Source organism: Flavihumibacter sp. ZG627 (genome assembly GCF_000814325.1).
Taxonomy (GTDB): Bacteria; Bacteroidota; Bacteroidia; order Chitinophagales; family Chitinophagaceae; genus Flavihumibacter.
Genome location: NZ_JPHF01000008.1, coordinates 1 through 57,671, shown reverse-complemented (window position 1 = coordinate 57,671; position 57,671 = coordinate 1). Strand labels below are relative to the sequence as shown.

At 43.9% G+C, this 57,671-nt stretch carries 47 protein-coding genes (1 of these 47 running past the window's edge); 20 read left to right on the top strand and 27 right to left on the bottom strand.

Annotated elements, in window-relative coordinates:
* The 5 genes in view from HY58_RS14655 to HY58_RS14635 are tightly spaced (at most 50 nt apart) and all read left to right on the top strand, a layout consistent with a single transcriptional unit that may run on beyond the window.
* Window positions 1-634: the 3' portion of an LUD domain-containing protein gene (locus HY58_RS14655; protein ID WP_039133550.1), read on the top strand. 5 nt of this gene lie to the left of the window's left edge; only the last 634 of its 639 coding nucleotides appear in the window; the start codon falls outside the window, past its left edge; its stop codon occupies window positions 632-634.
* A 32-nt stretch (window positions 635-666) separates the two neighbouring features.
* The gene (locus HY58_RS14650) at window positions 667-1,101 is read left to right on the top strand and encodes a gamma-glutamylcyclotransferase (RefSeq protein ID WP_039133548.1); all 435 of its coding nucleotides are present in this window, start codon (window positions 667-669) and stop codon (window positions 1,099-1,101) included.
* 50 nt (window positions 1,102-1,151) lie between these two features.
* Window positions 1,152-1,910, top strand: coding sequence for a UDP-2,3-diacylglucosamine diphosphatase (locus tag HY58_RS14645; protein ID WP_039133545.1), 759 nt, complete (start codon window positions 1,152-1,154; stop codon window positions 1,908-1,910).
* Window positions 1,907-2,740, top strand: coding sequence for a hypothetical protein (locus HY58_RS14640; RefSeq protein ID WP_039133542.1), 834 nt, complete (start codon window positions 1,907-1,909; stop codon window positions 2,738-2,740). The genes HY58_RS14645 and HY58_RS14640 overlap by 4 nt, the downstream gene beginning before the upstream one ends.
* 5 nt (window positions 2,741-2,745) lie before the next feature.
* The gene (locus HY58_RS14635; protein WP_052324167.1) at window positions 2,746-3,831 is read left to right on the top strand and encodes a mechanosensitive ion channel family protein; all 1,086 of its coding nucleotides are present in this window, start codon (window positions 2,746-2,748) and stop codon (window positions 3,829-3,831) included.
* Window positions 3,832-3,899: 68 nt separating this feature from the next.
* Here HY58_RS14635 and HY58_RS19345 read toward each other — a convergent pair whose 3' ends face one another.
* Together HY58_RS19345 and HY58_RS14625 are read right to left on the bottom strand one after the other, a co-directional pair.
* Window positions 3,900-4,517, bottom strand: coding sequence for a MerR family transcriptional regulator (locus tag HY58_RS19345; protein ID WP_253271582.1), 618 nt, complete (start codon window positions 4,515-4,517; stop codon window positions 3,900-3,902).
* A gap of 68 nt (window positions 4,518-4,585) precedes the next feature.
* On the bottom strand, window positions 4,586-5,557 hold the full coding sequence (locus HY58_RS14625) for a M23 family metallopeptidase (RefSeq protein WP_039133539.1): 972 nt from the start codon (window positions 5,555-5,557) through the stop codon (window positions 4,586-4,588).
* A 102-nt stretch (window positions 5,558-5,659) separates the two neighbouring features.
* On the opposite strand from HY58_RS14625, the gene alaS reads away from it, so the two are divergent.
* The 4 genes from alaS to HY58_RS19015 all read left to right on the top strand — a co-directional run bounded on the left by alaS (window position 5,660) and on the right by HY58_RS19015 (window position 12,373).
* Complete coding sequence (gene alaS, locus HY58_RS14620) at window positions 5,660-8,293, top strand: alanine--tRNA ligase (protein WP_082022184.1); 2,634 nt, start codon at window positions 5,660-5,662, stop codon at window positions 8,291-8,293.
* A gap of 76 nt (window positions 8,294-8,369) precedes the next feature.
* Entirely contained in the window at window positions 8,370-9,539 is a 1,170-nt protein-coding gene (locus HY58_RS19985; protein ID WP_039133537.1) for a PDZ domain-containing protein, read from the top strand.
* Window positions 9,540-9,678: 139 nt separating this feature from the next.
* On the top strand, window positions 9,679-11,145 hold the full coding sequence (gatB, locus tag HY58_RS14610; protein WP_039133733.1) for an Asp-tRNA(Asn)/Glu-tRNA(Gln) amidotransferase subunit GatB: 1,467 nt from the start codon (window positions 9,679-9,681) through the stop codon (window positions 11,143-11,145).
* A gap of 49 nt (window positions 11,146-11,194) precedes the next feature.
* Window positions 11,195-12,373 carry a TlpA disulfide reductase family protein gene (locus HY58_RS19015; RefSeq protein WP_052324166.1) on the top strand — a complete coding sequence of 393 codons (1,179 nt, stop codon included), beginning with the start codon at window positions 11,195-11,197 and terminating at the stop codon, window positions 12,371-12,373.
* A gap of 142 nt (window positions 12,374-12,515) precedes the next feature.
* Here HY58_RS19015 and HY58_RS14600 read toward each other — a convergent pair whose 3' ends face one another.
* The 3 genes from HY58_RS14600 to HY58_RS14590 form a co-directional block, all read right to left on the bottom strand.
* Window positions 12,516-13,904 carry a RagB/SusD family nutrient uptake outer membrane protein gene (locus HY58_RS14600; protein ID WP_172644665.1) on the bottom strand — a complete coding sequence of 463 codons (1,389 nt, stop codon included), beginning with the start codon at window positions 13,902-13,904 and terminating at the stop codon, window positions 12,516-12,518.
* A gap of 17 nt (window positions 13,905-13,921) precedes the next feature.
* Window positions 13,922-16,957, bottom strand: coding sequence for a TonB-dependent receptor (locus HY58_RS14595; protein ID WP_039133533.1), 3,036 nt, complete (start codon window positions 16,955-16,957; stop codon window positions 13,922-13,924).
* An 811-nt stretch (window positions 16,958-17,768) separates the two neighbouring features.
* Window positions 17,769-20,096, bottom strand: coding sequence for an RND family transporter (locus tag HY58_RS14590; RefSeq protein WP_039133532.1), 2,328 nt, complete (start codon window positions 20,094-20,096; stop codon window positions 17,769-17,771).
* 96 nt (window positions 20,097-20,192) lie between these two features.
* Between HY58_RS14590 and HY58_RS14585 the strand changes: the two genes are divergently transcribed.
* Window positions 20,193-22,433 (top strand): two-component regulator propeller domain-containing protein, encoded by a 2,241-nt coding sequence (locus tag HY58_RS14585; protein ID WP_039133529.1) that lies wholly within the window; start codon window positions 20,193-20,195, stop codon window positions 22,431-22,433.
* 2 nt (window positions 22,434-22,435) lie between these two features.
* On the top strand, window positions 22,436-23,176 hold the full coding sequence (recO, locus tag HY58_RS14580) for a DNA repair protein RecO (RefSeq protein WP_039133526.1): 741 nt from the start codon (window positions 22,436-22,438) through the stop codon (window positions 23,174-23,176).
* A gap of 17 nt (window positions 23,177-23,193) precedes the next feature.
* On the opposite strand, the gene HY58_RS14575 is transcribed toward recO, so the two are convergent.
* The gene (locus HY58_RS14575; protein ID WP_039133523.1) at window positions 23,194-24,339 is read right to left on the bottom strand and encodes an amidohydrolase family protein; all 1,146 of its coding nucleotides are present in this window, start codon (window positions 24,337-24,339) and stop codon (window positions 23,194-23,196) included.
* 59 nt (window positions 24,340-24,398) lie between these two features.
* Here HY58_RS14575 and prfA point away from each other — a divergent pair, with 59 nt between their 5' ends.
* Window positions 24,399-25,463 (top strand): peptide chain release factor 1, encoded by a 1,065-nt coding sequence (gene prfA / locus HY58_RS14570; RefSeq protein WP_039133520.1) that lies wholly within the window; start codon window positions 24,399-24,401, stop codon window positions 25,461-25,463.
* A 591-nt stretch (window positions 25,464-26,054) separates the two neighbouring features.
* On the opposite strand, the gene HY58_RS14565 is transcribed toward prfA, so the two are convergent.
* The 6 genes from HY58_RS14565 to HY58_RS14540 all read right to left on the bottom strand — a co-directional run bounded on the left by HY58_RS14565 (window position 26,055) and on the right by HY58_RS14540 (window position 29,347).
* Window positions 26,055-26,447 (bottom strand): VanZ family protein, encoded by a 393-nt coding sequence (locus HY58_RS14565; RefSeq protein ID WP_039133517.1) that lies wholly within the window; start codon window positions 26,445-26,447, stop codon window positions 26,055-26,057.
* A 9-nt stretch (window positions 26,448-26,456) separates the two neighbouring features.
* Window positions 26,457-27,281, bottom strand: coding sequence for an anti-sigma factor domain-containing protein (locus tag HY58_RS14560; RefSeq protein ID WP_156123708.1), 825 nt, complete (start codon window positions 27,279-27,281; stop codon window positions 26,457-26,459).
* Window positions 27,278-27,820, bottom strand: a complete 543-nt coding sequence (locus tag HY58_RS14555; RefSeq protein ID WP_039133511.1) for an RNA polymerase sigma factor — start codon at window positions 27,818-27,820, stop codon at window positions 27,278-27,280. Before HY58_RS14555 ends, HY58_RS14560 begins: the two co-directional genes overlap by 4 nt.
* 21 nt (window positions 27,821-27,841) lie before the next feature.
* Window positions 27,842-28,219 carry a glycine cleavage system protein GcvH gene (gene gcvH / locus HY58_RS14550; protein WP_039133508.1) on the bottom strand — a complete coding sequence of 126 codons (378 nt, stop codon included), beginning with the start codon at window positions 28,217-28,219 and terminating at the stop codon, window positions 27,842-27,844.
* A gap of 87 nt (window positions 28,220-28,306) precedes the next feature.
* Window positions 28,307-28,996 (bottom strand): peptidylprolyl isomerase, encoded by a 690-nt coding sequence (locus HY58_RS14545; RefSeq protein WP_039133505.1) that lies wholly within the window; start codon window positions 28,994-28,996, stop codon window positions 28,307-28,309.
* Between the two features lie 6 nt (window positions 28,997-29,002).
* Entirely contained in the window at window positions 29,003-29,347 is a 345-nt protein-coding gene (locus HY58_RS14540) for a hypothetical protein (RefSeq protein WP_039133502.1), read from the bottom strand.
* Between the two features lie 51 nt (window positions 29,348-29,398).
* On the opposite strand from HY58_RS14540, the gene serS reads away from it, so the two are divergent.
* Window positions 29,399-30,664 carry a serine--tRNA ligase gene (gene serS / locus HY58_RS14535; RefSeq protein WP_039133499.1) on the top strand — a complete coding sequence of 422 codons (1,266 nt, stop codon included), beginning with the start codon at window positions 29,399-29,401 and terminating at the stop codon, window positions 30,662-30,664.
* Between the two features lie 66 nt (window positions 30,665-30,730).
* Here serS and HY58_RS14530 read toward each other — a convergent pair whose 3' ends face one another.
* The 4 genes from HY58_RS14530 to gyrB form a co-directional block, all read right to left on the bottom strand.
* Window positions 30,731-31,468, bottom strand: coding sequence for a DUF1080 domain-containing protein (locus HY58_RS14530; RefSeq protein ID WP_039133494.1), 738 nt, complete (start codon window positions 31,466-31,468; stop codon window positions 30,731-30,733).
* Window positions 31,469-31,517: 49 nt separating this feature from the next.
* Window positions 31,518-33,455: a T9SS C-terminal target domain-containing protein gene (locus HY58_RS14525; protein ID WP_039133492.1), complete on the bottom strand. Its 1,938-nt coding sequence runs from the start codon at window positions 33,453-33,455 to the stop codon at window positions 31,518-31,520.
* Between the two features lie 88 nt (window positions 33,456-33,543).
* Window positions 33,544-33,747 (bottom strand): hypothetical protein, encoded by a 204-nt coding sequence (locus tag HY58_RS14520; RefSeq protein ID WP_039133489.1) that lies wholly within the window; start codon window positions 33,745-33,747, stop codon window positions 33,544-33,546.
* Between the two features lie 112 nt (window positions 33,748-33,859).
* On the bottom strand, window positions 33,860-35,848 hold the full coding sequence (gene gyrB / locus HY58_RS14515; protein ID WP_039133486.1) for a DNA topoisomerase (ATP-hydrolyzing) subunit B: 1,989 nt from the start codon (window positions 35,846-35,848) through the stop codon (window positions 33,860-33,862).
* 234 nt (window positions 35,849-36,082) lie between these two features.
* Here gyrB and HY58_RS14510 point away from each other — a divergent pair, with 234 nt between their 5' ends.
* Window positions 36,083-37,021, top strand: a complete 939-nt coding sequence (locus tag HY58_RS14510) for an AraC family transcriptional regulator (RefSeq protein WP_039133483.1) — start codon at window positions 36,083-36,085, stop codon at window positions 37,019-37,021.
* Window positions 37,022-37,037: 16 nt separating this feature from the next.
* Here the strand turns inward: HY58_RS14510 and HY58_RS14505 are convergent, their stop codons facing one another.
* Window positions 37,038-37,550, bottom strand: a complete 513-nt coding sequence (locus HY58_RS14505) for a ferritin (RefSeq protein ID WP_039133480.1) — start codon at window positions 37,548-37,550, stop codon at window positions 37,038-37,040.
* 181 nt (window positions 37,551-37,731) lie between these two features.
* Here HY58_RS14505 and HY58_RS14500 point away from each other — a divergent pair, with 181 nt between their 5' ends.
* Complete coding sequence (locus HY58_RS14500; protein ID WP_052324163.1) at window positions 37,732-38,871, top strand: PepSY domain-containing protein; 1,140 nt, start codon at window positions 37,732-37,734, stop codon at window positions 38,869-38,871.
* On the opposite strand, the gene hemL is transcribed toward HY58_RS14500, so the two are convergent.
* The 8 genes from hemL to hemA are packed head-to-tail and all read right to left on the bottom strand — an operon-like array spanning window position 38,872 to window position 46,349.
* Entirely contained in the window at window positions 38,872-40,170 is a 1,299-nt protein-coding gene (gene hemL, locus HY58_RS14495) for a glutamate-1-semialdehyde 2,1-aminomutase (RefSeq protein WP_039133477.1), read from the bottom strand. It abuts the gene before it with no gap.
* Between the two features lie 6 nt (window positions 40,171-40,176).
* Window positions 40,177-40,473 carry a YciI family protein gene (locus tag HY58_RS14490; RefSeq protein ID WP_039133473.1) on the bottom strand — a complete coding sequence of 99 codons (297 nt, stop codon included), beginning with the start codon at window positions 40,471-40,473 and terminating at the stop codon, window positions 40,177-40,179.
* A gap of 31 nt (window positions 40,474-40,504) precedes the next feature.
* The gene (gene hemB, locus HY58_RS14485; RefSeq protein ID WP_039133470.1) at window positions 40,505-41,479 is read right to left on the bottom strand and encodes a porphobilinogen synthase; all 975 of its coding nucleotides are present in this window, start codon (window positions 41,477-41,479) and stop codon (window positions 40,505-40,507) included.
* Window positions 41,480-41,510: 31 nt separating this feature from the next.
* Window positions 41,511-42,422: an oxygen-dependent coproporphyrinogen oxidase gene (gene hemF, locus HY58_RS14480; RefSeq protein WP_039133467.1), complete on the bottom strand. Its 912-nt coding sequence runs from the start codon at window positions 42,420-42,422 to the stop codon at window positions 41,511-41,513.
* 11 nt (window positions 42,423-42,433) lie between these two features.
* A complete protein-coding gene (gene hemE / locus HY58_RS14475) occupies window positions 42,434-43,459 on the bottom strand; it encodes a uroporphyrinogen decarboxylase (RefSeq protein ID WP_039133464.1) in 1,026 nt (341 codons plus the stop codon).
* A gap of 13 nt (window positions 43,460-43,472) precedes the next feature.
* Entirely contained in the window at window positions 43,473-44,177 is a 705-nt protein-coding gene (locus tag HY58_RS14470; RefSeq protein WP_039133461.1) for a uroporphyrinogen-III synthase, read from the bottom strand.
* On the bottom strand, window positions 44,177-45,106 hold the full coding sequence (gene hemC / locus HY58_RS14465; protein WP_039133457.1) for a hydroxymethylbilane synthase: 930 nt from the start codon (window positions 45,104-45,106) through the stop codon (window positions 44,177-44,179). Before hemC ends, HY58_RS14470 begins: the two co-directional genes overlap by 1 nt.
* Window position 45,107: 1 nt before the next feature.
* Window positions 45,108-46,349 (bottom strand): glutamyl-tRNA reductase, encoded by a 1,242-nt coding sequence (gene hemA, locus HY58_RS14460; protein WP_039133454.1) that lies wholly within the window; start codon window positions 46,347-46,349, stop codon window positions 45,108-45,110.
* A 282-nt stretch (window positions 46,350-46,631) separates the two neighbouring features.
* On the opposite strand from hemA, the gene hemH reads away from it, so the two are divergent.
* Together hemH and HY58_RS14450 are read left to right on the top strand one after the other, a co-directional pair.
* Window positions 46,632-47,666 (top strand): ferrochelatase, encoded by a 1,035-nt coding sequence (hemH, locus tag HY58_RS14455; RefSeq protein WP_039133451.1) that lies wholly within the window; start codon window positions 46,632-46,634, stop codon window positions 47,664-47,666.
* On the top strand, window positions 47,663-48,208 hold the full coding sequence (locus HY58_RS14450) for a CopD family protein (protein WP_253271581.1): 546 nt from the start codon (window positions 47,663-47,665) through the stop codon (window positions 48,206-48,208). Before hemH ends, HY58_RS14450 begins: the two co-directional genes overlap by 4 nt.
* Before the next feature lie 62 nt (window positions 48,209-48,270).
* Here HY58_RS14450 and hemN read toward each other — a convergent pair whose 3' ends face one another.
* Entirely contained in the window at window positions 48,271-49,656 is a 1,386-nt protein-coding gene (hemN, locus tag HY58_RS14445) for an oxygen-independent coproporphyrinogen III oxidase (protein WP_039133448.1), read from the bottom strand.
* A gap of 959 nt (window positions 49,657-50,615) precedes the next feature.
* On the opposite strand from hemN, the gene ileS reads away from it, so the two are divergent.
* A complete protein-coding gene (gene ileS, locus HY58_RS14440; protein ID WP_039133445.1) occupies window positions 50,616-54,026 on the top strand; it encodes an isoleucine--tRNA ligase in 3,411 nt (1,136 codons plus the stop codon).
* On the opposite strand, the gene HY58_RS20040 is transcribed toward ileS, so the two are convergent.
* A complete protein-coding gene (locus HY58_RS20040; RefSeq protein ID WP_371197917.1) occupies window positions 53,974-54,444 on the bottom strand; it encodes a pentapeptide repeat-containing protein in 471 nt (156 codons plus the stop codon). The genes ileS and HY58_RS20040 overlap by 53 nt on opposite strands.
* A gap of 256 nt (window positions 54,445-54,700) precedes the next feature.
* Here HY58_RS20040 and HY58_RS20035 point away from each other — a divergent pair, with 256 nt between their 5' ends.
* Window positions 54,701-55,165: a TraR/DksA family transcriptional regulator gene (locus tag HY58_RS20035; RefSeq protein ID WP_371197918.1), complete on the top strand. Its 465-nt coding sequence runs from the start codon at window positions 54,701-54,703 to the stop codon at window positions 55,163-55,165.
* Between the two features lie 481 nt (window positions 55,166-55,646).
* The coding region (locus HY58_RS14425) for a hypothetical protein (protein ID WP_216593811.1) at window positions 55,647-57,671 on the top strand (2,025 nt) is incomplete at its 3' end.

Below are 57,671 nucleotides of genomic sequence, written 5' to 3'. Positions count from 1 at the left end.
CATATCCGCTTCAAAAGAGAATATTTTAAAGAAGATAAGAAAGGCGTTGAGTGAATCAACGCCTCTTCCTTTTCCTTCAAGCGAAGGGAATACTTCTGTTTACCAGCCGCAGCGGGAAGAACTCGAGATGTTGTTTGCCGAAAACTTTACCAGGTTGCAGGGCAAATTCGTGTTCTGTATTGACCAGGGCGAACTTGTGTTCCAGTTAAAGTACCTGTTTGAACAGGCCAATCTCAAAAAGATCTACTGCCGGGAAACTGGTTTGCAAAAACTCTTTGCAGCGGAGAATAGTAATTTTTCCATTATTGATGATTTACCAGGGTGCGATGTAAGTATTACCGGTTGTGAATACCTGGTGGCGCGTACTGGTACTATAGTAATGAGTTCAGCACAGGAAAGCGGCAGAACAACCAGTGTGTATGCTCCTATCCATATTTGCATAGCTACTACCGATCAGCTTGTATATGATATCCGCGACGGCCTCAAAGGAATAAAGGAAAAGTATGGTCGCAATATCCCTTCGCTGATAACTTTTGCTTCTGGTCCAAGCCGCACCGCCGACATAGAAAAGACACTTGTTGTAGGTGTTCACGGTCCCAAAGAAGTTTACCTTTTTTTGGTCGATAAGTTATAGAACTGCTTCACAGCTTTGCCTATCTTTAGAACATGAACCTCCATCCATTATACCAGTTATTTGTGTATGGCTCCCTGCGCGAGGGATTCCGGCATCCGGCATATGAATATATCAAGCGTTATTTTGAGTTGGTTTCGCCAGCAACAGTGATGGGAATGCTTTATGATATGGGTGAATATCCTGCAGCCGTGGCCACGGATTCTGATGCGCGGATCGTGGGAGAGTTATACCGCATCCGCGAAGTTGATGAGTTTGAATGGGCGATGGCACAGCTTGATGATTATGAAGGTGTAGCTCCGGAAGATGGGGAACCTCAATTGTACCACCGCGAGAAAACTACTGTTATATTACCCAATGGAAGTACTACTGAAGCCTGGATTTACTGGTATTCTGGAGACGTGAGTGGCCGTCCGCGGGTAACTTCAGGCGATGTACTTGAATATCTTCGCGCCAAAGGAGGCCTCTGATATCTGTCTGACATGTGTCAGACAGCTTTCCCGCACGTATATTTGCACCCATGCAGTTAGCCGAGGGCAAAAAAATATATTTCCTTTCTGATTTCCATCTTGGGGCTCCTGACCATGCCAGCAGCCTGGTAAGGGAAAAAAAAATTGTTCGTTTCCTCGACAGTATTTCCCATGACGCGGCTATGATTCTGATAGTGGGTGATCTATTTGATTTCTGGTATGAATACAAATCAGTTGTGCCCAAAGGTTACGTTAGACTCCTGGGGAAACTGGCATGGCTAACTGATAATGGTATTCCTGTTCATTTTTTTGTAGGAAACCATGATATGTGGATGAACGGATACTTTGAAAAAGAACTGGGGATCCCGGTTTATTTTGAGGAGAAAGATTACGAAATAAATGGAAAAAAGTTTCTGGTAGGGCATGGCGATGGACTGGGCCCGGGTGACCGTGGGTACAAGTTCATCAAAAAGGTTTTTAGAAACCCGGTATGCCAGTGGTTTTTCGGGATCCTACATCCAACAATGGGAATCGGACTGGCAAATTTTTTAAGCAGACGCAGCAGGGCAGCAACGGGACAAACAGATGAAAAATTCCTTGGCGAAGACAATGAATGGCTGATCATTTACTGTAAGGAGATACTTCAGAAAAAAAACTATGATTATTTTGTTTTTGGACACAGGCATCTACCTCTTGATGTGAAGCTGGAGGGCGGCAGCAGGTATATAAACCTTGGCGATTGGTTACGTTACAATACCTATGCAATATTTGATGGCAATGAGCTTACGCTTAAAACCTATGAGCCATGAAATGTTTTTTCCTCTTTATAGCCGGCTTAATTTCAACAACGCTTTTTGCGCAGCAGGATACTGCAGGTAAAAGTCAGCAAAACGGACTTGTGCTGGTACGGACGATAGGAGAGAACCTGGCAGATTTTACGGTAGATAATCTTGGAAATTTTTATCTCCTGGATAAAAAAGGGCAGTTAAAGAAAAGGAGTGCTGATGGTGATTCCATTGCAGTGTACAATGATGTGCGACGTTATGGTAAAGTACATGCCATTGATGCTTCGAATCCGCTGAAGGTGCTTTTATATTTTCGTGATTTTGGAACAGTGGTTGTACTTGACAGATTTTTAAACAACAGGAATACCATTGATCTCAGAAAGCAGGATATATTCCAGGCAAGGGTTATTGGCCAGTCTTTCGATAATGGTCTTTGGGTTTATGATGAGTTGAATGGAAAATTGAAAAGGCTGGATGATAATGGAAATTTGGTAGCGGAAACAGTCGACTTCAGGGTGTTATCTGATGCACCACCCACGCCGTTATACATTGCTGATGCAAACCGGCTTGTATATCTTTATGATCCGGAGAAAGGGTTGATTATACTCGACTATTTTGGTACGGTCCGTAACCAGGTGGCATTGCTTGGGTGGACCGACTTCCAGGTAATTGGTGATGATGTGGTGGGTCGCAAAGGGACGATGCTTTTGCGATATACGCCAGGAACTCTGATGACTAAAGAACTGCTGCTTCCTGAACCTTTACATGGTGTTGATAAGATGCAGGTGGTGATGGATCATTTATATTGCCTGAAAGATGGCGTACTCTTTGTTTATTCCTTACAGAATCAGTAGCTGACATGAATGAAATTCTTGATTATGTGATCCTCGATAATACTGTAAGAGCCTATTTAATATGCTTTGGCACCATACTGTTTGTAATACTGCTAAAACGTTACCTGAGCAGGGTTTTATCGAAACTGCTGTTTAAGCTTATCAAGCAGCATTCCTGGAAAATTGACCAGAAAGCCTTCGTGGAACTTCTTTTGCAACCGATGCAGGTGTTCCTGGTGATTACCATAACCATGATAGCGCTGGATAAACTCAGGTATCCATCACAGTTAGAATTTGAGATCTATCATGTAAGCTTCCGTAAGATTGTTGATAGTGTTGCAAAAGGAATTTTTGTAGTGACGTTCATCTGGCTGATGCGACGGATCATTGATTTTATAGCGATGCTGATGGAACAGAGGGCAAACCTTACAGAAGATATGGCCGACAACCAGATGGTGGTCTTTTTTAAGGATTTCTTCAAAGCATTATTGATCATTCTCGGCATACTACTCGTTATCAAATTTTCTTTTGGGAAAGATATCACCACTTACCTGGCGGGACTTAGTATCGTAGCAGGTGCCCTAGCCCTTGCGGCCAGGGAGAGTCTGGAGAATCTTATCGCTTCCTTCATCATATTTTTTGATAAGCCCTTTCATGTGGGCGACCTGGTGAAGGTTCAGAACATTACAGGGACTGTTGAAAAGATCGGACTGCGAAGTACCAGGCTCAGAACTGATCAGAAGACTTTTGTAACTGTTCCGAATAAACAGATGGTGGACAGTATAATGGATAACCTGAGTCTTCGCACCCAAAGAAGGGCTGACCTGAATCTTGAATTGAGCCTCCAAACCAGCTCTCTGAAACTTGACCATGCCATTGCGGGCATCAAGCATATATTGACTCATCCCGCCATTGAATCATATACATGCTTTCTTAGCGATATCACTTCCAGTGCTTTCATCGTCCATATTGAATATTACGCCCCCATTATCCCGATCATGGAATTCAACCAGTTAAGGCAATTTATAAATCTTGAAGTATTAAGGCTTATGGAATCGCTGCAGGTTGATCTTGCGGGGGAGAATAAGGAAGTGTATCTTTCCAATAAGTGAGGCAAGTTCTTCAAACATCAATTGCGCGATGCAGCATAAAGCAGCTTGAAGTTTTATGGGTAATCTCTCTAGAGACTTGCTTTTAATTCAAGCAAAAAAGTCCGGAATTGCTGGAGAGATTGAATAACAGCGAACTGCTTTTCGGTCTTTTTCTTTTGTTGCTTCAGGTGGTCGCGGGCGCCCTCTAATGTGAATTTTCTAACCCTTATCAGGTGATAGATGAGATGTAGGGTCTTAACATCATCGGGACGAAAATACCTGTCGCCTTTCTTGTTCTTTTTGGGCTGCAGCATTCCATCAAACTCGTTGGTCCAGGTGCGTATAAGAGAAGGATTCATCCGGAACATATTGGCAACATCACCTATGCTATAGTATTGTTTGGAGAAAAGCTCTTCATCGGTTGGGATCTCAATCAGATCGGCTTCTGCGCTGATATCCTTCAGTGATTTACGCCCTCTTTTACCGGGAGTGGCAGATTTCCAGGCCTTTTCTTTTTCCTTTCGGCCGGGCTTTTTTCTGATAGTTAGAATAGTAGACTCATCTGTAACTGCAACCTTTGTCACAACTTTTTCAACATGCCGGCCATTTATGGGTTGATCCACCGACGGCGCTTTTGATTCGACCTTTTCCGATATCTCCGGCTCATCGAATCCAAAGTTCATGCTGATCTGTGGTTGTGGCTTCATGTATAGGTTAAAGATACGTGGAGTTCGTATCAATAATAGGGCCGGAAACAAAAAACAGGAAGGGAAAATTAGTCGAGGCTCTGGTTACTTGCCGCGGCCATTTTCAGCAGCCTGTCATACTGTTCGGGGGTGAGGTCATTATAGAAGAAATAAACAGGGTCGAGACGTTTACCGTTTTTATGCACTTCATAATGCAGGTGGGGACCTGTAGACTTACCTGTGCTGCCAACATAGCCTATGATCTCTCCCCGCTTGATACGCTGACCTGAGCGCCCTTTGATCTTATACATATGCCCATATAAGGATTCATAACCATAACCATGGTTGATGATCACATGGTTACCATATCCATTGCCTGTATTGCCGGCAAGTTTAACGGTTCCATTAGCAGTCGCATAAATAGGGGTGCCCTGAGGTGCGGCGAAATCGAGTCCCGCATGCATCTTCACCGTTTTGTAAACAGGATCGATACGGTATCCAAATCCTGATGCGATCCGGTTGAGATCTTTGTTACTAACAGGTTGGATGGCAGGGGTAGCGGCCAGCAGCACTTCTTTATTGCGGATAAAGCCCTGGATATCTTCATAAGAGCGGTTCTGGTAGGCGATGCGCTTGATAAGATTATTGATATTATCAACCACACCGGTATAGAGTGCATCGGCATCCATGGCCTGCACCATACGGATCTCCTTTGCCTTTTCCATTTCTTTTACGCGAGCAGAATCGGGTATAGGACTGGCTTCAAAAATTGAACGGTAAACCTCGTTGTCGCGCTTCTCCAGTTCGGCCATCTGTTGTTGCATCTTGTTGACCTCACGGTAAAGAAGATCATAATTCTCTCTCGATTTCTCATACTGCTGGCGAAGGATCTTTTCTTTAGGAGAATCGAGATACTGGAAGGCGATGGAAACAATGATCAGGGCTGTTACGAGAGAGGCGGCGATGAAACCCAATGCGCGCAGGAGTTTGACCCTGAGCGGGGTTTCCAGTTTTTCGTACCGGAGGGTATTGGGGTTGTAGTAATATTTGATCTTTTTCATATATGCCTGCAAAGCCCATTTCCTTAGCTTTGCACCACTTTACCGGCTATTTACAAATATAGCGGGCAGGGCACAATTTCACTCAAGAATCATTCCGAATTTATGCTGACAAGTGTTGAAATAAGAAAACAGTTTTTAGATTTTTTTGCCTCGAAGGGCCATACAATTGTACCATCTGCACCAATTGTAGTAAAGAACGATCCTACACTTTTGTTTACTAATGCGGGTATGAACCAGTTCAAGGATTATTTCCTGGGCGATAAGAAACCGCCCTACCTGCGTGCGGCTGATACACAAAAATGTCTTCGTGTAAGTGGTAAGCACAATGACCTGGAAGAAGTGGGTGTTGATACCTATCACCATACCATGTTTGAAATGCTGGGTAACTGGAGCTTCGGTGATTATTTTAAGAAAGAGGCGATCGCATGGAGTTGGGAATTGTTGACAGAAGTTTACAAGTTACCTAAAGATCGGTTATACGTCTCCGTTTTTGAGGGCGATCCAAAAGAGAATCTTCCGCCTTCTACTATCGCACTGGCCGAATGGAAAAAGCTTGTGGAAGACGACCATATCATATTTGGAAACAAGAAAGATAATTTCTGGGAAATGGGCGATACTGGCCCCTGTGGCCCATGTAGCGAGATCCATGTTGACTGCAGAAGCGATGAAGAACGTGCATCTATACCAGGCCGTGAACTTGTGAATAAGGATCATCCACAGGTGATCGAGATTTGGAATAATGTATTCATGCAGTACAACCGTAAGAAGGATGGGAGTCTGGAGCCATTACCGTCCACGCATGTAGATACCGGAATGGGTTTTGAGCGACTGGTACGTGTTTTACAGGGCAAGCAATCTAATTATGATACCGATGTATTTACCGGCACTATTGCAGCAACCGAAGAAATAACAGGTAAAAAATACGGGCAGTCTGATTCTAAGCCTGATATTGCCTTTCGTGTTATTGCGGATCATATCAGGGCAATAGGATTCACTATTGCTGATGGACAACTTCCCTCAAATACAGGAGCGGGATATGTGATAAGAAGAATCCTCAGAAGAGCGGTTCGTTATTACTATTCTTATCTTGATTATAAGCAGCCGCTTTTACATCAACTGATGCCGGTACTTGCAAAACAGTTTGCTACTGTATTTCCTGAACTACAAAGCCAGGTAGATTTCGTTACGAAAGTGGTGAAGGAAGAAGAAGATGCATTCCTTCGCACACTTGATAAGGGACTTAAAAAGATCGATGATATCATTCGAACAACCGAAACCGCTGGATCTGAAAAAGTGGGCGGATCTGCTGCATTTGAATTGTATGACACCTATGGTTTCCCCATTGACCTTACAAGATTAATTGCGCGCGAAAATAACCTGGAAGTAGATGAGGCGGGCTTTGAAAAAGAAATGACAAAGCAGAAAGACAGGAGCAGGGCCGCAACAGCTATTGATACCGAGGACTGGGTGGTGTTGAATGAAACTGCACACATGCAGTTTGTGGGTCATGATACTTTGGAAATTGAGTCAAAAGTCCTGAAATATCGCAAGGTAAAAGCAAAAGGCAAGGAAGCATTCCAACTTGTTTTATCGGTTACACCATTTTATGCTGAAAGTGGCGGACAGGTGGGAGATACGGGTGTGCTGATGTTTGAGGGGGAACCCATTCGTGTGGTCGATACCAAAAAAGAAAATGACCTGATCATCCATTTTGTAGAAAAGTTGCCGGTGAATATTTCCGGAATTGTAACCGCAAAAGTGGACCGCGATAAAAGAAATAAAACTGAAGCACATCACTCTGCAACACATCTGCTGCATGCAGCTCTGAGAAAAGTTTTGGGACCCCATGTGGCACAAAAAGGATCGCTGGTGAATGATGAACATTTACGCTTCGATTTCTCCCATTTCGCAAAAGTCAGCGATGATGAATTAGGGCGCATTGAAAGGATTGTGAATGAGAAGATACGTGAAAACATTCCCGTGAAAATTGAAGAGATGCCTAAAGATGAGGCAATAGCAATGGGCGCGATGGCATTATTTGGGGAGAAGTATAGTGATCTGGTAAGGGTAGTGATGATGGACAAAGATTATTCTATTGAGCTCTGTGGAGGAACACATGTGGATGCAACAGGAGAGATCGGTTTTTTAAAGATCAAGCATGAATCTGCTGTTGCTGCGGGCGTACGCAGACTGGAAGCAGTTGCGGGTATTGCTGCCGAAACTTGGGTGGGCGCGCAATTAGAGCAACTCCAGGCCGTGAAAGAATTATTGAAAAATCCGAAAGAATTACAGAAATCGATCGAGAATACCCTTGCCGATAATGCCGCTTTGAAGAAACAATTGGAGAGCCTTGAAAACAGGGCCCTGGTTGGGATAAGGAATGAATTATTGAAAAAGGATGAGATCATAAACGGGTTGAGTTTCATTGGTGATATTGTTGAAGTAAGCAATCCGGATGCGCTAAAAAAGCTCTGCTTTGATCTCAGGAATAATTTGAATGATTATGTAGCTGTGCTGGGTGCCAATATTGGTGGTAAGCCATTTGTGGCAATCGGAATTTCCGATGCGGTAGTGGTTGCAAGATCACTTGATGCCGGTAAACTTATCAAGGAGCATGTGGCTCCGCTGATAAAGGGGGGCGGTGGTGGACAAAAAAACCTCGCTACTGCCGGGGGACAGGAGGTAGGCGGACTGACGAAAGTGATAACGCGTATAAAGGGCCTGTTGAATAACTGATCCATATTTTAACGTTTCCGAAATATTTCGTAGTTCAGAAAATCACATTATATTTGAACTACGAAAAACGCCGTAAATGAAAAATATCTTTAAAAAACTAGTACTTCCGGCAGTTTGCCTGGGGATACTGACAGTAAGTGATACAGTGGCCTTTGGGCAGCAGAAAGAGAAACGTACAGAGAAGCGCACGGAGAAACTTGGTGAGTATGATCAGATCATTATCAAGCGCAAGGGGGGCGATGTGATGGAATTTTCTACCAAGGGTTCGAAAGGTGAAAAGGGTGAAAAAGGTGCGAAAGGGGCCAAGGGGAAAAAAGGCGAGGACATCAGGTTGGTGATCGAGATCAATGATGATAATCTCACCGTCAATGGAAAGCCGCTAGCTGAATTTGATGACAACCGGATCGCGATCATGAAAAAGAACATTATTGTTCGCGATGGTAATACCATGAGGATAACAATACCAAAGCCGCCACGATCACCATTCCAGGGTCAGCCAAGGCAAAACTGGAATTGGAATGATGATGGAGAAACACGTGTTTTTGAATTTAATATGAATGAGGCGCTTCTTGGGGTAGCTACCGATAAGTCGGATAATGGGGCAAAGATCATTGAGGTCAATAAGGAAACCGCCGCAGATAAGGCCGGATTAAAAGCAGGGGATATTATTATTAAGGTGAATGACAGTAAGATTGAAGGTCCGGAAGACCTTACCAAAGCGATCGGGAAATATAAGCCTGAAGATAAAGTAACTATAACGTATCTCCGTGATGGCAAGGAGAAAAAAGCCTCTGCTACGCTCGGAAAACGCGAAGGAGCCATGGCCTTTAATATGGAAAGAATGCAGGGGCTGGAGGGGCTACGTGGCCTTGATAAACTGGAGCGCCTCGAAGAGTTGGAACAATACAGGGGATTTGATAGAGAGGGTATGTCAAATCAGTTTGAATTCTTCCGTGGTGGCCAGCCTAAGCTGGGCATTCGGGCGCAGGATACAGAGGATGGAAAAGGAGTGAAGGTGCTTGGTGTAGATGAGGGTTCCGCTGCTGAAAAGGCTGGTATAAAGGAAGGAGATGTAATTACTTCTTTTGATGGGAAGGAAATAAACAGCGTGAATGAACTGGTAGATCTATCAAGAGCAGCCAGGGAGGCTAAGAAAATGTTGATGCCGCTGAAATATCTTCGTGAAGGGAAGGAGCAACAGGCGGAATTGAAGATACCTCGTAAACTAAGGACTGCAGAACTTTGATTTTTCAGAATCTATTCAAAAAGGTGAAAAAAAGGAGGTTCATCCCCCATTTTCACCTTTTTGCTTTTAGGGCAGCCACGGGTGGAGCTTTGCCCCTGATTGGGTACATTTGCTCTTTATGGAAACAAGCAGCAATAGAATGAAATCCCTGGAAGAAAAATATGAACTGGTGATAGGGTTGGAAGTGCATGCCCAACTTCAGACAAAAACAAAGCTATTCTGTGGCGACCTTGCCAGTTTCGGTGGCGATCCCAATACACATATAAGTGCGATTACGCTGGGCTACCCAGGCACTCTTCCAAAACTAAATCGGGAAGCTGTGGATTTTGCGATAAAGATGGGTATAGCATGTGACTCTGAGATAAGCCGAACCAACTGGTTTGCCAGAAAGCATTATTTCTACCCAGATCTTCCAAAAGGTTACCAGACTTCACAGCATATCAATAATATCTGCCAGGGTGGTGGAATAAAGATCAGCGTTGATGGAAAGGAGCGGGTTGTTCGTCTTCACCATATACACCTTGAAGAAGACGCGGGTAAAAGTATTCATGATGCTCATCCCCACAAAACCGCTATCGATCATAACCGGGCAGGAGTACCGTTGATTGAGATCGTTTCAGATCCCGATATGTATAGTGCCGAAGAAGCCTATGCCTATGTAACGGAGATACGCAAGTTGGTTCGTTTCCTTGGAATATGTGATGGCAATATGGAAGAGGGAAGCATGCGTTGTGATGCCAATGTATCCATCCGTTTGCGTGGTGAAGAGAAACTTGGTACCAAGGTAGAAGTAAAAAATCTTAATTCAATCCGCAATGTGAAACGTGCCATTGAATTTGAAGCTGCCCGAATGATGGAGATGGCCGAGGGAGGTGAAACCATCCTGCAACAGACAAGAAGTTTCGATGCGGATAATGGAACTACTTTCGCGTTGCGTTCCAAAGAAGAAGCCAATGATTACCGATATTTTCCTGATCCCGATCTTCCTCCATTCATCATAACGGAAGAGAAACTGGCCGCAATAAAAGCATCAATGCCGGAGTTGCCTGAAGCTATTCGACAGCGATATATTAGTAGCTACAAACTTACTCACTATGACGCTGAGCAGCTGAGTGATGAAAAGGAAATGGTGGATTATTTCGAGACAGTGGCCAGGCATACAAATCAATATAAATCTGTCGCAAACTGGCTGCTGGGGCCTATCAGAGGGTGGTTGAATGAAAATAATTTTTCGATAGATCAAATGCCAGTTACACCTGGTAGGCTTGCAGCATTAGTGGAACTGGTGTCATCGGGGCAGATTAGTTTTTCAACGGCTTCATCAAAGCTGTTACCAAAAATGATGGAGAACCCGGATAAAGCTCCGTACGCTATTGCTGCAGAACTTAATTTGTTACAGAATGCTGGCAGCAATGAGATTGAGGAATGGGTTACCGAGGTGCTGAATAAAATGCCGGATAAAGTTGCTGAGTACAGAAAAGGTAAAAAAGGTCTGATCGGGCTTTTTATGGGAGAGGTGAAAAAGATATCGCGGGGAAAAGCAGATCCGAAAATCACCACTTCCTTGCTGGAGAAAAAACTCAATGAAGCTGCAGTGAATTCCTGATGACTGACATGAGAAGGGTTTAAATAATTTATAAGAACAATAAGAAATGATGAAAACAAAAAAGCTGTTTTTAGTTGGCTTGATTGCACTGTTTGCTGTGCAGTGTAAAGATAAAGGTGCGGGTGGGTCATTTACGGTAAAAGTAAATTACAGCAATGCTGATAAGCTAACCCCGATCGACAAACGAAGAATGGTGTTGGAAGAAATCCCTTTTGGTGGAGATGGAGTTCCGTTGATTCTGGATTCAGCTACTGTGAAAGACATCAAAGGAACTGTAAGTCTTGATGGCAAAGCAAAAGAGGAGGGTATTTACCAGGTGGCAGTAGAGGAAGGGCCGGTACTGCTTATTGTAAATGATTCTGAGGACATGACAGTTAACCTTGACATGTCAAAGAAGGAGCAGTACTACACTATTGAAGGTTCGCCAGCAAGTAAGGAACTACAGGATTTTATACAGAAATACAGTGTTGAGAGTCAGGAGATCAATACTGTATTCATGCAGCTTGATAGTTTGAAACAATTTGGTGGATCAGATAGTCTTGTTTTGGCAAGCACCAACAGGAAGAATGAAATGATCAGTGCTCTTACCAGCTATATGAAGAATATGGTAAGCAGCACAAAAAGCCCTGCGGTAAGTTTATTTGCGTTGGGACTTTCTTCACGCATTATGCCGGCTAAGGATTTTGATTTGTTATTGAATGATGCCGTAAAGAAATTTCCGGAGCACAATATGGTGAAGACCCTGAAACAAACCTATGACATGCAACAGGCGCAAACTGCAGAGATGGAAAAGCAGAAAGCGGCTACAACCCTGATAGGAAAAGCAGCACCTGACCTTACCATGGCCGATGTTAATGGAAAGAATATTTCAATCTCAGATTTCAAGGGAAAGTATGTTCTGGTAGATTTCTGGGCGAGCTGGTGTGGCCCATGCCGTAATGAAAATCCAAATGTTGTGCGTGCCTACGATAAATTCCGCAGCAAGAATTTCACGATCCTTGGTGTATCACTTGATAAAGCAAAGGAGCCATGGGTAAAGGCAATTGCTGATGATAAGCTGGCCTGGTCACATATGAGCGACCTGAAATTCTGGGACAGTGAATCAGTTAAAGTTTATGGATTTGAGGGCATCCCCTATAATGTACTGATCGATCCGCAGGGGATAATTATTGCTGAGAACTTACGTGGATTTGATCTTGAGCAAAAACTTTCTGAGGTTCTTAAATAAGCATGTGATAAGTGTCCGTGTGATAAGTGTCTGACACATGTTCGGAGGATGTTCGAACAAGTTGCGAACATGTGTCAGACACCTGAAAACAAAGCGGCGGTCTCCAGGGAGGCCGCCGCTTTGTTTTTAATGGTCAAATCCATTAGTATCCATCATTCTGCTCAACCACACCAGCACTTGTTTGAACTTCCCTTAAAGGAATTGGCCAGAGGGCGCGGAATGGTTCAGTAATACCAAGCGAAGCGATCTTATTATAACGACGCAGATCAAACCAGCGATGACCTTCATGAGCCAATTCAACACGACGCTCATTTTCAATTGCTGTAACAAGGGCGGCTGTAGTTGCTGCGGTTGTTGCAGGCAATCCGGCGCGTGTTCTTACAACATTGAGATCGCTTTGTGCACCTGCAATATCCGGACTCGCCTTCCTTGCTCTTGCCTCAGCGCGAATCAGGTATACTTCTGCCAAACGAATAAGTATAACGTTGTCATCACCTGCAACACGAAATGCCTTCAGTGTTTTATTTGCAGGTATTCGCGGGTCGGAGGTGTTATCAAGAACACTCACGTTTACCATCTTTCTCTTATCATTTGCTTCATGTGCAGCAGCTAATCCCGGTGAAGAAGTAATTTCATTTCTGCCACCATTTGCACCCGGGAAATAAAAGAAGGCAATTGAGTTGGCATCATCAACATAGAAAGGCAATTCGAGGATGCTTTCTGGTGTAACATTTTTCTTAGACCAGAGACTCCTGTAATCATCTGCCAGTCCACCAAGTGGTGCTGCTTCATATTTTTCAATTACTGCTGTTGCGGCTTCTTCTGCAGCTGCGAAATTTTCGTTGTAGAGTTCAACTCTTGCTTTCAAAGCATTGGCTGCATTTACGTTAGCCCTTGCAATAGATACACCACTTAAATTCTCAATAGCAAAATTGAGGTCATCCATAATAAGTTGGTTTACTTCTGCTTCAGTTGCGCGGGCTTTTGGAGCTGCGTCTGATGGAGCAAGCGTTGGAACGGTGAATAATGGAACACCAACCCCACCTGATTTATTATATCCATTAGGTGATCCCCCAAAATAACGGAGGAGGTCATGGTAGAGCAGGGCTCTAAGAAAGCGTGCCTCTCCAATTGCTGACGATTTATTGAATGCAGGATCGGTTATCAGTTCAGCAGAAGCAATAATATTATTTGCTCTGTTGATGGCATTGTAAATGGCGTTCCACATATTGGATAACTCCACATTATCGGCCAGAATCTGCTTATTAAATATCTGTGCGAAACTTGGGAAAGTACCAGTGTGGTTAATATTATCTGCACCCATATCAGCAAAAGCCTGGTAGCGAAGCCCGTAATAACTACCACTTTGAAGGGCATCATAAATACCCCTGAGTCCAGCTTCTACACCCTGGCGGGTAGAGAAGGCCGTTGTTGCATCGAGGGAGCCTTGTGGTTCCTGGTCAAGGATTTTATCACAGGAGGCGGAGCCCATGAGCATTGCAGATATAACTGCTATTTGTAATGTTTTCATTTTTGTCAGCATTTAAATTAAAAGCTAAGGTTTACTCCAAAAGTGATGGTTTTGGCCTGAGGATAGGTGAGGAAATCTGTACCAGGAGCTGTGTTCGTGATACTGAAAGTGCTTACTTCAGGATCGAAACCCTGGTAGTCAGTCCATGTTTTCAGGTTTTCACCCTGAATAAAGATTCTTATGTTGTTCATTTTTATCCTTTTGGAAATTTCCTGTGGAAGATTGTAAAACAACTGAACGTTTTTAAGTCGCATGAATGATCCGTCTTCTAACCATCTTGTTGAGGTACGCCTGTTATTGCTTGGGTCGCCAAAAACTGCGCGAGGTAAAGTAGCAGATTCTCCTTTATCAGCGGTCCACCTGTTTTCTACAGTTGCAAGCTGACCGAAGATACTATTCATGCCTTCTCCAAATGCGCGGGTGTTATTATAGATCTCGTTACCTGATACGAATTGAAGGAAGAAATTAAGACCGATCCCTTTGTAGCTTAATTCGTTGATCATACCACCAAAGAAATCAGGTACTGCACTGCCAATAATCTTCTGATCAGCAGTAGTAATTCTGTTGTCGCCGTCAAGGTCAGCAAATTCGATATCACCGGGACGAGTAGCCGCTGAATGCACTGGTGCTGCTGCAATTTCTTCCTGTGATTGGAAAATACCTTTTACAACAAATCCACGGAATGAACCAAGGTCCTGGCCTTCTTCAACCCAGCTGGCAAAACCTGATGCAAATGGTGTTCCAGCAAGTTTTACTACTTTATTATCCGGGAAGGTGATATTGAAATTGGTTGTCCACCTGAAATCGCGACTATCAATGTTTGTTGAGTTCAAAGCAAACTCAAATCCTTTGTTTTGCAATGAACCAATGTTTTCATTGATAGTGGTGAAGCCCGATGATCCAACTAACGGACGGGCCAGCAGGAGTTCGCGGGTGTTCCTGATATAGTAATCAGCTGTGAGGTTGATCCTGTTATTTAAGAAACCCACATCTATACCAACGTTAGTTTGCTCAGAACTTTCCCAACCGAGGTTCGGGTTACCCAATTGTGAAGGTGCGAGACCAGCCGCCTGGGCATAGTTATTACCTGCTCCAACAAGTGGAAGGGATGCGAAATCGCCGATACTTGAGTTACCAGCTTCACCCCAGCTTGCGCGGAGTTTAAGATCGCTGATAACGTTGCTGTTCTTCAGGAAACCTTCTTCACTAATTCTCCATGCAACAGATGCTGCCGGGAATGTACCCCATCTTTTATCAGCACCAAATCTTGAAACACCATCACGACGGATGCTCGCAGTAACGAGGTATTTACCCTGGAAGCCATAGATAGCGCGAGCGAGGTATCCAACAATCCCATAGGAGGAACCATTTGATGTTGCAGCCACACGCTGAGAGCCCGCTGTTAGTCTGCGGATCGCATCTCCCGGAAAATTGGTAGCCTGTGCGAAGATGCTTTCAAATCTTGATTCCTGGAAGGAGGCCACCCCTGTTAAGGTCAGGTCATGATCATCACCAAATTGCTTTTTGAAGGTGAGGATATTTTCATTGGTGAGATTAAGATCTTCAGAATACCCTTCCCTTCCATCACCTCTTACACCTGCACCCTGGATATGTGTTGATGGGATGTATTGTTGTTCACGGAAGTTAAGATAATCGGCACCCACAACAGAACGAAAGGAGAGTGAGTTAGTGATCTGCCATTCACCATATGCATTTGCCAGGATACGATTATTGTTTACATCGTAAGTTGGTTCAACGGCATTGGCTATCGCATTTTCGATAGAGGCATTAGGATCTCTTCCATAAGTTCCATCCGCCTTATAAGCAGGGAAATGGGATCCATATAACAGAGCGGTACTAACAACACCATAAATGTTATTATCATTCTGGATACGGGTATTCTTTGATCTGCTCAATCCGATGCTGGTACCAACTTTAATCTTTTTGGAAAGATTATTGTCAATATTCATGCGGAGGTTATACCGTTTAAATCCTGATCCAATTACAATGCCTTCCTGGCTAAAATAAGCCCCTGAGATAAAAAATTTAGTATTCTCATTTCCTCCCTGAAGGTTCAGGTCATAAGATTGGATAGCACCACCTCTGAAGATCTCATCCTGCCAGTTAGTAGTGGGATAGGATGATGGATCACCATCGAGACCCGCCAATCCCAATTGACCAGGGGTAACAGTGGCACCAAAACGATTTCTGATCATTTCCTGGTTAAGCTGAACAAACTGGGGACCAGTTAAAACAGGAAGTTGCTTATACACTTCGGATATTCCATAATAGGAATTAATGTTAACCCTTGTTTTCCTGTTAGCACCTCTTTTAGTTGTGATAAGGACAACGCCATTAGCAGCTCGTGAACCATATATAGCCGTTGCTGCGGCGTCTTTTAAAACCTCGAAGGATTCAATTTCGCTTGGGTTGATGTCTGCCAAAGCGTTGAGTGTTTGTCCACCTACTCCTATCTGTGAGTAGTTGCCGATGTTGATGGGAATCCCATCAATCACATACAATGGTTGTGAACTGGCGTTGATGGAGCCTGTACCCCTGATATTGATATTGATTGAACCACCTGGCGTACCGGAACTCTGTGTAACGTTTACTCCGGCGGCTCTACCCCTGAGTGCCTGGTCTGGGCCCTGAATAGGAATGTTTTGAAGATCAGAACCTTTAACCTGTGAAACTGCGGTAGTCAGTTCCCTTTTTTTCTGGGTACCATAACCAACTACAACAACCTCAGCCAGGTTTTTGTCCCTTGTACTGAGGCTGATGGTAAATTCAGTACTGGTGCCAATTCTTTGTTCAATGTCACCAAAACCGACAGCTGAAATAACAATGTCCCGGGCATTTGAAGGAACAACAAAAGAAAATCTTCCGTCTTCACCGCTAGTGGTTCCGATACTTGTTCCTTTAACTACTACGGAAGCATTGGGAACTGGACTCCCTTTGTCATCTGTGACCCTTCCTGTAAGGGTTTTAGTCTGTGCCAATAGCTCCCCTGACAGGGCAACCATGCATAATAGCAGACATAGCAATTTTCTCATTTGCATTTAGTGTTTGTGTGTAAAATAAAAAACCTTACCTATATTGACAGGCCAGCGGTTTAAATGCTGCGTCCAGTTTTGATTTGCAAAAAAAATAACTATTTAATGACAAACATTATGGGATAAGGTTCAGGAAAGAGAAAAAATAGTATGTAATACTATGAATATTGCATGAAAAAAGTCATAGGCATTCCTTTTTTCTTAATGAATGATCGTATTAGGGAATAGCACATACTTAATTATGTTCAAAAATTTCGTGATCAAAGTCCAAAACTAAGACCAAATGAAAGAATGCGTGGTTTAGGAACTGTGTTCAGGTCAATACAACCATCACCATGCCCTGGATCTAACGCCTGAAAGTCAGTTCCACTATAATAATCAAGCTTAGCACGAGAAATAAATGTAAGCCCGGTCAACTGGCTTTATTTCCAAAGTGAAATTATTGATGATCCTGTGCTTGGTTAAATTGAACTGATTATTAGCAACAACAAAACCAATATTAGTGTAGTTGTTCTCGATAGAACGAAGGTTGGCATCCTGGCCAGGTGCAGCACCGTTTGGAGTTATATTATATCCCCCAAACTGTGGAAGATCAGGATTTCAGATACGTACCTTTGGTAGTGCTCTCATTGAGTTGGCAACTGCTCCTGATAATGCATTTGTACCTGTATTCTGATCGTTGTCCTCAGTGCGTGAAAGAGTAATATTATTACTGATCTTTTACCACTAGCTCACTTTATGTTCAAGGTTTGCCCTGATACCATAGCGCTTAACCTTATTGGTTATTACCATACCGCCCTGGTCAGGTTGGTTAGTTTTTTGGTTGTTTTTTACTTGAGAAATTGATCAGCAGTGCTGGCAGGAGAACAAGATTAGTGACGGTTGCTATTACCAGTGTAAGTGAAGTTAGCCATCCCAGGGATTGTGTTCCTCCGAAACCGCTGAAACAGAATATCACAAATCCGGCAATCAATACCATAGAGGTATAAATGATACTGATACCGGTTGAGTGAATGGTTTCGATAACTACCTGCTTTTGATCCTTATGAGATCTCTGTTCCTGCTTATAATTAACTAAAAATCTGATAGTTATGTCAATTGCAATTCCTAACGCAACACTGAAAATCAGCACCGTGGATGGCTTTAGTGCAATTCCAGCCCAGCCCATAACGCCAGCCGTAATAAGCAGGGGAATGATATTAGGAATGAGCGAGCAGAGTAATATTCTCAGTGATCGAAAAAGATAAAGCATGCAGAGAGCGATGAGGAGAAAGGCCCAGAAAATACTCTCTTTTAATCCATTTATTATGAATGTGCTTCCTTCTAGAAAAGTAATACTTCCTCCCGTGAGCGTTATTTTATAATCGCTGGTATCAAATAACTGTTGGGTTTTCTTTTCAATTTGTCCGAGGATTTCAGGTAATCGTTTACTGCCAACATCTTTCATGTTTACACTGATGCGGGTCTGCCGCTTATCCTCATCCATGAATGAATTGACAAGTTTCCCCAATTGGTTATTATCATTGTCTCCCCCTTTCATGTTAAGGTAGGGTGCAAGAAAGGCGATATCAAAACTATTCGGAAGTTGGTAGTTGCTGCTATCACCATCATAGTATGCCTGTTTAGCGAATTTCATTCCTTCCACGATGGAAAGAGGGCGGCTCATTTCTGGTTGGGCAGTAATATAGGCCGATAATGAATCAATATTTTCCAGGGTCTGAAGGGTATTCTTCCTGATACCATTCTTCTGTTTGGTATCTACAACAATTTCCAGTGGCATTACCCCTTTGAAATGCTCTTCAAAGAATTTAAGGTCAGTATATATCCGGTCGGTTTTGGGCAGGTCGTCAACAATGAACCCCTCCGAACGAATGCGGAACATTCCAAGAATAGCTAAAACGGTGATAAGGGCTGTTAGTCCATAAATTAATCTTCGATGGTTCAGGCTCCATATTTCAAGTTTGTCAAGAACTGCCAGCAGCCATTTATTATCGAGATACCTTGTATGTCGGGTTTTAGGGGAAGGCAGAAAACTTAGCACTACCGGAATAAAAATAAATGAGATAAAGAAAATCACCATTATGTTTAATCCCGCCACTACCCCGAACTCCTGGAGTATTGCGCTTTTGGTAAGTGCGAACACCGCAAAACCAATGGCCGCAGCAATATTGCAAAAAAGAGTTACTATGCCCATTTTGGCCACCATGGTGCGGATGGCCTCATTTTTAATACCAATTTCGTTCCATGCAACATGGTATTTGTTTAGAAAGTAAATACAGTTGGGTATCCCGATAACTACAATGAGGGGAGGAATTAATGCAGTAAGGAGGGTGATCTTGTAATTTAATAATTCAATGGTGCCAACGCTCCAAATCACTCCCATGATCACCACTCCCAGAGAAATCAGCATGGCGCTGATGCTTCTGAAAAAAGCCAGCAAAATGAGGGCAGATAATGTGAGCGAACCGATCAGTAACCAGCGCATTTCTTTCGCTATCCTGTCTGCCATCTGGGTGCGTATCAGCGGTAGTCCGCTATAATGTATGCTGATCTGGTGTTTACGGCCGAATGCATCAGTTTGCTCAAGGATATTAGATACCACTTTTGTTCGGCGCGGTGATGCCAGTACATCTTTATTGATGCGTACAGCCATCAAATAGGCATTGGAGGCTTCATTATAGAGTAGGCCCTTATAAAAGGGAAGGTTCCTGAATTTTGCCACCGAACTATCAATGGCGCCCTGAGGAAGGTTGCCATCAGCAAAGATCTTTTCTGCCACCAATTTCTCTGTGCTGTCATTTTTAGAGAGTGTTACGGCCCCCGGAATACTGAGAATGTCTTCTACTCCCTCAATTTTCTTAAGGTCAAGTTGCAACTGACGGTAATCATTGAAAACAGATTCCATGAATATTTTATCCGTCTGCACACCCACTACCAGCATGCTTCCATCTTCCCCAAACTGTTTCCTGAATTCCTGGTAGGCGAGGTATTTTGGATTATCAACAGGAATGGCTCTGGTAAATTCATAGCTCATCTGCACTTTGCTGGCATGGAATCCCATATATGCTGTTGCCGCCAGCAGGATTACCAATAATGCGATTCGGTATTTCAGAACGATGGATCCTAATTGTTGCCACATGCTATTGCTATTTAGCTGATAATTGCCCGCAAAGAAAACCATTTTAGCGCTAAGCACCTGATAAATCACCACCCCAAGCCGTTAACTTTGGGGTATATGCGTTTCTTTCTCTTTTGTGTTTCATTCCTTTTTTTGCTCGTTCCGCAGCTGTTTTGCCAGCCGATAGGAAGGTGGCAGGAGCACTTTCCCTTTGGGAACGCCATCGCCTTAACTTCGAATGCAGATAAACTTTTTGTGGCTACCCCCTATGCCCTTTTTAGTGTGGATGCATCCAAGGAGATGATCGAACGTTATAGCAAGGTAAGTGGACTAAGTGAAACCGGGATCTCTGCAATTTTCGGAAATACCCGGGAAGAGTTGGTAATAGCCTATAATAACAGCAATATTGATATTCTCAGAAAAGGTGGTATCACCAATATGAATGCCCTTGCGAGGGCTCCCATTAATGGTGACAAAACTATCTACCATATAAGCAGTGATGGAGATCGCGTTCTTTTATCAACAGGTTTTGCAGTGGTAGTCTTGAACATTAAAAAAAATGAAATAGGAGACACCTGGGTCATACGTAACGGGGGAGTATACACGAAAGTAAATGCTACTGCTTCTGATGAAAAATATTATTATGCTGCAACCACAGCCGGACTTAAACGTACTCTTAGGCAGGGAATTAACCAGGCTGATTACCGGAATTGGGAAATGCTCTCGGGAACCGGTGGGTTACCAGGCGGTTCAGCAGAGCGCGTATTTGTAATAGATGGTATACTTTATGTTCAGCATGGGCCAAACCTTTATATGTCTGAGAACTATTCTTCTCGACAAATTTATACGGATGACTGGTCATGGAATGCGGTCAATTATTCAGAAGGAAAGTTCATAATCAGTCAACAGAAAAGTGGAAGGGCAAGGGTAATTCTTCTTGATAAAAATGGTATCCTTCAAACAATAGCTGAAGGGGAATTGCTAACTGATCCGCGTGATGCGCTTATAATTGGTAGTACTATCTGGATAGCAGATTCAAAAGTTGGATTACTTGAATATAAGGATGGGCTTACCACTTCAATCATACCCAACTCCCCGCAAGGAATTCCCTCAGGTGAAATCTATGCTAACGGGGGAGAATGGTGGATGGGCAGGATCAATGGAATGGACCGGTTTTATGAAGGGAATTGGACGAATTATAACGCGGACGGACAAACGCTACCTACAAATACAGGTGCCATAACGCCTGTAATAAAAGATCGGGCGGAAAGGTTGTGGGCTGGGACAGAAAGAGGGGGTCTTATTTTTCGAAATGGTGAACAATTCACTATAATTAAGGAGCCTTTAATATCGCCTGATAAAAATGATCCACTGTCTTACCGGGTAACCGGACTGGCAGCAGATGCAGATAATAATTTGTGGATCAGTAATAGCGGAGTTGAAAACCAATTGGTGATGAGATATCCCGATGCCACCTATCGTAAATTTAAAGTGCCATTCACATTGAATGGTGATACTGTAGGGCGTATCCTGTTGGATGAGCATAACCAGAAGTGGATAATTTCACCGGGTGGCAATGGGCTGTTATGTTTTAATCACGGACTAACCATTGATAATACCGGCGATGACCAATGGAGATATTACCGTGCGGGTTCGGGCAATGGAAATCTTCCTTCAAATGAAGTTCTTAGTATTGCCCTTGATGATTTCGGTTTTATCTGGGTAGGTACTGCAGATGGTATCGCTATCATACAATGCACGGCGGAGGTATTTTCGAGCCAGGGCTGTGAGGCATTGATACCAGTAGTTCAGTCAGATAATTTTGCCGGATTTCTTTTCAAGGGAGAATCTGTGCAGGCAATTGCGGTGGATGGAGCCAATAGAAAATGGATAGGCACACGAAATGGTGTATGGCTTATAAGTGCTGATGGAGAAAAGACAATCCAACGTTTCACTACTTCAAACAGTCCGCTTCCGGATAATGATATAAAGTCTATAACTATCGATCATCGTGATGGAACTGTTCTATTTGCAACAGCAAATGGGTTGTGCTCATATAAAAGCGATGTTACAGGTGCGCAGGCATCGGGATCAGATGTTTTGGTATATCCAAATCCGGTTCCACCAGGATATAACGGAACTATAGCTATACGGGGAGTTCCTGCCAATGCTGTTGTAAAGATTACTGAACTAAATGGACGTCTTGTACAACAGGGAAAGGCATTGGGTACTCAATATACCTGGAATGGAAGGGACCTAAACGGAAGAAAAATTTCTACAGGAGTTTACCTGGTACTTGCAAGTAGTGAAAACCGGGCGCAACAAGTACTTACCAGGATCATATTCATTCAACGCTGACCATGAATTTCAACACCAGGGGAATTGTATTAAGAACTGTTAAGTATGGAGAAACCAGTGTGATCGTTTCCATATTTACTGAGTTATTTGGTGTACAAAGCTACCTGGTGAATGGGGTGAGAGCGGCTTCTAAAAAAGGCAATATAAGGGCAAATCTTTTTCAGCCCGGGGCCATTCTTGATATGGTGGTCTACCACAATGAGCTAAGGAATCTTCAAAGAATTAAGGAGTATCAATGGTCAGTTCTGTATGAACATATATTCTATGATATTTTCAAGGGGGCAGTTGCCATGTATATGATGGAACTGGTACAAAAATGCCTGAGGCAACCTGAGCCTAATCCCGATCTTTTTTATTTCACAGAAGATGCCATGATTCATCTGGATAAAGCGAATGCTGCTGTTGTGGCCAATTACCCATTATTTTTTGCATTGCACCTTGCCAATTTTTTCGGCTTCCGGATACCTGATGAGCATTGCGAAACGTTGAATATCCTCGATTTGCAGGAAGGGCTTTTTGTAAACCAGTTACCAGCACATCAAAATTACCTTGAAGGAGATTATAGTGCTGTAACAGCGCAGTTACTAAGGGTGATGCAACCTTATGAACTGGAGGACATAAAACTTCCGGTGACAGTTCGGAGAAAATTATTACAATCTTTTGAGGCTTATTATGTGCTGCATGTTCCTGAGTTCGGCCACCTTCGATCTCTGGCAGTTTTACAAGAAGTAATTGGTTCCTAAATCTTACCTCTTACCTCTTACATCTTAAGTGGTTTGGTTTCTTCATAGATCTGAACCAATCCCGGTTGCTTCCCTTTTTCAAAGCTCCCATAACGATCTTCTATACCGAGCGCCCTTGCTCCATTGATTGTTGCCCATTGTAAAGCGGTTTCAAGAGTGAGCTGTGGAAAGCCTTTTAATATGGTTTTTATTTCTTCGTATATGCTTAACTGGTGGTTTGATGCGAGGCTGTCAGTACCTAAAACTATTTCTGCATTATTTTCAAGAAAAAGTTCAACCGGTGGTAATGAGCCATTGATATATTGATTTGCATTTGGGCAGAGACAGAATATAGTTCTGTTCATCAATCCCTTTTTAACCAGTGAATCAATGTCTGCCTGACTGGTCAATACATTGTGCACGAGGATGGTTGAGGCGGCGCGGGTCAGCCATGGCAGTACCGCCTGAAGACTGCTGGAACCGGGAGGACTAAAAAAAGAAAGGTCAACACCAATGTACTCATAGAGCTTTCTCATTTCAGAGTTTCCGCTTTTAAAGAATTCATTTTCTGCCTCGCTTTCCTGGTTATGCATAGTGATGATCTGCCCTGCCGATTGTTCTGCCACCAATTCAAATAATTCGTGAGATACAGAATAGGGTGCATGTGGTACCATTGCAGAGGGGCCTGTTGGTGTAAAGGCCTCCAACAAAGCTTTTGCATTTTGAAATCGGCCTCCTGCCGCGGCGCCTGTAAATCCGCTTACCTCAATAAAATTGCGGTAAAACATTCCCCCTTTTAATTTCTGACTCAATGTATGATCAGTGTTACAGATATCGCCAACCGCTACAATTCCGGTAGAGAGCATCTCTGCTTCCGCTTTAGCAATAGCATCTGCAATTTGGTGGGGATGGTTATTCCTTTGTGACATGATGGCCAGCAGGAAGGGAACCATGCCTGTGCCGGGTGGAACAACTCCCTTTAAATGACTGAGCTCCAGGTGACAATGGCAGTTGATAAAGCCAGGGCTTAATATGCCTTTCAACTCTTTGATATCGGATCCGGCTTCCTCTTGCGGAATGATGGCCTCAATCAATCCCTTTTCATCAGTTACCAGCACTGAGCCGCGAGGAGCAAAACCATTTCCGGTAAAAAGCTGATCGGCCTTGAATTTTCGGTAGCCCATGCGGTTAATTGAGTTAATTTTGCCATCCTTTTGGGAAGGGCCATAAAAATACAGGAACTATGTTAGACAAACTGGAAGCGATCAAGGCAAGATTTGACGAGCTGGGTGTTGCTTTGACGAACCCGGCAATCGTTAGCGATAATAAACAGTTCAGCGCTCTGAGCAAGGAATATCGCAACCTGGAGAAGATCGTAAAGGAGTATGAAGCATATAAGACTGTTCTTGCCGACCTGGTAACGTACCGTGAGGCGCTGAATGGGGATGATGATGAACTGCGGGAGCTTGCCAAAGAGGAACTTCCTGTACTGGAGGAGCGTGAAGAGAACCTTGAATCTGCCATCCGCCAGATGCTGATCCCGAAAGATCCGCAGGATGAAAAAAATGCCATTCTCGAGATAAGGGCGGGAACCGGAGGTGATGAAGCTTCACTATTTGCTGGCACCCTCCTGAATATGTACCTGCGTTACTGCAATAGTAAGGGGTGGAAAACTGCCATCCTAAGTGAAAGTGAGGGCACCGTTGGAGGGTATAAGGAAGTGAACGTGGAAGTAATCGGCGATGATGTTTATGGAACTCTCAAGTTTGAAAGTGGGGTTCACCGGGTGCAGCGGGTTCCAGCTACTGAGGCAAGTGGAAGAGTGCACACTTCCGCGGCAACGGTGGCCGTAATGCCTGAGGCGGAAGAGCTGGATTTTGACTTAAGGGATGCCGATGTGAAGATGGAAACCTCTAGAAGTGGTGGAGCGGGTGGACAAAACGTAAATAAGGTGGAAACAAAGGTAATGCTGACCCATATCCCTACCGGCACAGTGGTAATTTGTCAGACGGAGAGAACGCAGCTGGCTAACCGGGAGAAAGCCATGCATATGATGCGGACAAAACTATATGAGGAGCAGGTTCGCAAACAGGAGGAGGAGATTTCCCGTCACAGGAAGAGTCTGGTAAGTTCGGGTGACCGGAGCGCAAAGATCAGGACTTACAATTTCCCTCAGGGCCGGGTAACCGATCACCGGATCAATTACACAGCTTATAACCTTGATGCTATTCTTAATGGGGAGATCCAAGAGTTCATTGACCAGCTCCAGTTTGCAGAAAATGCAGAGAAGATGACCAACCAGCAGTAAAGTCAATACATTAGAAAAATTATTACGGTAAAAATCAAAGGTTTGTGAGGGGCCATCTTTGTTTTCTGTTTTATAAGTGTAAAAATAACACTTACAGGTTTTACCCACGGATTGCGCTTATCCTACGGCTTTGCTGGAATCCAAAAAAAATCCAGTACTGCAGCGGATTTTACTTGTTAATTATTTTAGAATTCACTATCTTACTATTGTTCATAAGGGTTGTGTTCCATTACCTTTGTTGTTCAGAAGTTCATTGAGTGTATAAGCTTGGAAAGGTAGATTTTAAAGTTATTTAACTTTTAGCATCACACTATTGGCAATGGATTTGCGTTATATAAGTAGTTCAAACATGATTTAATTTTTTGACTTCTCACATAAGCAGTCAATTTTCTCATAAGCAGTTAGTTTTGGTTACGGCCCCTGTTTCCACAGGGGCCTTTCTTTTGGCGTAAATTAAGCTTCCAGAGCGATTTTCATCCAATCTTTATTATCCATATTTCTATTTGGTCATTAATTTTCAAAAAGAATATAATTCCATTATCGCAAGGATTCTATATACGGATTGTAGAATATGGGAAATAAAAAGGGGGATTATTTTACACGTTTAGTAGCTAAAAACTTTTTAAAAGAGTATCTGGCTGATAAAAAGCCTACGGCAGCCCCGAGGCAGTCGAATAGAAAGTCGAACCAGGAGAAATCACGATTTACAGAGGGTATCTTTTGAAGAAATTCGATCTGTAGGCCATGTGCCATGGCAATTATCAGTAGCAGCCATTCAGTTCCTTCCCTGCCTTTTAGCTTCAAATACATTATCCCTAGAAAAACCAACAGGAAATAAATGAAGAAATGGATGGCTTTATCCAGGTTGGGGATCTCAATAAGGGCTTTGGTCTCCAGTTTCTGATCGGGCATGAGGAGCAATACATTCATCAACAGGAACCAACCGAAGAAAGGGAAGGGAGAGCGGAATAGTCTCAAAAACATTGGCGCAAATTATATCTTTCCCAGAACATACATTGCTGTGAGGGTAGGGCTTTCACTTCCACCGGCTTTTTCAAGGGTGATTGCAAAAGCTTCAGCGCGGGGAATATTCTTCATGCGGTGCAGGCCATTTTCCTTATCCAGGGCTACCATGCCGGCATCAACGGGCTTACCATCTACAATAGCCCAGAGTTGGTATTGTTGCCCAGGTGCTGGCTTCGGAAGATTATTTACCATCAGGAATACATCTTTGGAATTATTATCCCAGTAGATAGTTCCGCGGCTATTGGTTTTGTTGACATCGGCCATAACGACCATCTTCATGTTTGGATCGCGGATGATGAGCAGGTCTTGCTCTGCAGTGCTGAGTTGGGTTTGAAGGGACTGGTTATTATTGGCCAATTGTTGTTGCTGCGCCAGGAGGTCATTATAAAGTGTGTCTGAATTTTTATACCTGTTATAGAGGTAAACATTGAGTGCGGCACTTCCTGCCAGTAATATAATGGATGCAGCTGCAAGATATTTTTTCCAGCCTGCTGCTTCGTTTTTATAAGCTGGAATAGTTGGGATTGGTGACGGATCTGATTGAAGTGATGGTTTGTTCAGGCTGTCATTTTCATATAAGGATTTAAAAACAGTTTCGCGGAGGGCAGGAGGAGGCGCAACGGCACCAGCCATGGCAGCAGCTTCCAGGCTGGCTTCAAAAGCATCTGCGGCTGCACGTACCTCAGGGTGTTCAAGACGCATGCGCTCAAACTCCTGCTGCTCAGCCGGGTCGGCGAGTCCGAGGATACAGCTTTCAATGCTGCCACTTGATATGTATTCCTGCACGTTCACGTCAATGTTTTTCTTAATTGCAGCAGGGCGGCACGGATCCTTGTCTTTACAGTTCCAAGGGGTATTCCAAGCATTCCTGCAATTTCTTCATGCGTATAACCTTTGAGGTAAGCCAGGTCAATAAGTACCCGGTGCTCTTCCTTCAGCTGTCCAATCATTTTGGAAAGCCCAATATTGTCAACCTGGATGCTCAGACTGCCATCAGGCTTTGTATGTACGTCGTTATCGAGTTCGCGGTTTTTCTGACTATTCTGAAATGCCTTTGAGCGGGTCATGTCAATCGCTGCATTCCTGGCGATATTCAGCATCCAGGTGAAGAGCCGCCCTTTAGATGAATCATAACTATCTATCCGTCGCCAGATATTCACAAACACTTCCTGCAATACATCGCTTGCTTGTTCCTGGTCGGGAATTATCTGCAGAATGATACCATTTAAGGCTGCGGAGTAATTATCATACAGATACCGGAATCCTGTTTCATCCTGCTGTTTAAGCAAAGCGATCAGTTCCGGTTCCTGGTATGTGAGCGTAGTTGACAATCAGTCTTTTTGTCGGGTAGTTTAACCAACCATTTGCTGGTAACCGGCAGCATCGAGCAAGCCTTCAACATCAGCGGGATTGTTAACCGTCATTTTTATCATCCAGCCCTCACCATAAGGATCTGAGTTTACCAGTTCAGGAGTTCCGGCCAGTGCGGGATTCACTTCATTGATGGTTCCTGATACAGGGAGGAATAGATCAGACACTGTCTTTACCGCTTCAACTGTTCCGAAAACAGCATCAGCATCGAGTGTTTTGCCAACTGTTTCGATTTCTACATAAACGATATCGCCAAGTTCGCCCTGGGCAAAATCCGTGATGCCGATTGTAGCGGTATTTCCATCCAGTTTAACCCATTCGTGGTCTTTGGTGTAGCGTAAAGAATCAGGAATATTCATGAGGTGAAATTTTGTATTGCAAATATGGGGGAAAAAGGTGAAACCGATGCGTCTGACATCTGTCATGACGGATGTCAGATGGGTAGATTAAAGTCGTTTAACGAGTCTCGCCTTTTTTATATAGACGGGATTTAATGGACGGTCACCTTTTCCTGTACCGGTTGTTGGAACGGATGCAATAGAATCTACTACAGGCAATCCCTCTAACACCTCCCCGAAAATGGTGTAGTTCTGGTCGAGGTGAGGCGCGCCACCAATAGTCTTATATACATCACGGTGTAAGGCTGGTATTTTACGACCCTTAAGCCGGTGGGTTTCTACAGAATCAAGTGCTGCATCAGTAAATGTGCGGCCCTGTACAATATAAAACTGGCTAGAGCTGCTTGCTTTGGATGGATTGACATCATCTCCAGTACGGGCAGCGGCAAGGGCTCCTTTGCGGTGGAACAATTCAGGTCGAAACTCTGCTGCGATGAGAGGCCCTGGTTTTGGAGCCCGGGCTGAATCGGGTCTTGTGGCAGGATTGCCGGCCTGAATCATGAACTGGTTTATAACCCGGTGAAACTGGATGCTGTCATAGAATCCGCTCTTCACAAGGCGGAGAAAGTTATCACGGTGGAGGGGTGTGGCGTCGTTGAGTCTGAGCCTTATATCGCCCTTGGATGTTTGAAGCAGAACATCCTTGTGATAATCTGAAGCGCTGAGCTTTTCAGAAAGTCTTGGGCTGCAGGCCAACAGGCTAATCGTTAGCAGAAAAGATAAGATATAATATTTCATATGTATTTAGAATCCAGTCTGGTCAAAATACAATAAAACATGATCTTTCAGAAAATTCTCCTGGGCAATCGGATCCAGTTCTGGGAGGGCCTTTAGTTGCCGGAAATGAGGCCAGCCATCTTCATCGAGTTTTTCCAGTTCGTAGTATCCACTTTGGGAAAGCAGTGAGCACACGGCAATATGCATCAGATCCTGTTTTTGTTCTTTTGTGAATTTTTCTCTTATATCCCCAAATTCCTGGATACCGACCAGGAATAAAATTGTTTCCATATCGGGTTTCTTGCTGAAACGCTCCATCATTTTCGCCTCGAGGTTCCACCAACGTACTTGCAGATCATCTTGTAGATTCATGCTGCAAAGATAACCGCTTGGTCCGCTTATCTTTGCGCCAAAATATTAAAGATGTTACAGGTGAATTTTATCCGCCAGCATGTGGAACTGGTGAAGGAAAGACTGGCGGTGAAGCATTTCGGTCAGCCTGAATTGGTGGATGAATTGTTACAACTTGATGAGCGTCGCCGCAAACTTCAGTTTGAACGCGACGAACTCCAGGGTAAGGTGAATGCTGCTTCAAAAGATATTGGTCTGTTAATGCGGGAGGGAAAGAAGGCCGAAGCTGAGTCGCTGAAAGCTGAAGTTGCCGCTATCAAAGGACGTATGGATGATGTTTCTGAGCTGGATGGTATAGAGCGATCCATTAATGATATCCTGGTACAATTGCCTAACCTGCCGTCGGTGCAGGTTCCCGCCGGACGTACACCTGCTGATAATGAAGTGGTTCGTGAAGGTGGTGAAACGCCGGTTTTACCCGCTGGTGCTGTTCCGCATTGGGACCTGGTAAAAAAATATGACCTCATCGATTTTGAATTGGGAAATAAAATAACCGGTAGCGGCTTCCCTGTATATAAAGGTAAAGGTGCCAAATTGCAACGGGCCCTGATCAGTTATTTTCTTGATTTCAATACCAGCGAGGGATACCTTGAAGTAATGCCACCGCATATGGTGAATGAAGCCTCTGCATACGGAACTGGCCAATTGCCAGATAAGGAGGGTCAGATGTATCATGCCGTGGCAGATAATTTTTATCTTATTCCAACTGCCGAAGTTCCGGTTACAAATATTTATCGCGACGAGATCGTGAAAGAATCTGAGCTGCCCATCATGATGACGGCCTATACTCCCTGTTTCCGTCGTGAGGCTGGTAGTTATGGAAAAGATGTAAGGGGATTGAACAGGCTGCACCAATTCGATAAAGTGGAGCTGGTACAGCTGGTACATCCTGATAAAAGTTATGATGTTCTGGAGGAGATGGTATTACATGTGGAGAAGCTTATAATTAGTCTCGGACTTCCTTATCGAATTCTTCGGTTATGCGGCGGCGATATGAGTTTCACTTCAGCACTCACCTATGATTTTGAAGTGTATAGCGCAGCCCAGGAGAAATGGCTGGAAGTGAGTTCCGTTTCCAATTTTGAAAATTACCAGACCAACAGGATGAAGATCCGTTTTAAGGATTCTACCGGCAAAATGCAATTGGTGCATTCCCTCAATGGCAGTTCCATGGCGCTTCCACGTATTGTTGCTGCACTTTTGGAAAATAATCAGACCGAAGACGGAATTGATCTCCCGGAGGTGCTTTGGGATTATTTCGGGGCGAAGAAGATATAGTGCTAGGCAATTGCTGACTTAACCTGTTGTTGTCCGAACATCCCCTTTACATGTGTCAGATACCTGTTACAATTTGCGCAACCAGATATTCCGGAAACTAACGGGGTTACCGTGATCCTGGAGCTGGATGCTTAGAGGGCCATGTTTTTTATAGCTTGGGGCACCGATATATTCAGTACGTCCCTTGAGCTCCACATTATTCTGTACAAGAACATTATTGTGCAATACTGTGATACGCGCAGCAGATTTAAGGCTTCCGTCATCGTTAAAGCGTGGCGCAGTAAATATCACATCATAGGTCTGCCATTCACCGGGCGCTTTGCTTGCATTCACTAGCGGAATATGTTGCTTATAAATGCTTCCTGCCTGACCGTTAGAATAGGTCACATTCTTATAATTGTCGAGAACCTGCAATTCATAATTCTCCATAAAAAATATTCCACTATTTCCGCGGCCCTGGCCTTCACTTTCAACTTTAGCAGGTGTGCGCCATTCGATATGCAGCTGGCAATCTTCAAAAACCTGTTTGGTTTTGATATCCCCTGTACCTCCTTTTACTGTGAGTATTCCATTGTCAACAGACCATCCCGGAGCACCGCCATTTCTGGCACTTACCCATTCATTAAGGTTTTTCCCATCAAATAAAATTATGGCATCTGAAGGGGCATGATGCATATTGCCGGGATCCACCATGGGTGGAACAGGCGTCCATACTTCGGTTGCTTTGGGATCGCCTTTTTGCTGGGCATTACTGATGGTTGTGAAGGCAAGAATGCTCGCCGCAGTAAGGAAAATAATTTTCATGTTTTGTTGCTTATTGATGGTCTTGTAAATTTAAGGAATCCGGAATTATCTAACGGATGAGGATGAAGTTGCCTTTTTTTACTATTTGCTTACCATTGAAGTCTTCCCCGCTAACAACAAAAGTATAATTGCCTGCAGGCTGGTCAATACCATTAATTGTACCATCCCATCCAGTGAATCCCAGCCCATCGAAGATTTTTTGTCCCACTCTGTTAAAAACACGGAAGTAATTCATTTTTCGCATACCCACGGCGAGATATCGGAAACGGTCATTGTGTCCGTCACTGTTTGGTGAGAATGCATTGGGAATATATATTTCAGGCCCTTTATATACTTTGATATTGATGGTATCTGTAGTAGCACATCCTGCAGGGGTGTACGCTGTCAGTACATAATTTGTTTCGCGGGTGAGTGTAGCAACCGGATCGGGGATATTTGGGTCAGATAATCCGGTGGCTGGCGACCAGGAATATAATACCCCGCCTGATGCATTCAATTGAAGAGGTTGGTTATCGGCAACCAGTGTATCATTTCCGGCAAATGCATTGGTGCTAAAGAAGGATGCTATATGGTCCACAGGTATACTGGCGCAACCATTAACTCCAATTCCTTTAACCGTGATAATATACTCACCCGGCAAACTTGGCTTAAAGGAATAATTTGCATCTCCAGGGGTAGTTGATGCGGGGGACCAATTCCAGGATTGTATGGGATTGCCAGGAGTTCCGCTGCTGGCTGTCAGTTGAAGGGTTTCTCCAATGCAGGAGTTACTTAGGGGAGTGATCTCAATTTCGGGCTGTGGCAATAATTTGATGGTTTTTGTAGTTACTTCAGAAATGCATCCTTCTTTCGTTTTAACTGAAAGGCTTATATCAACCGAAGATTGGCCGCTGATATTTTGCAGTGGTGGAATATTACCGGAATGCTTAACTCCATTGATAATCCAATCCCATTCAGAAATAGTTCCAAACTCAACTGAGGAGCGATCGAGAGGTTGAAAGTTTACTGATCCGCAGATAGTGTCAGGAACAAGGAAATCAGCAACTGGGATTGAGCCAATTGTGATCAGCTTTTTTGTAGTGTCTGACCAACAGCCATTATTGCCAAGAACAGTTGATGATACAGTATAATTTCCCGGTTGCGCATACGTGTGAGGGGGAGGATTACGGAGGTTAGAAGTTGTGCCGTCACCAAAATCCCAATGCCACTGAACGATGGTGCCGAAAGAGGTGGAGAGGTCAACGAACTCAATGGTTTGAGGAAAGCAAGTTTCTTCGGTAGGAGCCTGATTGAAGTTGGCTGTAAGCGAAGTACAGAACCGCTGGTGGTTTGTAGCGCCACCGGTTGCCCCTGTGAAGCCCCAGAAAACCATGGGATCATTGTTGAAAACATTACGAACCAGGTCAATGGTATCGGAAACGCGGAGTACCTCATCAATATAAGTTGTTAGCACCTTTGTATTGGCGTTCCACCGGATTTTCAATACATGCCATTTGCAGTCTTCTATATTTTCACTTAGGGCAGAAACAGGCACTGGTCCATCCAGGTTATTAGAACTTAAATGGTTGTTATCGCCATCACGTTGAATGCTGATATGGTCATAGGCAGGATCATTAAGGTTAGTGTTCTGCCAGGTATCAAGCGCAATACCTATTGACGGTCGTATGCCTTCAAAACCAAGTCCCTCGCCGGTCGTACCAACATTGGTACTGATAGGCTGCAATACGAAAACAATACCATCTGCTCCATTTGCATCGGTGCATCCCAGGTTTACATCAAAACTGAATTCAAACGGTTCATTAAGGTTGATCTTATTAATATTCCATACCGAGCCAGACCTTGTATTTTGCGCGGGTGTGAGGGTATAACAGTTGCAATTTTCCTTGAAAGCTGCACCATTGATATGATAGGGACTATCCACCACAGATTGTGTCATCCCGGAAGTAGCCAGTGACAGAATGAGCAGCAGGAGGATTAGTTTTTTCAAGCAGTCTGACAGTCTTAGAGGGTAACATAAAAAAACATCATTCCTCCTAAAGGGAATGATGTTTCTTATTCAATTGAATATAAAATTATTACCAGCCTTGTTTGGCAATACCAGCTTTGATTGCAGCAAGAGCTTTTTCCTCGCCCAACATGGTTGTGAGTTTATTGCCTTTGCCATCATTACCCTGGGCCATGTAACCGCCACGTGCGGTTTTAGTGATCACCGCATCTTTTATTTCAACACCCTTTTCTTTTGTTTTCACATTATATGCGGTCAGTTTGATATCAGCCATAACGAATTGTTTTTATGGTTAGTGAATAAATATTAATATTAGCTGGCATACAAGCTAGCCAAAAAATCTCAAAACAGGCGAATTCAATACCCTGAAATCGTCAAAAATTTATTTATATATCGATTTTGGCATATTTGGCGTGACTTTCAATGAACTGCCGGCGTGGTGCAACTTCATCACCCATAAGCATACTGAAGACCATATCGGCTTCAGCGGCACTTTCTATTGTTACTCTTTTCAATGTTCTTGTTGCCGGATTCATGGTGGTTTCCCAAAGCTGTGTTGCATTCATCTCACCAAGGCCCTTATAGCGTTGAACGTTTACACTGTCATCTTTTCCCCCACCAAGTTTAGCGACCCATTCCTTACGGTCATCCTCACCCCATGCATAGGCCTGGTCTTTACCCTTCTTAACAAGGTAGAGAGGCGGCTGTGCGATATATACATATCCCTGTTCCACCATCTCTTTCATATAACGGTATATGAATGTAAGGATCAGTGTTGCGATATGTGATCCGTCCACATCCGCATCGGTCATGATGATAAGTTTGTGGTAACGGAGTTTGGTTATGTTTAAAGCTTTGGGATCTTCAGGGGTACCAACCGTAACACCAAGGGCGGTATACATATTACGGATCTCTTCGTTTTCGTAGATCTTATGCTCAAGTGCTTTTTCAACGTTGAGGATCTTTCCACGGAGAGGAAGGATAGCCTGGAAGTTTCGATCACGGCCTTGCTTGGCAGTACCACCGGCCGAGTCTCCCTCTACCAGGTAAAGTTCACATTTTTCCGCATCCCTTTCAGAGCAGTCTGCAAGTTTACCGGGCAGTCCACCACCGCTCAGAACAGTTTTCCGCTGAACCATTTCCCTTGCTTTCTTGGCGGCTACACGTGCCTGTGCTGCAAGGACCACCTTGGAAATAACGTTCTTTGCTTCTTTAGGGTTTTCTTCAAGGTATGCTTCCAAAGCCCTGCTGACGGTGGTTTCCACTACGCCACTTACTTCGCTGTTCCCGAGTTTGGTCTTTGTTTGTCCCTCAAACTGAGGTTCAGGAACCTTTACGGAAATGATAGCGCTCAGGCCTTCCCGGAAGTCATCACCTTCAACTTCTACTTTGGCTTTTTCAAACAGACCTTCCTTATCACCATAGTTTTTAAACACACGGGTAAGCGCCCTTCTGAAGCCGGTTACATGGGTACCGCCTTCAATGGTATTGATATTGTTTACGTAGCTGAAGATGTGTTCCTTGAAATCATTATTGTAGCTCAACGCTACCTCTACCGCCACATGCGAGCCCTGGTCATAGCCATCAACATATAATGTTTTGGCGATAAGTGGTGTGCGGTTGGCATTTGCATCAAGCATTTCGACGAACTCTACAATTCCACCTTCACTATAAAATGTTTTGGAATAGGGCTTTCCTTCTTCATCGAGTTCGCGGAGGTCAGTTAAAATAATATTGATACGACGGTTAAGAAAAGCAAGCTCACGCAAACGACCTTCCAGGATCTCCCGGTTATATTCACTTACCGTGAAGATTGACATGTCGGGCCAGAAGTGAACGCGGGTGCCGGTTTCCTCAGATGTACCAATTTCTCGAACAGCATATTTAGGAACGCCAATAGAGTATTCCTGTTCAAATATTTTTCCTTCGCGTTGAACTGTTACCAGCAATTTGCTGGAAAGCGCGTTCACACAACTTACCCCCACACCATGTAGTCCCCCGGAAACCTTATAGGTATTCTTATCAAATTTTCCACCTGCATGCAGAACAGTCATAACCACTTCAAGTGCACTTCTTTTCTCTTTTGTGTGCATGGCGGTAGGGATACCCCTGCCATCATCCTGAACCGAAATGGAATTGTCTTCGTGGATATTGACAATAATGTTTTTGCAATAACCAGCCAGGGCCTCATCAATAGAGTTGTCAACAACTTCATAAACCAGGTGGTGCAGGCCCTTAACGCCGATATCGCCGATATACATCGCCGGGCGTTTTCTTACCGCTTCCAGTCCCTCCAGGACCTGGATACTATCTGCTTCATAACCGCCTTGGGTGGGAATTGTCTTTTCTTTTGTTTCCTGCAATTCTGTGCTCATATATGCTACTGTAGATCGCTTATTTGGTTTAAAAAGGACTATTTACAAATGTACGAAAAAAGGGGAGACGGAGCTGAATCTGAGTGGATTTGAGCTGAGTTTTGGGGTTTATAAGGGCTATTCAAGGCCCTTCGGTGAATAGGGACGATCTGCCTAAGAAATTACGGTTAAATGACAGTAGTGCTGGTCAATGGTGCCCCGCTGATTGAGGCATAAAGTGTACTTTTGCCGTCCATGCACCAGGCACCTGATATATTATCGCTGGCCCGAAAGGCGCCGGTTATGTTCAACGAGCTCGAATTACTGCAGTATCGGGAACAGCAGATTCCGGGTTCGGTACAATATACGATTCACCGTTATCGCCGGCAATCCCAATTTGAGGTTGATGATATGGGAATGCTGGTTTATCACCGGGTAGAAAAAAACAGTAAGGAGAATTACCTGGAACTTCGTTTCTGCATTTCCGGTAATACTTATTGCCGGCAAAAGGAAATTGAATGCGACAATTGCAGGTTCAGCCTTTCGAATAGTTGCGAGCAGAAATCACCCAGTGTGGATGTTTTGAGTTTCCTGTTCTCGCCCACTCATCTTTCGCAGTTCATAAATGGGGGGAAGATGAAATCGATGCCCGACGAAATTGTTCATTTCAGGCATGCATCTTCTTTCTCTAAAACGCTGACCTTATGTGGTAAAACGCGAACTGTACTGGAAGCGCTATTAAACCACAATTATTCAGGATCCATGGAGAATATCTTCCTGAATGCACAAATGCAGATGCTGTTACTTTACAGCCTCGAGTGCATGATTGGGGAGAAAGAGGAGATGGCGTTTACCTGTAAGTTCCTCGCTAATGAATCTGACCGCGAAAAGATCGAAAAGGCCCGTGAGATCCTCCTTCAACATATTGGTGAACCCATCACAATTAAGGAATTGAGCCGAAAAGTTGCTATTAATGAATGTTACCTCAAAAAAGGTTTCAAGGAGTTGTATGGTACTACGGTATTTGATTTCTACCAGAGCCAGCGCATGGAACATGCCCGCTACCTTCTTTATGAAAAAGGGTTGAGTGTAACCGAGGTTTCCATGATGCTCGGTTATTCATCCATTTCCCATTTTTCTACAGCCTTTAAAAAGCATACGGGAATAAAGCCCTGCGAGTTGCTATTGCGCTAGAAGGCTCATGATTGATCTAGTGCCCTCCACCCTGCGGACCCCTATATGCCATAATATCCCTGTCAAAGAGATAAAGTCCACTCTTATCGGCTCCTATCAGTTCAAGTTTTTCATTCAAAGTTCTTGCCATACGTTCTTCTTCCATTTGTTCAGTTACATACCATTGGAGGAAGTTATGTGTAGCATAGTCTTTTTCAGAAAGCGACTGGTGAACAATATCATTTATACTATCGCTCACTTTAAGTTCATGTTTAAGGAATTCTGCAAATGCAGTTTGCAGGCTTACGAATGTAAGGATGGGTTGTTCCAATGCAGGCACCACGCCAAATCCACCACGCTCATTAATAAATGCTATCAGTTTAAGCATGTGTACCCGCTCTTCATCGGATTGTTTATAGAAAAATGCGGCCACACCCTGTAAACCGGGTTGGATATCTGCCCAGGAGGCCATTGCCAGATAGGCCTGTGAAGACTCTGCTTCCATTTGCACCTGCTTATTAAGGGCATCCTGCATTGTTTTGGATAACATGGTTATGATTTTAAATGAATTTACGAAAAAATCTCTCGCACTTTTTTTCCAATTGCGTAACCATTTTCCCTTTTCGGGAAGTATTTGAGTTTTTTCATCATGAAATTTGCCTGCTCTTTATAAACAGGCAAACAATAAATATAATTTTCCGAAATATAGTAGGGTGACCTAAATTGTGATAATGAAGATATTTTTCAGACGCATCCATCTTTACCTCAGCCTGGCAGCAGGACTCATTATAATGGTTACCTGTTTTACGGGTGCTGTATTGGTATTTGAGAAGGAGTTGCAGCAGTTCTTCCATCGTGAGCGGTATTTTGTAGAAATACCTTCGGGGTCAACACAAGTTGCGGTTGCGAAGATGGTGGAGATGGTGGAAAAGCAGGTACCTGGCGCAGATATTAGTTCGGTAAAAATTTATACAGACCCATCACGCACAGCTGAATTAAATTATACAGTAGAGAAAGGTCAGCGCAGAACTGCATTTGTTAATCCATACAGCGCCCGGATTATTGAAATGTACAGCTACCAGGAAACATTTTTTTATACCATGTTCGCTTTGCATAGATGGATGCTGGGGGGTAATATAGGTAAAATGATTGTAGGAGTTAGTACTATCATCTTTCTTTTCATACTGATAACCGGTATAGTATTATGGTGGCCAAAAACAAGAGCTATACTACGCCAGCGTTTACGTATTAAACTGGATGCAGGTTGGAAAAGGGTGAATCATGACTTGCATATAGTAGTGGGTTTTTATTCAGCCATACTGCTTTTCGTATTTGCCTTTACCGGACTGGCATGGAGTTTTGAGTGGTTCAATAAAGGTATATATAAAGTTACCGGATCACCAATGCAGGGTGCTAAACCTCCGGTGAATGAATTTCGGGAAGGTGTTAATATGGCGGGCTTCGATAAGGTCCTGAGTTCTGCAAAAATTGCTGCTGCTGATGTTGAGTTTTATAATATCAGTGCTCCAAAAGATTCTGTTGCTTCATATGCGGTGAATGTATTGCCAAATGATGCTGCACATGAATCTGCAACCGATAATTATTATTTTGATCGGTATGGCGCTTCTGTAAATACAGTTGTTAGATGGGAAGACCGAAATCTGGGGCAGAGGGTTAGAGCGACATTTAAGCCCGTGCATGTGTCTTCCATTATTGGTATGCCTTCAAAGATCATCGGTTTTATTATTTGCCTGCTGGGTACAAGCTTCCCGGTTACCGGATTTATTATGTGGCTGAACCGGACAAGGAAAAAGAAAAAGCAGCCAGGTATGCTGGCTGCCGATATGGGAGAGCAGGAAGAAGCTGCATGATCATTTCATGATCTCTGCCAGACTTTCGCCAGCTGCTTTTATAGTATTATCAAGGTCTTCTGTGGTGAGTGCGTTGTTTAAGAACCATGCTTCGAAGGCAGAGGGCGGAAGATAAATTCCACGGTTGAGCATGGCATGGAAGAACTTAGCAAACAGCGCATTATTTGCAGCGGATGCAGAAGCAAAATCGTTTACGGGTTTTTCGCTGAAATGAATGCTAAGCATCGACCCGAAATGATTAATAACGAAGGGGTGTCCCCACGCCTCAAGTTCCTTTTCCAGACCTTTTTTGAGATAGGCTGTTTTTTGATCCAGCTCTTCATAAAGAGATGGGTTGCAGTTTAATTCAGAGAGCAGGGTAAATCCTGCAATCATTGCGATTGGATTACCGCTAAGTGTTCCTGCCTGGTAAACGGAGCCAAGTGGTGCAACTACCTGCATGATCTCTTTTTTGCCCCCAAAAGCGCCAACAGGCATACCCGCACCAATTACTTTTCCATAGGTAACAAGGTCAGCATCAATACCCAGTTTTTCCTGGGCTCCACCTTTGGCCAGTCTGAATCCGGTCATCACTTCATCAAAAATAAATATGATGCCTTCTTCATCACAGACCTTACGGAGTCCTTCCAGGAAACCCGGTGCAGGAAGGATACAACCCATGTTGCCTGCAACCGGTTCAACGATAATGGCGGCAATTTCTCCCTTATGACTGGCAGCAAGTTTTTTCACTGCATCAAGATCGTTGTATGCGCAGGTTAAAGTATCGGCGCTTACTCCCGCTGTAACACCGGGAACCGTCTGGATGTTAAAAGTAGCAACACCGCTTCCCGCTTTAACCAGGAATGAGTCAGCATGACCATGGTAGCAACCTTCGAACTTCAGGATCTTATTCCTTCCGGTATAACCTCGTGCAACTCGTATGGCGCTCATGCAGGCTTCGGTTCCGCTGCTTACCATTCTTATGAGGTCAACATTTGAGGTCATGCTACGGATAAGCTCCGCCATTTCTATTTCCAGTTGGGTAGGTGCACCATAGGATGTTGAGTATTCAGCATATTGCTGTATAGCTTTCACCACAGGAGCATAGGCGTGGCCCAAAATCATTGGTCCCCAGGACGCGATATAGTCAATATACCGGTTGCCGTCCACGTCATATAAATAGGCTCCTGCTGCCAGCTGTATGAACAGTGGAGTTCCTCCTACACTTTTAAAGGCGCGGACCGGCGAGTTGACGCCTCCGGGTATTGAACCCTGTGCACGCGCAAAAAGTGCAATGCTATTTGAGATATTATTAGTCATAGTATTTTATATTTCATCGCCGGCAAAATCATCAAAGGCTTTTATCTTTTTGGTTGCCTTAAATTCTATGATGCGGTAGCTTGCGAGGCCATTGATGCTGAATGGATCCTGGGATATGATCTTCTCGATCTCCCCTTTACTGGTAGCCCTTGCAAAGATGAGCCCGCCATCGCGTGGTTCTTTCCTGCCAGATGCCAGGAAATGTCCCGAATGATAATATTTTTCCAGGAAGGCCACATGTCCTGCCATGGCCGCATCAATTTCGGTTGCTGGTACCTTGTAGGTTAATTCAATGATAAACATGATGCCGTTGTTTTAATATGTTAACTGGTTGTTAGCCGATCAGCTTCACTGCGTCTTTTGCGAAATAAGTTGCGATAAGGTCGGCCCCTGCACGTTTGATGGATGTTAGTGTTTCAAGGATTGCCTTGTCTTCATTGATCCATCCCATTTTGGCGGCAGCCTTTATCATGGCATATTCCCCACTGATATTATAGGCACTAACAGGAACGGATACACTATTTTTTACTTCCCTTATTATATCAAGATAGGAAAGTGCCGGTTTTACCATAACAATATCAGCACCTTCTTCAATATCCATCAATGTTTCTTTAACCGCTTCAATCCGGTTGGCATAATCCATCTGGTATGTTTTCTTATCACCAAATCCGGGTGCGCTATCCAACGCATCACGGAATGGACCATAAAAGCATGAGGCATATTTTGCACTATAACTCATGATACCTGTATTAGTATGGCCTGCTGATTCCAGTCCCTGCCTGATAGCACCAATACGGCCATCCATCATATCAGAGGGTGCAACAAAATCGGCGCCAGCATCAGCATGTGAAATGCTCATTTTAACGAGTGCTTCAACAGTTGGGTCATTAACGATCTTTCCATTTTCCACAATCCCATCATGACCATAAGAGGAGAATGGGTCCAGTGCTACATCGGTCATCACGAGCATTTCAGGAACTGCATCTTTAATGGCTTTTATGCTTCTTTGCATAAGTCCATCAGGATTCCAGGCTTCTTTGCCGGTGTTATCTTTCAATTCATCCTTGCATTTAATAAATAGTAATACAGAACAGATACCCATCGACCATAATTCTTTCACTTCTTTTATTGTGTGATCAAGGCTATTGCGATAGTAACCGGGCATTGATGCGATTTCAGTTTTGATATCATTGCCCTCATCAATAAAAAGTGGTACTATAAAATCAGTGGCACTCAATGAAGTTTCAGCTACCATCGAACGTATGGCCGATGATTGCCGTAGTATCCTGTTTCTTCTTTGCAATATCATGATGCTTCAATTTTTATATTTCGGAACGGCGTTAAACCCAGTCCACCGGATGCAGGCAAGCTTGCAGTAATTTATCTTCTTCTGAACCTGGTTCAGGCTGGTAATTGTATTCAAAACGAACTGTTGGTGGGAGGCTCATCAGTATACTTTCTATACGTCCATTTGTTTTTAGTCCAAATAAGGTGCCCCTATCATGTACCAGGTTGAATTCAGTATACCGTCCGCGACGAATCTCCTGCCAGTGTTTTTGTTCCTCAGTAAACGGAAGCAATTTCCGCTTTTCAACAATTGGTATATAGGCTTCCATGAATGCGTCTCCACAGCGCTTTGCAAACTTTATCCACCAGTGGGCGTCACGCTCCTGGTTGGGCCGTTGGTAATCGTAAAATATCCCCCCGATTCCCCTTCTTTCTTCATTACGATGCCAGTTTACAAAATAGTTGTCACAGGTTTTCTTGAATGTAGGGAAAAAGACCGGATCGAAATCATCGCAGGCATTTTTATATGTTTGATGAAAATGCCGGGCATCTTCTTCAAAAAGATAATATGGAGTTAGGTCTGTGCCTCCACCAAACCATTGATCGATGATTTCATTATGTTCATTGTATAATTCGAACATCCGGTAATTACAATGAACAGTTGGAACAAAGGGATTCAGCGGATGGAGTACCAGGCTGAGTCCGCAGGCAAACCAATTGTCACCATTTATTTTAAGTTGGTTGCGCATTGCGTCCGTTACCTTACCATAAACAACGGAGGTATTTACGCCACCTTTTTCAAAAACTTTTCCGTTGCTGATCACACGTGTTCTGCCCCCGCCACCTTCCGGTCTTTCCCAGTTGTCTTCTATAAAATGTGCTTCGCCATCACTGGCTTCCACGACTGAGCAGATCCTGTTTTGAAGATCATGTATATAATTGGTAAAAACATCCTTTGGCAGCATGTTGAAAGGGGTTATGAATATTCTTTTACGGAGTCAACAAAAGCCCTTGCATGGTCAACGGGGATATTAGGAAGAATTCCATGGCCCAGGTTGGCAATATGACGATGACCACCAAATGCCTCGAGCATGGTCTTTACTTCCTGCTTTATAACAGGTATTGGTGCGGATAATTTTGCGGGGTCAAAGTTTCCCTGCAGAGTAACATCCGGTCCTGCAAACTGGCGGGCAAGTTTTGGTTTGATACACCAGTCGATCCCTAAACCATGAGCTCCTGTAGCAGCCATTTCTTCCAGAGCAAACCATGCACCTTTTGCAAAGATGATGGTTGGGACTTCATCTTTAAGGGCAGCCACAATCTGGCGGATGTACTGGAGGGAATAAGTTTCAAAATCTGCAGGACTCAACAGTCCGCCCCAGCTATCAAAGATCTGTATTATATCCGCCCCTGCTTTAACCTGTCCTTTCAGGTATGCAATGGTGGTGTCTGTAATCATCTGCAGCAATTTATGTGCAGTATCAGGTTGGGTGTAGCAGAAAGCTTTTGCCTCATCAAACGTTTTAGAACCTTTTCCCTGAACCATATAGCAGAGCAGCGTCCAGGGCGCACCTGCAAAACCAATCAGAGGAACCCTGCCATTCAATTCCTGTTTAATGAGTTGTATGGCATCAAATACATAATGGAGGCGATCATTTACATCAGGTACCATTACCCGCTGAAGGTCATTTATATTTTTGATAGGTTCCGGTAAGATGGGTCCTTTGCTTTCGATGAGCTGCACCTCAAGGCCCATTGCCTGGGGCACTACGAGGATATCAGAGAAAAGGATGGCGGCATCCACACCAACTATATCAACGGGTTGAAGTGTAATTTCAGTTGCGAGAGCTGGAGTCTGGCATCTTTCAAAAAAACCATATTTCTCGCGTAGCACCATGTATTGAGGTAAGTATCTTCCTGCCTGACGCATCATCCACACTGGAGTTCTTTCCGTCTGTTCGCCTCTAAGCGTTCTTAATATGAGATCGTTCTTTATTGACATCTTTGTTTTTTGATTAGTACCGTCCTAATATTTCAATTGCCTTTTCTGCCAATGCTTCTTTACCGGGTGCATCAGCGCTGATGATCCTGTTGGCACAATGTTTTTTGATGGCATCCGCTGTTGTGGAACCGATAGCAAAAGCCAGTGCATTGTCAGGAAGCTGGTTGGCGGAGAAAAAGCTCTCCACTGCAGAGGGACTGTAGAACAACACCCCTGAGAAGTTTTCGTTCAGTTTATGAGGAGTAGCAATTGTTTCATATACCACAATTTCTGTGACCAGAATACCAGCAGCAAAAAGCATATCAGGCAATTCGGGCCTTCGTTGATCGCCGCAGAAAAATATCACTTCTTCGGCCATCGCATCTTCTATGATTTTGTCGGCCAGGGCGATAGCATTTTCAGCTGTTCCGGCAATGCTCTCTTCGCCGAAGAATATTTCAACCAGTTCGCGGGTGGTATGGCCGATGCAATAGATTTGCCAGTCTGGTTGCTGTCCCTCCAATAATTCTGCTACTGCTTCCACTGCATTCATGCTGGTGAAAACAACAGTAGCGCTGAGAAGTAAGGACTGCTGTATTTCTTCTATTGTTTCGCGGGTCTGTATTGGCTGCGTTTCAATAAACGGAAGAACTGTAATGTCAACTCCTTTTAATGCTGCATTATCCAGTAGTTCTTTACGAAGTGGCCTTGTGCTCAGGAGTGTTGGTTTTATATCCATCAGTGTCCTGCTTTTTTTATTTGTTCAATGATGCGGCCGGCACCTTTTGCGAGAAGTGTATCGGCTGCACGTTTTCCCATACTTACACTTTCATCAGTAAGCGCTTCTTCAAATTCAATGTCAAGATGTTCTGATCCGTCAACAGAAAAAATATTACCCTGGAATTTTATTTTCTCTGCATCGATTGTTGCCAGAGCGCTTATTGGAGTAGAACATCCACCCATGAGTGTGCGAAGGAAGTCGCGTTCTATATGGGTGCATATGGATGTTGGTTCATGATTGAGCAATTTGCATGCTTCGTAGGAATAATGATCATCATCGCGGCATACGATCAGGATAGCCCCCTGTGCCGGTGCTGGTAACATCCAGTTTAGTGAAAGAGCAGATGGGGGGAGAAGATCTGTACGTTGCAGGCCTGCTGCTGCGAAGATTGCTCCGTCCCAGTTTTCTTCTGAAAGCTTCCTCAGGCGGGTATTAACATTACCGCGAAGGTTGGTTATTGAGTGATTAGGATAGCGATGCAACCATTGTGCTTTGCGCCGAATACTACTTGTGGCGATTAGGGCTACAGAATTTCGGTCGTCAAGAAATGCCGTGCCATTTTTTGGTACGATAATATCCATATAACTACCACGCTCAAGCGCTGCAACAGGAACAATTCCCTTTGCTGTTTGCGTGGGAACATCTTTCATAGAATGAACCGCAATGTCAAAGCGGTTACTTAAGAGGGCGGCATCGAGTGTTCTTGTAAACACGCCCTGTACGCCCATTTCATATAGCGGGGTTACGAGGTCAATATCGCCTTCACTTTTAAGGGGAACGAGTGAAGTAGTAAAACCTTTGGCTTCCAGTTGTTGTTGTACCTGTACAGCCTGCCATACGGCCAGTTGGCTGTCACGAGTTCCGATTCTGATAATTTTATTTGTCATCTTAATTTGCACGCACTGCAATGAAGTCATTGATGGCTTCCAGGTAATGACAGCCGCGTTCGTTCTTCACGCGCATTTTGGCTGCCATGGTATTCAATACCTTTTGAATCCTGTGCGAAGCATCTTCCGAAGGTACTGTAGTAGTAGTTGAATTATAGAGAAATTCAGGATTGCCTGTTGAGTGTATTTCTTCCAGTTTAAGCTTGACCTGAACCAGTACTGCCAGTTGCTTACGCATACGGCACCATTCCAGGAATTCTGCAGTCTGTTCTGCGATTATGGCCAAAGCTTTTGGTACTTCTGCCATTCGCTTCTGCAGGGTTTCATCCTTAAGAAGGGAAAGTTCATCTACGTTAAGTAATCTCTTGCCGGTTAATTCTGCCACTTCGGAGTGAACATTGTTTGGAATGGAAAGATCAATGATCCATTGCTGTTGCTTGCCGTTGAGATGAGCGGCGCGGATGATCGGTTCATCTGCGTTGGCAGCTACTATTATGATATCTGCATTTGAAACAGCGCTATAAAGTTCTTCAGAAGGGAGGCTTTCCAGGTTGAGTTCTGAAGCGAGGTCTACTGCTTTCTGATGCGTACGGTTAACCAGTGTGATATTTCGGCAGCCGAGGTAATCTATAAGATTGCGACAGGTATTCCTGCCAATTTTTCCCGTACCAATCAATAGCACATTTTTATCAGCAACATCGGCCACCTGTTCGCGAAGGAACTGAATGGCTGCGAAAGAAACGGAAACGGTTCCGCTGCTCAGTGCTGTATTGTTCTTGACGAGTTTGGATGTTTGGAGTACCTGGTTGAACAACCTCTCAATAAAAGGACCGATGCCATTTTGTGCCTTAGACTGTTTTACCGCCAGTTTAATCTGTCCCACAATTTCATAGTCGCCCAGTATCTGTGAGTCGAGGCCTGCTGCAACCTCGAACAGGTGCTGTGTGGCATCTTTACCTCTCAGGAGGTAAGCTATATTGCGGAATTCCTCTGCACTCTGGCCTGTTGCTTCGCAGAGCAATGATACCAGCAGGTCTATATCACGAGCAATTCCATAGACTTCAGTACGGTTGCAGGTGGAGAGAACGAAGATCTCGGCAATACCCCTGCGTTTGGCCTCTGTAATGATCCACTCGTAGTGTTCATTGTTTATAGCGAAACGGCTTCTCACGGCGGAATCAGACTTTTTATAGCTGATACCGGCCACGAAAAAATGCTGCAGGTCTTTTGGATAATCTCCCATAACGATTCTAAGCTTCTGTTACTGCGGGGTTTGCGGCACAAAAATAGTCCAACACAAGCTAACCGCCTTGGGTTAACTGTCAGTGAAATGTCATATTACCGTGACAATGCGCGCAATCGTCACTCAATTGTCATATTGGGATGATGGATTGAAGATTTTATGTAGCATGAAAATGGGTGATTAGTTTTACAACCTTTCCGGTGGGCAATCGTTTATTATCGATTGCAATCAATTAATTAGGTTTGTTACCGTTTACTTCTTTTTATTTCAATTTTCGTTCATATGAAACGTGGCATTATATTGATGAACCTGGGATCGCCAGACTCAACTTCGGTACGCGATGTTCGGAAATACCTGAACGAATTCCTGATGGACGAGCGGGTCATTGATATGAATTGGTTGGGCCGTTTATTGCTGGTTCGGGGTATTATTGTTCCGTTTCGCGCGCCGAAATCTGCAAAGGCCTATGCCTCTATCTGGACCCGGGAGGGATCTCCTTTGATCGTAATTACCAAGCAGTTACAAGCTGCCTTGCAGGAACAGGTTTCTGAGCCGGTGGCCATTGCAATGCGCTATGGTAGTCCATCCCCCCGCGATGCATATGAAGAACTATTGCAACGCATGCCTGGTCTCGAAGAAGTAATATTGATACCCATGTATCCTCATTATGCAATGAGCAGCTATGAGACTGCGGTTGAGTATGCGAAAGAGCAGCATTTACAGGGAGGGTATTCGTTCACTTTGGATATCATCCCACCATATTATGATGAGCCGCATTACCTCGAAGCATTGGCTGATAGTATTAAACCTTTTCTGGCTCAGGAATATGACCAGATACTTTTTTCCTATCATGGTATTCCGGAGCGCCATATTTTGAAAGGAGATATTACGGGCACGCACTGCCTGAAAGTTGCCAGTTGTTGTGAGGTTGATTCTCCTGCGCACAAACAATGTTATCGCCATCAATGCTGGTTTACCACAAAGAAGATGGTTGAATATCTTGGTATTCCGGAAGGCAAGTGGGGATTTAGTTTCCAGAGCCGGCTTGGGCGTGACCCCTGGTTACAGCCATATACCGCTAAAAGACTGGAAGAACTTCCGGGAGAGGGTGTGAAAAAATTGCTTGTTGTTTGTCCAGCCTTTGTGAGTGATTGCCTGGAGACACTGGAAGAGATTGCCGAGGAGGGTAAAGAAGAGTTCCTGCATGCAGGGGGAGAGGTGTTTACAATTATTCCATGCCTTAATCTGCATCCAATGTGGGTGAATACATTGGTGCGATATGTGGCAGAAGGAGTGGAAACCAGCAGCCATTCATGATGATCTATCCCTATATAAAAGCACTACATATCATCTTCGTGGTGACCTGGTTTGCAGGGTTGTTCTATATGCCCAGGCTTTTTATCTACAGTACTGAGGCTGGTGAAAAACCAGCGGAAGAGCGTGATATTTTGCGTGCGCAATTTGCTATCATGACCCGTAGGTTATGGTATGGGATCACCTGGCCTTCTGCAATTTTGACCCTGGTGCTGGGAATTGCGGTGATGTTCATGGGTAATTGGGATGCCATCCTTTTCAAACCGGAAGGCCGATGGTTCCTGATCAAATGGCTATTTGTACTGGGTTTGTATGCCTACCATTTTTCATTGCAGGTAATTGTAAAACAGGAGCTCGCGGGCATATTTAAATTTAGTTCCAACCAACTGCGCCTTTGGAATGAAGTGGCAACTGTTTTCCTTTTTGCGATAGTGATGCTTGTGATTGTGCGTACCAGCATGAGCCTTGTTTGGGGAATGGGCGGGCTGGCCGCATTAATTATTATTCTTCTCCTCGCAATCAGGATTTATAAGAAATTTCGATAATACGGGTAGCCTCAAATGCGACGGTTTTTGGGTTACCCGTCTGACGTCTGTCACGACGGATGTCAGACGGATAGGCTGAAAGTCCTCTCTGCCGGTTGTTGGCGGCGGAGGTGAAGGTCAAAAGCGCTGCAGACATTCCTGATGAAATGGTGCCCCAGCGAAGTAAGCTCCAGACCGGTCTCGTTCCATTTGAGGAGTCCATCTTTGGCCAGCGTACGCAATTGCGGAAAACTAAATTCCTCCAGTAAAGGCAGATCGGCAGGATCAAAGCGGGTCGCTCCTTTACAGCTTATATCCAATATGTATTTTTTGAAGGAAAGATCTTCTCCAGTAAGGAAATATCCCTTGGTTACTGCCAGGTGACCGTTATTGATAGCCTCATAATATTCGCGGATCGTTTTTTTGTTTTGCGCATAGGCATTGCCGGCATCACTGATAGCGGAAACGCCGAGGCCAATCATAAGGGTGCTGGATTGAGTTGTATAGCCCATGAAATTCCGGTGGAGCCTGGTTGAGCCGGTAAAACCATCGCCGGCACCGGAGTATCGTGCTTTATGAAGCTCATCGGTAGGCAAAGCAAAATGGTCCATCCCGATATCAGCATAGCCATTGGCAGTAAAGTGGAATTTGCCAAGGCGATACAATTGCATTTTCAGTGCCGCCGGAGGAAGGTCTTTCGTATCGAAGAGCCGCTGTCCGCGGCTATTCCAGGGAACATGGGCATAGCTGTAGAAAGCAACCCGGTCGGGCCGCAGGCTGATGGTTTGCAACAGGGTGCGTTCCATGCTTTCTATAGTTTGTTTAGGGAGCCCATATATCAGGTCAAAATTCACAGATGTATAGCCGATTTCTCGTGCCATTTTTGTCACCTTTACAACATTTTCAAAAGGCTGTATCCTATTAATAATGAACTGTACTTCCGGATCATTGTCCTGAACGCCAAAACTAACTCTGCGGAAGCCGAGATCGAAAAGCGTTTGCAGGTGTTCATTAGTAGTATTGTTGGGATGACCCTCAAAACTAAACTGGTGGTCAGGATGTATCTCGGCATATTGCAGAATTGTAGAGAGTAACTTGTTCAGGTTCTCCGGAGAGAAAAATGTTGGAGTACCTCCTCCAAGATGGAGTTCGCGGATTAAAGGCTTTGCTGGCATCAATCGCAGGTAGAGTCTCCATTCACGAACCAGTGCCTTTATGTAAACATCTTCCACACTGTGATTGGTAGTGATCTTCTTATTGCAGCCACAATATGTACAAAGCGATTCACAAAAGGGGAGATGAAGGTAAAGGCTGATTCCCTCCTTGCTGTTAAGTAAATTAAATTGTTCCGTGAATCCTGTTTCCCAGTGATCCCGTTTAATTGGCTCTTCCCAATTAGGTACGGTAGGATAAGATGTATATCGGGGTATCGGCTGGTTGTATTTTTCTAATAATCCCTGACTGATCATAATCTTTGTATTGGGTGCAAAGAAAAGCCTGAACAAAAACACCATTCATGACCTTCCTTTGGTTCATTAACTGATTTTAATCAGGTTTTCCTTCTATTGTCATAGTACTGTCATGAGGGTTAAGGGATTTGCTTCTAATGTCAGTAAACAGTCAGCAAGAGTGGTGCCCGGGCGATCGGGAAAAGTTCATTAATGCAGAAACAGAATGGAAGTATTGGATTTGCATATGCAAAAGGTCTTGGTGGGAAGCTTTTCGCAAATTAGGTGGACGAGCAGTTTGCGGGTGAACTAAATACAGAAATTGCCAGTAGTAATGGCAGGGGGATTGCTGGTTTTTGTAACGGCCGGAATAGAAATCGTTCTTTAAATTATTCGGTGGTTTTTTGTATTTGCAGAACTAAGTGGAAAGTTATAAAAAAGAGGAAGGGGGCTAGACAACCCCCTATTTTAACCCCTAAACCCTAAACCGTAGAAAAATTTACCAGTTATGTTGAATTATTTAATCATTTAGGCGACTATCTCAACATCAACTGAACATATATTACAAGAGTGACACTAGCACCCTATTATTGCGTTGCGTTTCTATTGAAAATAGTTTCAGAAATTATGCCAAACGCGAAAAATGTGGATAAGTCGGCCTTCCTTAATGCTTGATAGCTAGAATTTTAACAGAAGTTCTGGGCCTCTGGTAAATTCCCTGAGATCTTTCCCATAGGGCATGTGAAAGCAACTGCGATTTATCCTTACTAAATGCCATCCAAAAAACAACAAATTGTTGACTAGGTTTGTTCCCATTCATTATTCCAATGCCATTCCTGTGCCGGGTATAAAATATGGAATCCAATTAGAGGATAGTCATAGTGTGATACACGTCTTCTGAACCCGTGGAATTTCAGTAACTTCGCGTCTATTTCAAGGTTACGTTTTTCGTAAGTATATAAGAATCAGCGACTTAATTTATGGCAGCCAAGTATCGTGAATACCAGCAACTGAACCTACCTTCCATTGAATCAGAAATCCTGGGTAAATGGACCGAACACCAGGCCTTTGAGAAGAGTGTTAGTTTGCGTGAAGGCAAGGAACCTTTTGTTTTCTATGAAGGTCCCCCCAGCGCTAATGGAATGCCCGGAATACATCATGTGATTTCCCGTACACTTAAAGACCTGGTTTGTCGCTATAAGACCATGCAGGGATACCAGGTGAAACGGAAAGGTGGTTGGGATACACATGGACTTCCGATTGAGCTTGGCGTTGAAAAGGAACTGGGCATTACAAAGGAAGATATTGGTAAATCAATTAGTGTAGAGGAATACAATCAGAAATGCCGTGATGCTGTATTGAGGTTTAAGGATAAATGGGATGATCTGACAAGAAAGATGGGTTACTGGGTTGATTTGAATGATCCTTATATCACTTTCGAGAATAATTATATAGAGACTTTATGGTGGTTGCTCAAGCGACTGCATTCCAAAGGATTGTTATATAAAAGTGTTAGCATCCAGCCCTATTCGCCTGCGGCCGGAACCGGACTCAGCTCACATGAGTTAAACCAGCCGGGTACCTATAAGGATGTGAAAGATACATCGGTTGTGGCCATGTTTAAGGCCTTACGCGATGAACGATCAGAATTCCTTTTTGATGCAGCTTCAGAAGTTATAAACCCGAACCTTTATGCTGCCAGTATAATTGAAACTACAGAGATCTTTTTTCTTGCCTGGACAACCACTCCATGGACACTACCAAGTAACCTTGGATTAACTGTTGGTCCTAATATCGATTATGTATTAATAAAGACATTCAATCCATATACGCATCTTCCCATCCATGTTGTGCTGGCTAAGTCATTACTTGGAAAGTATTTCAAACCGGAAGGAGAGAATGGTGATTTTGATGGATATGGACCCGATACTAAACTTCTGCCTTGGAGACAGCTGAACGAGTTTAAGGGAAAAGTGCTTGAGCATTGCCGTTATGAACAATTGCTTCCCTATGAGGCCAACAGTGCCGATGTAGCCGGTGGTGATCCATTCAGGGTGCTTTTGGATACTTTTGTTACTACAGAAGACGGAACTGGTATCGTGCATACTGCCCCTGCTTTTGGTGCCGATGATTATAAGGTTGGAAAGAAATATGGTATCGGTATTCTGACAATGGTTGACAGGGAAGGAAAGTTTGTGGAAGGTCTGGGTGAATTCAGCAATCGCTATGTAAAAAATTATAAGGATGAGCCCGATTATGTAGATGTAAATATCGACATCAGTGTAAAGCTGAAAAAGGAAAACCGGGCCTTCAAGGTTGAGAAATACGAACACAGTTACCCCCATTGCTGGCGGACGGATAAACCAGTATTATATTATCCCCTTGATGCCTGGTTCATTAAGACCACAGCCATCAAGGACAGGATGGTGGAACTCAACAAAACCATCAACTGGAAGCCCAAAGCTACCGGTGAAGGACGTTTTGGCAACTGGCTTGAGAATATGGTGGACTGGAACCTGAGCCGAAGTCGTTATTGGGGAACCCCCCTTCCAATCTGGAGAACTGAAGACGGCAAAGAAGAGAAATGTATAGGTTCTATTGAAGAGCTAAAGATGGAGATCATCAAGGCCAGGGAGGTTTTAGGAGGAGAGGTGAACAAGAACTATTTACATGACAATGAACTGGATCTCCATAAACCCTATGTTGATGAGGTGGTATTAGTTAGTGATACGGGCAAGGTTATGCGACGCGAACCCGATCTGATCGATGTTTGGTTTGACAGTGGGGCGATGCCATACGCGCAGTGGGGGCTTGATCAATTAAAGGTTCGTGCCGGTGATGAAACACCTTTCAACGCGCCATTCGGACAAAATTTCCCTGCTGATTTCATATGCGAGGGTGTTGACCAGACCAGGGGATGGTTTTATACGCTGCATGCTTTGGCAGCGCTGCTATATGATAGTGTAGCATATAAGACTGTGGTTTCAAACGGTCTTGTGCTCGATAAGAATGGCAACAAGATGAGTAAACGCCTCGGCAATGTGGTGGATCCATTCAGTACAATTGAAAATTTTGGGGCTGATGCAACGAGGTGGTACCTTATAACAAATGCTTCTCCATGGGATAGTCTGAAGTTTGACCTTGAGGGAATCAGGGAAGTACAACGAAAGTTTTTTGGTACATTATATAATACCTATCAATTTTTTGTACTTTATGCTAATGTGGATGGTTTCTCCTTTAATGAGAAATATGTTCCATTGGAAGATCGTCCAGAGATAGACCGATGGATACTCTCCTCGCTTAATTCGCTGGTACGCGATGTAACTGCAGCGTTGAATGATTATGAACCAACCCAGGCGGGAAGGTTGGTAGAGGATTTTGTAGATGAACATCTCAGTAACTGGTATGTAAGATTATGCAGGAGAAGGTTTTGGAAAGGAGAATACTCTACCGACAAGATTGCTGCCTACCAGACACTTTATGAGTGCCTGGAAACCATCAGCAGGCTGATAGCGCCGGTATCACCATTTTTTGCCGACTGGCTTTTTACTAACCTGAATACTGTAACAGGACGATTTAAAGAGGGTTCCGTTCATCATACCGATTACCCGGTTTCAGATGCCGGATTGATCGATACCGCACTGGAGGAGAGGATGCAATTGGCCCAGGACAGTTCATCCCTTGTACTTTCACTACGTAAGAAAGTCAATATCAAGGTGAGGCAACCACTTCAAAGGATCCTGATCCCCGTATTAAACCCATCTATGAAGGACCAGCTTGAAAAAGTTGCGGATCTGATAAGGAGCGAGGTTAACGTAAAAGAGATCCAGTACCTTACTGATGCCGATGGTTTTATCAAGAAAAAGATCAAGCCGAATTTCCAGGCGTTAGGGAAAAGGCTGGGATCAAAAATGAAGGCTGTGACCGCGGCGATTGGTGCCCTCGATCAGGAAGCCATTTCCTTACTTGAAAAAGAAGGTTCATATTCTTTGGAAATTGATAGCGAACCCTTAATATTACAAATCCATGAGGTTGAAATCACCAGTGAGGATATTCCAGGTTGGATGGTGAGTTCAAAAGGAGCGTTGACAGTGGCGCTTGACGTTACTGTTACACCAGAGTTAGAGCAGGAAGGCAATGCCAGGGAATTGGTGAACAGGATCCAGAAAATCCGTAAGGACAATGGTTACGAGCTTACTGACAGGATACTCGTAAAGCTTTCACAGGCTGGTGTATTAGCAGAAAGTATCCGTCATTTCGGCCCATACATAAAGGAGGAAGTGTTAGCCGATGAGCTTGAAATGGTAGAGGAACTGGGAAATGGAATGGCGATAGAAGTTAATGATCAACCTGTAAGAGTTTGGGTAGACAAAGTAACCCGGACCCAATAAACAGAACATTCATCACCGGATAAAAGGAAGAAAATATGGCAACAAAGAAAAAGGCTGCCCCTGCCAAGGCTTCAGTAAATGCAAAAGCTTCTGCTGGCGCAGCGAAAAAAGTTGCTCCGGCAAAGAAAGCGGCCCCTACACCTGCGAAAAAGGCTGCAACGAAAGCTCCTGCCAAGTCTGCACCAGCTGCCAAAGTAACAAAAGCTGCTCCGGCCGCTAAAGGTGCCGCTGCAAAAGCACCTGCTAAAGCTGCACCTGCAAAGTCGGCCCCCGCTAAATCAGTTCCTTCAAAGGCTGCCCCATCCAAAGCAGCTCCTTCAAAGGCTGCTGTTAAAACGGCTGCTGCAAAGCCTGCTCCAACTCCTGCTCCAGCAAAAGGAAATGGTTCAAATGGTAAGGCTGTTGCTTCAAAAGCCACTGAAAATAAGAAAGCACCCGTAAAAGCTGCTGAACCTAAAGCTGAACCAGCTCCAAAGGCAGCACCTGCTCCTAAGGAGAAAAAAGAAAAACCGGTAAAGCCTCCTGTGATCAAGAAGGCCAATGCTCGTCAGATCAGGCAGTTTTTAAAGACTGGTCCGAACAAGCCGACGGTGAAAGATGATTCAAAGCAAACCACACCGATTCCCATTAAGAAACCTGCGCCACCACCAGAAAAAAGACCAACCAGGCTGGTGATGCCAGAAATTAAAACAAAAACCGTGAAGCCCTATAATCCCGATTTTACAAAGAGTGTTCTTGACCAGGAGGCACAGATACCAACCGGACCGTCTATGCGCTATAGTGATAATGAATTAGTTGAGTTTAAAGATCTGATCAATAAAAAGCTTGATGCCGCCAAGAAAGAACTTGCTTACCTGCAGGGACTAATCACCCGTAAGGATGAGATGGGAGGGGATGAGAGTGAGAGCCGTTACATGACAATGGAAGATGGTAGTGTAAGTATGGAACGCGAACAGTTGAGCCAGATGGCCAGCAGGCAAATAACCTTTATCGACCATCTCGAGAAGGCTTTAATGCGGATTGAGAATAAAACCTATGGTATTTGCCGGGTTACCGGTAAACTTATCGACAAGGCCCGCCTGCGTGCTGTTCCCCATGCTACATTGAGCATTGAGGCGAAGAATACGATGAATAAGTGATCATAATTTTGTTGAGAATAATAAAGGTCTCCTTCCGGGGACCTTTATCTTTTTGATGAGAATAACCATTTTGGGGGACAAGCAAGGTTAGTTCAAAACCTTAGTTTTACGCTTGTAAGTTTTAACCCCTAAACCAGGTCCCGGTTGCTGTGAAGGTGCATGCCGGGAAGAATCATTGAGACTGTCCACATAGGCAGTCTCTTTTTTTGCCACCCTCTCCCGTATTGCCTTTAGTTACTTATCTAAGTGTTTTTCTATATCAATATACTAAGAGGCAGGTCGCACCGTTATATGATAGATTTTCGATACCTGTACCCTGTCAAAAACGGCTGAGCCAAAACTGGTGTTTATGCCTGGAGCCCTAAACCTTCCTATTTATAGGGTAATCTTTTCATTTACAACAGTCTGGTGAAAACCATTATAACCAAATTCTATTTTGCATTGAGTCGGGTGGGCTCTATGCTTGAAAAACCAACACCGGATGATCCAAACTGTGGAAATACTTTTCATTTGGAAAGTGGGTAATAAGAAGAGGCTGGGTGTCATTCTTTTACTTGTTTTGATGATGCAGCTGCTAAGTGTGGCTGTATTTGCTATACCGGGTAAAACTTTATTTTTTACTCCTTCAGCATCTATAACCAGCGGCCCGGCTACAATCTGTACAGGCAGTTCCACAGACATTTCCTTGAATATAGTTGCTACAGGTGCATGGACACTTACACTTGATAATAGCGGCGGAAGCGTATCAGGAAACGGCTCCGGAAATTTTATCATCAGTGTTTCTCCTACCGTTTCAACAACCTACAAAATTGCTTCATTATCTGATGAGGAAGGAGCAGCAGCTGCGGGTGATCTTAGCGGTGAGGCTGTAATTACTGTTAATCAACATTCAACGCTTAATCGTACAAGCTTACCAGTTACAACTAACCAAACAATTTGTATTGGTTCCCCGATTACATTGATAAGTTACTTTGTTGGTGGGGGTGGAACGGGAGTTGAAATTGAAGATCTTCCTGTTGGGGTAAATTATACTATTAATAATGGTATTGTGTTTATTATGGGCACGCCCACCCTGCCTGGGAATTATACCTATACAGTTAGGACAATTGGTCCATGCAATCAGGCGCAGTTAACTGGTAATATAAATGTACGCGATAACAGTAGCATTGATTTATCATCGGCTATAGGTACAGAATCGCAGACATTATGTATTAATACTCCGATAACCAATATTACTTATGCAGTTGGTGGAACTGGTAATGATGCAACTGTCACGGGACTTCCTGCTGGTGTATCTGGTAATTACAGCGGAGGTGTTTTTACAATTAGTGGAACACCAACAGAATCCGGAACTTTCAACTACATAGTTACAACAGTTGGTCCTTGCGCAGAAGAAACGGTAAGCGGAACCATCACTGTTCAACCGAATTCATCGATCAGCCTCACATCAGCTGCAGCTACGGAAGCGCAGACACTATGTATTAATACGCCGATAACCAGTATTACTTATGCTGTTGGTGGAACTGGTAATGATGCAACTGTAACGGGACTTCCGGCAGGCGTGTCTGGTAATTATAGCGGAGGTGTTTACACAATCAGTGGAACGCCAACAGAATCCGGAACTTTCAATTATACTGTTACAACAGTTGGCCCATGTGCTGAAGCAACTGCAAATGGAACAATCACTGTTCAACCGAATTCAACAATCAACCTTACATCAGCTGCAGCAACGGAAGAACAGATACTATGTATTAATACTCCGATAACCAATATTTCTTATGCAGTTGGTGGAACTGGTAATGATGCAACTGTCACGGGACTTCCGGCAGGCGTGTCAGGTAATTATAGCGGAGGTGTTTTTACAATTAGTGGAACACCAACAGAATCCGGAACTTTCAACTACATAGTTACAACAGTTGGTCCTTGCGCAGAAGAAACGGTAAGCGGAACCATCACTGTTCAACCGAATTCATCAATCAGCCTCACATCAGCTGCAGTAACGGAATCGCAGACATTATGTATTAATACTCCGATAACCAATATTACTTATGCTGTAGGTGGAACGGCAACAGATGCAACAGTTATTGGCTTGCCCGATGGAGTTACCGGAACTTACATTGCTGGTGTTTTCACAATCAGTGGAACGCCAACAGAATCCGGAACTTTCATCTACATAGTTACAACAGTTGGTCCTTGCGCAGAAGAAACGGTAAGCGGAACCATCACTGTTCAACCGAATTCATCGATCAGCCTCACATCAGCTGCAGCTACGGAAGCGCAGACACTATGTATTAATACGCCGATAACCAATATTACTTATGCTGTAGGTGGAACGGCAACAGATGCAACTGTAACGGGACTTCCGACAGGTGTTTTAGGAAATTACAGTGCTGGAGTTTTCACCATCAGTGGAACACCATCGGTTACGGGAACATTTAATTATGTCGTTACTACAGTTGGCCCTTGCGCAGAAGCAATGGCAAATGGAACAATCACTGTGCAGCCT

Bases quoted from the DNA above. Each gene is read 5' to 3' on its own strand.
- HY58_RS14530 (WP_039133494.1), bottom strand. From the start codon at position 31,468: ATGAAAATTATTTTCCTTACTGCGGCGAGCATTCTTGCCTTCACAACC.
- HY58_RS14590 (WP_039133532.1), bottom strand. From the start codon at position 20,096: ATGTGGCAACAATTAGGATCCATCGTTCTGAAATACCGAATCGCATTA.
- gatB (WP_039133733.1), top strand. From the start codon at position 9,679: ATGAAATCCCTGGAAGAAAAATATGAACTGGTGATAGGGTTGGAAGTG.
- hemH (WP_039133451.1), top strand. From the start codon at position 46,632: ATGAAACGTGGCATTATATTGATGAACCTGGGATCGCCAGACTCAACT.
- HY58_RS14640 (WP_039133542.1), top strand. From the start codon at position 1,907: ATGAAATGTTTTTTCCTCTTTATAGCCGGCTTAATTTCAACAACGCTT.
- HY58_RS14520 (WP_039133489.1), bottom strand. From the start codon at position 33,747: ATGGCTGATATCAAACTGACCGCATATAATGTGAAAACAAAAGAAAAG.
- HY58_RS14635 (WP_052324167.1), top strand. From the start codon at position 2,746: ATGAATGAAATTCTTGATTATGTGATCCTCGATAATACTGTAAGAGCC.
- HY58_RS14625 (WP_039133539.1), bottom strand. From the start codon at position 5,557: ATGAAAAAGATCAAATATTACTACAACCCCAATACCCTCCGGTACGAA.
- HY58_RS14500 (WP_052324163.1), top strand. From the start codon at position 37,732: ATGAAGATATTTTTCAGACGCATCCATCTTTACCTCAGCCTGGCAGCA.
- HY58_RS19345 (WP_253271582.1), bottom strand. From the start codon at position 4,517: ATGAAGCCACAACCACAGATCAGCATGAACTTTGGATTCGATGAGCCG.
- HY58_RS14595 (WP_039133533.1), bottom strand. From the start codon at position 16,957: ATGAGAAAATTGCTATGTCTGCTATTATGCATGGTTGCCCTGTCAGGG.
- HY58_RS14645 (WP_039133545.1), top strand. From the start codon at position 1,152: ATGCAGTTAGCCGAGGGCAAAAAAATATATTTCCTTTCTGATTTCCAT.
- hemA (WP_039133454.1), bottom strand. From the start codon at position 46,349: ATGGGAGATTATCCAAAAGACCTGCAGCATTTTTTCGTGGCCGGTATC.
- HY58_RS19015 (WP_052324166.1), top strand. From the start codon at position 11,195: ATGAAAACAAAAAAGCTGTTTTTAGTTGGCTTGATTGCACTGTTTGCT.
- prfA (WP_039133520.1), top strand. From the start codon at position 24,399: ATGTTAGACAAACTGGAAGCGATCAAGGCAAGATTTGACGAGCTGGGT.
- serS (WP_039133499.1), top strand. From the start codon at position 29,399: ATGTTACAGGTGAATTTTATCCGCCAGCATGTGGAACTGGTGAAGGAA.
- HY58_RS14505 (WP_039133480.1), bottom strand. From the start codon at position 37,550: ATGTTATCCAAAACAATGCAGGATGCCCTTAATAAGCAGGTGCAAATG.
- hemE (WP_039133464.1), bottom strand. From the start codon at position 43,459: ATGTCAATAAAGAACGATCTCATATTAAGAACGCTTAGAGGCGAACAG.
- HY58_RS14575 (WP_039133523.1), bottom strand. From the start codon at position 24,339: ATGGGCTACCGAAAATTCAAGGCCGATCAGCTTTTTACCGGAAATGGT.
- hemN (WP_039133448.1), bottom strand. From the start codon at position 49,656: ATGATCAGTCAGGGATTATTAGAAAAATACAACCAGCCGATACCCCGA.
- alaS (WP_082022184.1), top strand. From the start codon at position 5,660: ATGCTGACAAGTGTTGAAATAAGAAAACAGTTTTTAGATTTTTTTGCC.
- hemB (WP_039133470.1), bottom strand. From the start codon at position 41,479: ATGATATTGCAAAGAAGAAACAGGATACTACGGCAATCATCGGCCATA.
- hemF (WP_039133467.1), bottom strand. From the start codon at position 42,422: ATGCTGCCAAAGGATGTTTTTACCAATTATATACATGATCTTCAAAAC.
- HY58_RS20035 (WP_371197918.1), top strand. From the start codon at position 54,701: ATGCCAGAAATTAAAACAAAAACCGTGAAGCCCTATAATCCCGATTTT.
- HY58_RS14490 (WP_039133473.1), bottom strand. From the start codon at position 40,473: ATGTTTATCATTGAATTAACCTACAAGGTACCAGCAACCGAAATTGAT.
- HY58_RS14650 (WP_039133548.1), top strand. From the start codon at position 667: ATGAACCTCCATCCATTATACCAGTTATTTGTGTATGGCTCCCTGCGC.
- ileS (WP_039133445.1), top strand. From the start codon at position 50,616: ATGGCAGCCAAGTATCGTGAATACCAGCAACTGAACCTACCTTCCATT.
- HY58_RS14470 (WP_039133461.1), bottom strand. From the start codon at position 44,177: ATGGATATAAAACCAACACTCCTGAGCACAAGGCCACTTCGTAAAGAA.
- hemC (WP_039133457.1), bottom strand. From the start codon at position 45,106: ATGACAAATAAAATTATCAGAATCGGAACTCGTGACAGCCAACTGGCC.
- recO (WP_039133526.1), top strand. From the start codon at position 22,436: ATGAATTTCAACACCAGGGGAATTGTATTAAGAACTGTTAAGTATGGA.
- HY58_RS19985 (WP_039133537.1), top strand. From the start codon at position 8,370: ATGAAAAATATCTTTAAAAAACTAGTACTTCCGGCAGTTTGCCTGGGG.
- HY58_RS14565 (WP_039133517.1), bottom strand. From the start codon at position 26,447: ATGTTTTTGAGACTATTCCGCTCTCCCTTCCCTTTCTTCGGTTGGTTC.
- gyrB (WP_039133486.1), bottom strand. From the start codon at position 35,848: ATGAGCACAGAATTGCAGGAAACAAAAGAAAAGACAATTCCCACCCAA.
- HY58_RS14600 (WP_172644665.1), bottom strand. From the start codon at position 13,904: ATGAAAACATTACAAATAGCAGTTATATCTGCAATGCTCATGGGCTCC.
- HY58_RS14510 (WP_039133483.1), top strand. From the start codon at position 36,083: ATGCACCAGGCACCTGATATATTATCGCTGGCCCGAAAGGCGCCGGTT.
- hemL (WP_039133477.1), bottom strand. From the start codon at position 40,170: ATGACTAATAATATCTCAAATAGCATTGCACTTTTTGCGCGTGCACAG.
- HY58_RS14585 (WP_039133529.1), top strand. From the start codon at position 20,193: ATGCGTTTCTTTCTCTTTTGTGTTTCATTCCTTTTTTTGCTCGTTCCG.
- HY58_RS14450 (WP_253271581.1), top strand. From the start codon at position 47,663: ATGATGATCTATCCCTATATAAAAGCACTACATATCATCTTCGTGGTG.
- HY58_RS14540 (WP_039133502.1), bottom strand. From the start codon at position 29,347: ATGAATCTACAAGATGATCTGCAAGTACGTTGGTGGAACCTCGAGGCG.
- gcvH (WP_039133508.1), bottom strand. From the start codon at position 28,219: ATGAATATTCCTGATTCTTTACGCTACACCAAAGACCACGAATGGGTT.
- HY58_RS14545 (WP_039133505.1), bottom strand. From the start codon at position 28,996: ATGAAATATTATATCTTATCTTTTCTGCTAACGATTAGCCTGTTGGCC.